52 protein-coding genes (2 of these 52 cut by a window edge) are annotated in these 57671 nt (G+C 43.6%); 35 read left to right on the forward strand and 17 right to left on the reverse strand.

Going from position 1 to position 57671, the window contains the following annotated elements:
* The 8 genes from BUQ87_RS10740 to BUQ87_RS10775 form a co-directional block, all read left to right on the forward strand.
* A protein-coding gene (locus BUQ87_RS10740) for a YfcC family protein (protein WP_052636086.1) crosses the window boundary here: on the forward strand, positions 1–453 show its final stretch. It extends 975 nt beyond the left edge of the window; the window shows 453 of its 1428 coding nt (coding positions 976–1428); its start codon lies beyond the left edge, outside the window; the stop codon is at positions 451–453.
* 104 nt (positions 454–557) lie between these two features.
* On the forward strand, positions 558–1685 hold the full coding sequence (locus BUQ87_RS10745) for an amidohydrolase family protein (protein WP_038264329.1): 1128 nt from the start codon (positions 558–560) through the stop codon (positions 1683–1685).
* Positions 1686–1720: 35 nt separating this feature from the next.
* Positions 1721–3124: a YfcC family protein gene (locus BUQ87_RS10750; protein ID WP_038264327.1), complete on the forward strand. Its 1404-nt coding sequence runs from the start codon at positions 1721–1723 to the stop codon at positions 3122–3124.
* A gap of 447 nt (positions 3125–3571) precedes the next feature.
* Entirely contained in the window at positions 3572–4762 is a 1191-nt protein-coding gene (locus BUQ87_RS10755) for a pyridoxal phosphate-dependent aminotransferase (protein WP_038264325.1), read from the forward strand.
* 28 nt (positions 4763–4790) lie between these two features.
* On the forward strand, positions 4791–6179 hold the full coding sequence (locus BUQ87_RS10760) for an oxaloacetate decarboxylase subunit alpha (protein ID WP_038264682.1): 1389 nt from the start codon (positions 4791–4793) through the stop codon (positions 6177–6179).
* A gap of 96 nt (positions 6180–6275) precedes the next feature.
* Entirely contained in the window at positions 6276–6608 is a 333-nt protein-coding gene (locus BUQ87_RS10765) for an OadG family protein (RefSeq protein ID WP_038264322.1), read from the forward strand.
* Between the two features lie 38 nt (positions 6609–6646).
* The gene (locus BUQ87_RS10770) at positions 6647–7006 is read left to right on the forward strand and encodes a biotin/lipoyl-containing protein (protein WP_038264320.1); all 360 of its coding nucleotides are present in this window, start codon (positions 6647–6649) and stop codon (positions 7004–7006) included.
* Between the two features lie 44 nt (positions 7007–7050).
* A complete protein-coding gene (locus tag BUQ87_RS10775; RefSeq protein ID WP_038264318.1) occupies positions 7051–8166 on the forward strand; it encodes a sodium ion-translocating decarboxylase subunit beta in 1116 nt (371 codons plus the stop codon).
* A 114-nt stretch (positions 8167–8280) separates the two neighbouring features.
* On the opposite strand, the gene BUQ87_RS10780 is transcribed toward BUQ87_RS10775, so the two are convergent.
* The 7 genes from BUQ87_RS10780 to BUQ87_RS10810 all read right to left on the reverse strand — a co-directional run bounded on the left by BUQ87_RS10780 (position 8281) and on the right by BUQ87_RS10810 (position 16029).
* Positions 8281–9702 carry a stalk domain-containing protein gene (locus BUQ87_RS10780; protein ID WP_038264316.1) on the reverse strand — a complete coding sequence of 474 codons (1422 nt, stop codon included), beginning with the start codon at positions 9700–9702 and terminating at the stop codon, positions 8281–8283.
* A gap of 193 nt (positions 9703–9895) precedes the next feature.
* Positions 9896–10576 (reverse strand): ABC transporter ATP-binding protein, encoded by a 681-nt coding sequence (locus tag BUQ87_RS10785; RefSeq protein WP_330391340.1) that lies wholly within the window; start codon positions 10574–10576, stop codon positions 9896–9898.
* 10 nt (positions 10577–10586) lie between these two features.
* Positions 10587–11744, reverse strand: coding sequence for an ABC transporter permease (locus BUQ87_RS10790; protein WP_038264311.1), 1158 nt, complete (start codon positions 11742–11744; stop codon positions 10587–10589).
* Positions 11745–11758: 14 nt separating this feature from the next.
* Positions 11759–13039 (reverse strand): efflux RND transporter periplasmic adaptor subunit, encoded by a 1281-nt coding sequence (locus tag BUQ87_RS10795; RefSeq protein ID WP_038264309.1) that lies wholly within the window; start codon positions 13037–13039, stop codon positions 11759–11761.
* A 74-nt stretch (positions 13040–13113) separates the two neighbouring features.
* Positions 13114–13599, reverse strand: a complete 486-nt coding sequence (locus tag BUQ87_RS10800) for a hypothetical protein (RefSeq protein ID WP_159434324.1) — start codon at positions 13597–13599, stop codon at positions 13114–13116.
* A 242-nt stretch (positions 13600–13841) separates the two neighbouring features.
* Positions 13842–15344, reverse strand: a complete 1503-nt coding sequence (locus tag BUQ87_RS10805) for a sensor histidine kinase (protein ID WP_038264304.1) — start codon at positions 15342–15344, stop codon at positions 13842–13844.
* Between the two features lies 1 nt (position 15345).
* On the reverse strand, positions 15346–16029 hold the full coding sequence (locus BUQ87_RS10810) for a response regulator transcription factor (protein ID WP_038264302.1): 684 nt from the start codon (positions 16027–16029) through the stop codon (positions 15346–15348).
* 305 nt (positions 16030–16334) lie between these two features.
* On the opposite strand from BUQ87_RS10810, the gene BUQ87_RS10815 reads away from it, so the two are divergent.
* The 7 genes from BUQ87_RS10815 to BUQ87_RS10840 all read left to right on the forward strand — a co-directional run bounded on the left by BUQ87_RS10815 (position 16335) and on the right by BUQ87_RS10840 (position 22565).
* Positions 16335–17426: a TolC family protein gene (locus tag BUQ87_RS10815; RefSeq protein ID WP_038264299.1), complete on the forward strand. Its 1092-nt coding sequence runs from the start codon at positions 16335–16337 to the stop codon at positions 17424–17426.
* Positions 17427–17548: 122 nt separating this feature from the next.
* Entirely contained in the window at positions 17549–18055 is a 507-nt protein-coding gene (locus BUQ87_RS10820; protein ID WP_038264296.1) for an HAD-IIIA family hydrolase, read from the forward strand.
* Positions 18056–18254: 199 nt separating this feature from the next.
* Entirely contained in the window at positions 18255–19325 is a 1071-nt protein-coding gene (locus BUQ87_RS10825; RefSeq protein WP_052636085.1) for a TlpA family protein disulfide reductase, read from the forward strand.
* A gap of 40 nt (positions 19326–19365) precedes the next feature.
* Positions 19366–19506, forward strand: a complete 141-nt coding sequence (locus BUQ87_RS15285) for a CD1871A family CXXC motif-containing protein (protein WP_159434325.1) — start codon at positions 19366–19368, stop codon at positions 19504–19506.
* 1 nt (position 19507) lies between these two features.
* The gene (locus BUQ87_RS10830) at positions 19508–20371 is read left to right on the forward strand and encodes a 4Fe-4S binding protein (RefSeq protein ID WP_038264294.1); all 864 of its coding nucleotides are present in this window, start codon (positions 19508–19510) and stop codon (positions 20369–20371) included.
* A 121-nt stretch (positions 20372–20492) separates the two neighbouring features.
* Complete coding sequence (locus BUQ87_RS10835) at positions 20493–21050, forward strand: TetR/AcrR family transcriptional regulator (RefSeq protein WP_038264291.1); 558 nt, start codon at positions 20493–20495, stop codon at positions 21048–21050.
* Between the two features lie 102 nt (positions 21051–21152).
* On the forward strand, positions 21153–22565 hold the full coding sequence (locus BUQ87_RS10840; RefSeq protein WP_074210103.1) for an MATE family efflux transporter: 1413 nt from the start codon (positions 21153–21155) through the stop codon (positions 22563–22565).
* A 59-nt stretch (positions 22566–22624) separates the two neighbouring features.
* Here the strand turns inward: BUQ87_RS10840 and BUQ87_RS10845 are convergent, their stop codons facing one another.
* Positions 22625–23377 carry a hypothetical protein gene (locus BUQ87_RS10845; protein WP_038264288.1) on the reverse strand — a complete coding sequence of 251 codons (753 nt, stop codon included), beginning with the start codon at positions 23375–23377 and terminating at the stop codon, positions 22625–22627.
* A 235-nt stretch (positions 23378–23612) separates the two neighbouring features.
* On the opposite strand from BUQ87_RS10845, the gene BUQ87_RS10850 reads away from it, so the two are divergent.
* The 5 genes from BUQ87_RS10850 to BUQ87_RS10870 all read left to right on the forward strand — a co-directional run bounded on the left by BUQ87_RS10850 (position 23613) and on the right by BUQ87_RS10870 (position 29282).
* Complete coding sequence (locus BUQ87_RS10850) at positions 23613–24449, forward strand: carbon-nitrogen hydrolase family protein (RefSeq protein ID WP_038264285.1); 837 nt, start codon at positions 23613–23615, stop codon at positions 24447–24449.
* 209 nt (positions 24450–24658) lie between these two features.
* On the forward strand, positions 24659–25222 hold the full coding sequence (locus BUQ87_RS10855) for a nitroreductase family protein (protein WP_038264282.1): 564 nt from the start codon (positions 24659–24661) through the stop codon (positions 25220–25222).
* A gap of 152 nt (positions 25223–25374) precedes the next feature.
* Positions 25375–25938, forward strand: coding sequence for a hypothetical protein (locus BUQ87_RS10860; RefSeq protein WP_038264279.1), 564 nt, complete (start codon positions 25375–25377; stop codon positions 25936–25938).
* A 271-nt stretch (positions 25939–26209) separates the two neighbouring features.
* Positions 26210–27655, forward strand: coding sequence for a rhodanese-like domain-containing protein (locus BUQ87_RS10865; RefSeq protein ID WP_038264276.1), 1446 nt, complete (start codon positions 26210–26212; stop codon positions 27653–27655).
* A 268-nt stretch (positions 27656–27923) separates the two neighbouring features.
* The gene (locus BUQ87_RS10870) at positions 27924–29282 is read left to right on the forward strand and encodes an MATE family efflux transporter (RefSeq protein ID WP_038264273.1); all 1359 of its coding nucleotides are present in this window, start codon (positions 27924–27926) and stop codon (positions 29280–29282) included.
* A gap of 177 nt (positions 29283–29459) precedes the next feature.
* Here the strand turns inward: BUQ87_RS10870 and BUQ87_RS10875 are convergent, their stop codons facing one another.
* Entirely contained in the window at positions 29460–29717 is a 258-nt protein-coding gene (locus tag BUQ87_RS10875; protein ID WP_038264270.1) for a hypothetical protein, read from the reverse strand.
* A 129-nt stretch (positions 29718–29846) separates the two neighbouring features.
* Here BUQ87_RS10875 and BUQ87_RS10880 point away from each other — a divergent pair, with 129 nt between their 5' ends.
* From BUQ87_RS10880 to BUQ87_RS10890, 3 genes are all read left to right on the forward strand, one after another.
* Complete coding sequence (locus BUQ87_RS10880; RefSeq protein WP_052636084.1) at positions 29847–30449, forward strand: hypothetical protein; 603 nt, start codon at positions 29847–29849, stop codon at positions 30447–30449.
* Between the two features lie 235 nt (positions 30450–30684).
* Positions 30685–31590, forward strand: a complete 906-nt coding sequence (locus tag BUQ87_RS10885; protein ID WP_052636083.1) for a CPBP family intramembrane glutamic endopeptidase — start codon at positions 30685–30687, stop codon at positions 31588–31590.
* A gap of 116 nt (positions 31591–31706) precedes the next feature.
* Positions 31707–32612 carry a helix-hairpin-helix domain-containing protein gene (locus BUQ87_RS10890; protein ID WP_038264267.1) on the forward strand — a complete coding sequence of 302 codons (906 nt, stop codon included), beginning with the start codon at positions 31707–31709 and terminating at the stop codon, positions 32610–32612.
* 131 nt (positions 32613–32743) lie between these two features.
* On the opposite strand, the gene BUQ87_RS10895 is transcribed toward BUQ87_RS10890, so the two are convergent.
* From BUQ87_RS10895 to BUQ87_RS10905, 3 genes are all read right to left on the reverse strand, one after another.
* Positions 32744–33538, reverse strand: a complete 795-nt coding sequence (locus BUQ87_RS10895) for a hypothetical protein (protein WP_038264265.1) — start codon at positions 33536–33538, stop codon at positions 32744–32746.
* A 234-nt stretch (positions 33539–33772) separates the two neighbouring features.
* Positions 33773–35143 (reverse strand): alanine/glycine:cation symporter family protein, encoded by a 1371-nt coding sequence (locus BUQ87_RS10900; protein ID WP_038264262.1) that lies wholly within the window; start codon positions 35141–35143, stop codon positions 33773–33775.
* A 111-nt stretch (positions 35144–35254) separates the two neighbouring features.
* Entirely contained in the window at positions 35255–35647 is a 393-nt protein-coding gene (locus BUQ87_RS10905) for a stalk domain-containing protein (RefSeq protein WP_052636082.1), read from the reverse strand.
* A gap of 270 nt (positions 35648–35917) precedes the next feature.
* Between BUQ87_RS10905 and BUQ87_RS10910 the strand changes: the two genes are divergently transcribed.
* Together BUQ87_RS10910 and BUQ87_RS10915 are read left to right on the forward strand one after the other, a co-directional pair.
* Entirely contained in the window at positions 35918–40114 is a 4197-nt protein-coding gene (locus BUQ87_RS10910; protein WP_074210104.1) for a DUF445 family protein, read from the forward strand.
* Positions 40115–40153: 39 nt separating this feature from the next.
* On the forward strand, positions 40154–42064 hold the full coding sequence (locus tag BUQ87_RS10915) for a sensor domain-containing diguanylate cyclase (RefSeq protein WP_038264256.1): 1911 nt from the start codon (positions 40154–40156) through the stop codon (positions 42062–42064).
* 71 nt (positions 42065–42135) lie between these two features.
* Here the strand turns inward: BUQ87_RS10915 and BUQ87_RS10920 are convergent, their stop codons facing one another.
* Positions 42136–43815 carry a methyl-accepting chemotaxis protein gene (locus BUQ87_RS10920; protein WP_038264252.1) on the reverse strand — a complete coding sequence of 560 codons (1680 nt, stop codon included), beginning with the start codon at positions 43813–43815 and terminating at the stop codon, positions 42136–42138.
* A 457-nt stretch (positions 43816–44272) separates the two neighbouring features.
* On the opposite strand from BUQ87_RS10920, the gene BUQ87_RS10925 reads away from it, so the two are divergent.
* From BUQ87_RS10925 to yqeB, 9 genes are all read left to right on the forward strand, one after another.
* The gene (locus tag BUQ87_RS10925; protein ID WP_038264249.1) at positions 44273–45070 is read left to right on the forward strand and encodes an FAD binding domain-containing protein; all 798 of its coding nucleotides are present in this window, start codon (positions 44273–44275) and stop codon (positions 45068–45070) included.
* The gene (locus BUQ87_RS10930) at positions 45063–45524 is read left to right on the forward strand and encodes a (2Fe-2S)-binding protein (protein ID WP_038264246.1); all 462 of its coding nucleotides are present in this window, start codon (positions 45063–45065) and stop codon (positions 45522–45524) included. The genes BUQ87_RS10925 and BUQ87_RS10930 overlap by 8 nt, the downstream gene beginning before the upstream one ends.
* A 1-nt stretch (position 45525) precedes the next feature.
* The gene (locus BUQ87_RS10935) at positions 45526–47811 is read left to right on the forward strand and encodes a xanthine dehydrogenase family protein molybdopterin-binding subunit (protein WP_038264241.1); all 2286 of its coding nucleotides are present in this window, start codon (positions 45526–45528) and stop codon (positions 47809–47811) included.
* A 453-nt stretch (positions 47812–48264) separates the two neighbouring features.
* Entirely contained in the window at positions 48265–48921 is a 657-nt protein-coding gene (locus tag BUQ87_RS10940) for a cobalamin B12-binding domain-containing protein (RefSeq protein WP_038264239.1), read from the forward strand.
* Positions 48921–49892 carry a uroporphyrinogen decarboxylase family protein gene (locus tag BUQ87_RS10945; protein ID WP_038264237.1) on the forward strand — a complete coding sequence of 324 codons (972 nt, stop codon included), beginning with the start codon at positions 48921–48923 and terminating at the stop codon, positions 49890–49892. Before BUQ87_RS10940 ends, BUQ87_RS10945 begins: the two co-directional genes overlap by 1 nt.
* A 260-nt stretch (positions 49893–50152) precedes the next feature.
* Positions 50153–51175: a molybdopterin-binding protein gene (locus BUQ87_RS10950; RefSeq protein ID WP_038264234.1), complete on the forward strand. Its 1023-nt coding sequence runs from the start codon at positions 50153–50155 to the stop codon at positions 51173–51175.
* Positions 51176–51188: 13 nt separating this feature from the next.
* Positions 51189–51983 carry a selenium cofactor biosynthesis protein YqeC gene (gene yqeC / locus BUQ87_RS10955; protein ID WP_038264232.1) on the forward strand — a complete coding sequence of 265 codons (795 nt, stop codon included), beginning with the start codon at positions 51189–51191 and terminating at the stop codon, positions 51981–51983.
* The gene (locus tag BUQ87_RS10960; RefSeq protein WP_052636081.1) at positions 51953–52564 is read left to right on the forward strand and encodes a nucleotidyltransferase family protein; all 612 of its coding nucleotides are present in this window, start codon (positions 51953–51955) and stop codon (positions 52562–52564) included. Before yqeC ends, BUQ87_RS10960 begins: the two co-directional genes overlap by 31 nt.
* Positions 52557–53360, forward strand: coding sequence for a selenium-dependent molybdenum cofactor biosynthesis protein YqeB (yqeB, locus tag BUQ87_RS10965; protein ID WP_038264230.1), 804 nt, complete (start codon positions 52557–52559; stop codon positions 53358–53360). Before BUQ87_RS10960 ends, yqeB begins: the two co-directional genes overlap by 8 nt.
* Before the next feature lie 71 nt (positions 53361–53431).
* Here the strand turns inward: yqeB and BUQ87_RS15430 are convergent, their stop codons facing one another.
* From BUQ87_RS15430 to BUQ87_RS10985, 4 genes are read right to left on the reverse strand one after another with little or no spacing between them, the layout of a single operon-like run.
* Complete coding sequence (locus tag BUQ87_RS15430; protein WP_038264228.1) at positions 53432–54289, reverse strand: PhnE/PtxC family ABC transporter permease; 858 nt, start codon at positions 54287–54289, stop codon at positions 53432–53434.
* Entirely contained in the window at positions 54286–55047 is a 762-nt protein-coding gene (locus BUQ87_RS15435; protein WP_242943836.1) for a PhnE/PtxC family ABC transporter permease, read from the reverse strand. The genes BUQ87_RS15430 and BUQ87_RS15435 overlap by 4 nt, the downstream gene beginning before the upstream one ends.
* A 19-nt stretch (positions 55048–55066) precedes the next feature.
* Positions 55067–55849, reverse strand: coding sequence for a phosphonate ABC transporter ATP-binding protein (locus BUQ87_RS10980; protein WP_038264224.1), 783 nt, complete (start codon positions 55847–55849; stop codon positions 55067–55069).
* A 13-nt stretch (positions 55850–55862) separates the two neighbouring features.
* Positions 55863–56759, reverse strand: coding sequence for a putative selenate ABC transporter substrate-binding protein (locus BUQ87_RS10985; protein ID WP_038264222.1), 897 nt, complete (start codon positions 56757–56759; stop codon positions 55863–55865).
* A gap of 341 nt (positions 56760–57100) precedes the next feature.
* Between BUQ87_RS10985 and BUQ87_RS10990 the strand changes: the two genes are divergently transcribed.
* Positions 57101–57671: the 5' portion of an XdhC family protein gene (locus BUQ87_RS10990; RefSeq protein ID WP_038264220.1), read on the forward strand. Its footprint extends 248 nt past the window's final position; only the first 571 of its 819 coding nucleotides appear in the window; the start codon lies at positions 57101–57103; its stop codon lies off the right edge, out of view.

Raw genomic sequence — 57671 nt, forward strand, 5'->3', positions numbered from 1 at the left:
TCTACAAGAAGCATGGTTTCGTCTATGCTGGTGGTAGGATTCACAAGAGGAATACTTTTGATAATGCAAGATGCGATGATATCGGACACGATTGTGTACTATCTTGTATCATTCCTTGAAGGACAAAGCAAGTATGTATGTGCATTTGGAATGCTAGCGCTTCAGAATATAATACACTTCTTTATAACAGGTTCCTCAAGCCAGGCTACAATAACAATGCCTATAATGGCTCCTGCGGCAGAACTTATAGGATTGAGCAAGCAAACGGCAGTTCTGGCATATCAATTTGGCAACGGATATTCGAATATGTTCTGGCCGACCGCATGTGCGCTTGAATGCGGACTTATGGGTGTTCCGCTCAACAAATGGTACAAGTTCATAGCCCCGCTGTTTGGAATATATGTAATACTGCAGATTGTATTTATGGCAGTGGCAGTGGCGATTGGTTTCTAAAAAACAATATGTTGAGAATATAGGTTAAGGTTGAACTTTAGCCTATATTCTTGCGTGTGGGCAAAAGCCCGGGAAATACAAAAAATTGAGCAGAGGTGATTTGCATGGTTATAAAAAATGGATTTGTTTTGATTTTTGAGGAAGGTGGATTTGTAAAAAAGGACATAAAGATTGAAGGAAAGAAGATTTTAGAAGTATCTGAAAATATTGAGGCTGAAACATATTACGACGCAAGTGGAATGTATATAACACCCGGATTGATAGATGCACATTCGCACATAGGCGTGAGCGAAGAGGGGGCTGGATCTATAGGGGATGATTGTAACGACTATTCGGATGCGCTTATGCCATATCTTGAAGCGATAGATGCATTTAATCCATACGATATTGCAATCACATCGGCTGTAAAAGCAGGTATAACAACAGCATGCACAGGACCGGGAAGCGACAGCGTTGTAGGCGGCGTCTTTTCGACAATGAAGCTTTGGGGGAATGTCGCAGATGAAATGGTGATAACGCGAAAGGCTTCTGTGAAGTGTAGTTTTGGAGAAAATCCTAAAACTGCTGGACTTGGTCACAAATCCAGAATGGGTACGGCCTATATTCTGAGAAAATGTCTTGAGGATGCAATTGATTACAGGCATAATAAGCACGAAGCGATGAAGGCAAATGAGTATTTTAAAACCGACATTGGCATGGAAAACATGCTGCTGGTTTTGGATAAAAAGGTACCTTTCCAGGTTCATGCCCACCGTGCTGATGATATATGCACGGCAATAAGGATTGCCAGGGAATATGATGTAAGGCTTGTGCTCGTGCACTGCACAGATGGACATTTGATTGTAGATTACATATCAAAATTTGACTATCCTGTAATTTTGGGGCCGTCACTTTATCCGAGGTCCAAGAGTGAGTCTTTAAACAGGACGTTTAAAACAGCAGCAGTTCTTCACAAAGCAGGTGTTAAAATTTGCATCACGGCAGACCATGATGTCACGCCGATATACTTTTTGCCTGTATATGCTGCACAATCTGTAAAAGAGGGCTTGCCTGAAATAGAAGGGCTTAAGGCCATAACTAAAAATGCTGCGGAAGTGCTTGGGATACAGGATATAAAGGGAGAAATAAAGGCGGGATTTGATGCAGATATTGTAGTTTGGGACACGCATCCGTTTGATTACAAATCAAAGGCAGTGAAGGTATGGATCGAAGGACAGGATGTTTTGGCATAAAGCTATGCAAAAGCTTTTATGAGGAGGATATGCCTATGGAGAAAGCGACTGCTAGAAAGTGGTTTGAACTGAAAATGCCACACACATATGTGATAATATCGCTGATACTGATAGCTGTAGCGGCATTTTCTCATGCTTTGCCATCTGGAGAGTATGAGAGAATCAAGGATGCTGCAAGTGGGAAAATGGTTGTAGTTCCGGGTACATTCTCTCCTGTACAAGGAAATCCTCCAGGTTTTTTTGATTTGTTTCTGGCGGTTCAGCGTGGATATGTTGATGCGTCTGACATAATATTTCTTATAATATTCGCATATGGATTTGTACACATGCTTATAAAAAATGGAACTATGGATGCGGCTTTGGGGCTGCTTATACGGAGCATGGGGGATAAAATCCAGTATCTTATACCGCTGTCAATGTTTGCATTTGGAATACTTGGATCTACAATGGGAATTTACGAGGAGGTGTACGGACTGGTTCCTGTATTTATTGGAATGTCTGTCGCTCTTGGATATGATGTTATAGTGGGTGGAGCGATAGTTTTTATAGGAGTTGCAACCGGGTTTGCAGCAGCAACTATAAATCCATTCTCCATAGGTATTGCGCAAAGCATTGCAGGTGTTGAATTGTTCTCAGGGCTAGGATTTAGGATAATAATTTTTGCGGTATTTCAGAGCATATCAATAGCTTATGTAATGAAATATGCGAAAAAAGTGAAAAACAGCCCAGAAAAATCAGTAATGTTTGGGGTGAAAGCTGAAGGTCCAGTGATAAAAGATGAAAATGAACTTTTACACCTTAATTTTACGCTCAGGCAAAAGCTTTGCGGTATTTTGTTTTTTATTACTATTGGTGTGTTGATTTATGGGACAACCCAGCTGGGATGGTATATAAATGAAATAGCCGCAATGTTTTTAATGATGATGATTTTTGCAGGATTTGCCGGAGGATATACTCCAACGGAAATATGCAAGACATTCATAGAATCAACTAAAAGCATGGTGAGCTCGGTGATAGTCATAGGGCTTACCAGAGGGATTTTGCTGACTATGCAGGATGCAATGATCTCAGATACTGTTGTTTATTATCTGTCTGTTTTTTTGAATGGGAAGAGCAAGTATATTTCAGCACTTGGCATGCTGGGGGCGCAAAATGTAATAAATTTTTTTATTACAGGTTCATCTAGCCAGGCTACTATTACAATGCCAATAATGGCTCCTGTTGCCGAAATAATAGGTCTTAGCAAGCAAACTGCCGTACTTGCCTACCATTTTGGGGATGGTTTTTCAAATATGTTCTGGCCTACGTCATGTGCAATAGTATGTGGGCTTATGGGTATACCGATAGGAAAATGGTACAAGTTTATAAGCCCATTGTTTGGAGTCATGTGTGTTTTGCAGGTTTTATTCATGCTGGTGGCTGTCCAGATAGGCTTTTAAAAAGAAAATATTGTTGAAAGACAGGTATGTATAGTTTAAGGGTATTTGAGATGACATAAAAACAACATAATGATATTGTAAGCTGAAATCCATATATACACATATCGTGAAAAGGTCCGAGGGGCCTTTTTTTATTTTATGGAAGATCAGATGTTTAGCCGGATCATCGTACGAGCTAGAAATGGAAGTTTGAAATGGTTATATTTTACATATGGGAATGAAAAAAAGCATTCAAAATCCGACAAAATCCTTCCTAATAAAACAAAAGGTTTTCGGTCGATAACCCATAATATAAAAAGAAAAAATTGATTTTTTGAAAACAATAAAAGGGAAAAAGAGATAAAAGCATTATTTTATCTATGTACTAAAAAGGAGCATATTGATAAAATAATGCCATAAAGAAAAAGCTTGCCGACTGACAAGCTATAAATTTGAAGGAGGGTTATTATGAAAAAGAATCTATCTACTAAAAATATGAGCATAGCTCCATCGGTAACACTTGCAATAACTGCGAAGGCAAAGAAGATGAAGGGCGACGGAGAAGACGTTATAAGCTTTGGAGCGGGAGAGCCAGACTTTAAAACCCCTGAAAACATAAGAAGGGCTGCGATAAAGGTAATTGAAGAAGGTAGCATTGGATACACGGCAGCATCAGGGCTTTTGGAGCTCAAGGAGTCTATATGTGAAAAGCTCAAAAAGGACAACGGCCTTTCATATGAGCCAGAAAGCATAGTTGTATCCTGCGGAGCAAAGCATTCGCTTTCAAATGCGCTTCAGGCGATATGCAATCCGGGAGATGAGGTCATAGTGCCGCTGCCATACTGGGTGAGCTACCCGGAGCTTGTGAAAATGGCGGATGCAAACCCTGTATTTGTAGAGGCCTGTGAAGAAAACGGATTCAAGTATTCGGTAGATGATCTGAAGGCTGCCATAAATGAGAACACAAAGGCCCTGATACTTAACAGCCCTAGCAATCCGACAGGTGCGGTCTATACAAATGACGAGCTTGAGGAGATAGCCAAAATAGCAGTGGAAAACAATATATATGTGATATCAGACGAAATATATGAAAAGCTCATATATGAAGGAAAACACATAAGCATTGCATCGCTTGGAGAAAGGATAAAGGAGCTTACAATAGTCGTAAATGGCGTTTCCAAATGCTATGCCATGACCGGATGGAGGATAGGTTATACGGCTGCAAACAGGGAGATAACAAGAGTGATGGAAAACATACAGAGCCATGCCACTTCAAATCCAAACACAATAGCCCAGTATGCGAGCATTGAGGCTCTAAATGGAGACCAGAGCATACTTAAAGATATGAAGAAGGCATTTGACGAGAGAAGGAATTTCATGGCGGACAGAATAAACAGCATAGATGGAGTTTCTTGCACAAAGCCTGCAGGAGCATTTTATGTGATGATGAACATAAAAGAAATACTAGGAAGGGAAATAGGCGGAGTCAAAATAGAAAATTCAATGGATTTTGCAAACTACCTTCTTGACAGCGCAAAGGTAGCCGTAGTGCCTGGAATAGGATTTGGAAGCGAAGGCTATGTAAGGCTTTCATACGCAACATCGCTTGACAACATAATGGAAGGGCTTGAAAGAATTGAAAAGGCAATGGATGCATAATTATGCTGAAACTGAAAGAGGTGATACTGTGAACAAGCTAAGTATAACTGAAACCGGGCTCAGGGACGGCCATCAGTCCCTAATGGCAACGAGGCTTAGGATAGATGAGATACTGCCGATTCTTGAAACAATGGACAAAGTAGGATACCACTCAATGGAGGTCTGGGGAGGAGCTACATTCGACTCGTGCCTTAGATTCTTGAACGAGGACCCCTGGGAAAGGCTGAGGGAGATAAGAAAGAGGGTCAAAAACACAAAGCTCCAGATGCTCCTTAGGGGTCAGAACCTTCTTGGATACAGGCATTATTCGGACGAGATAGTGGACCGGTTCATATCAAAGTCAATTGAAAACGGAATAGACATAATAAGGCTTTTCGACGCCTTGAACGACGTGAGGAATCTTCAAACTTCAATGAAGGTTATAAAAAGAGAGGGCGGGCACTGCCAGTGTGCGATATCATACACTACAAGCATAGTCCACACGCTTGATTACTATGTGGACAAGGTCAGGGAGATGGAGCATATGGGTGCCGACTCCATATGCATAAAGGACATGGCTGGAATACTAACTCCCAATAACGCATATGAGCTTGTAAAGAGGCTAAAGGAAAGCACGAGCCTTCCAATAGAGCTTCACAACCACTGCACAAGCGGCATAGCGTCTATGGCATACATGAGAGCGGTTGAGGCCGGTGTTGACATAATAGATACGGCGATATCGCCTCTTTCGGGAGGGACATCACAGCCTCCTACAGAGCCTCTCGCGATGGCGTTTTCAGAAACTCAGAGGAATCCGGAACTGGACATAGAAGCATTAAATGAGGTGGCGGCATATTTCAAGCCCATAAGGGACAAATACGTTGAAAACGGAACGCTCAACATAAAGGTGCTCTATACAGAGCCAAAGACTCTCAGCTACCAGGTTCCAGGGGGAATGCTTTCCAACCTTCTTTCACAGCTTCAGATGCAAAATGCACAGGACAAGTATGAAGACGTGCTTGCAGAGGTTCCAAGGGTGAGGGCAGACCTTGGCTTCCCGCCGCTTGTGACTCCGCTGAGCCAGATGGTGGGAACTCAGGCTGTGTTCAATGTGCTAACAGGCGAGAGATACAAGCTTGTGCCAAAGGAGATAAAGGCGTACGTGAAGGGGCTTTACGGAAAGGCTCCTGTTGAAATAGAAGAAAGCGTAAGAAAGAAGATAATAGGGGACGAAGAGGTTATAACTGTAAGACCGGCAGACCTTATAGACGAGAGCATGGATGACATCAAAAGAGAGATTGAAGGGCTGTATGAGAGCGAAGAGGACGTACTTTCATATGCGCTTTTCCCACAGGTGGCGAAAAAGTTTTTCGAGGACAGGAAAAACGAAGGAACAGCTGAAGATGGAATAATAGACATAAATGTGACAATAGGGTAAAAATAGACTTTCAATTTGAACAAAATCAGAGCTGCTTGACATGCAGACATATAAATTATTATGACAATATAATTGTCTCGATAGAGAGGTGAAAGAATGCTTGGCGAATCTGTAACTCTAACCCAGGCTTTGAAGGTGACAGGACTCAGTATGACAGTGGTGTTTGTGGCGCTGTTCGTAATATGTCAAATATTGGAGCTTTTCGGTGTTATATTTTATAAGAGAGGGCTCAACAAGAAAAGTGAGAAGATATCCGAACAGCCAGCTGCACAGTCAAAATGCGAAGAATCGGGCAAAGCTGGATACGTGGATATTTTAAATCCTCAAAGCGATGAGGATTTGGCCGCAGTAGCTGTTGCATCGATACTTTTCAGCGACAACTCAGGCAAAAGGAATGTAAGGATAAAGAGCATAAGAAGACTAGGCTAAGCAACCATAAAAATTTTAATGACTGGGAGGAATTAAAAATGAAAAAATATAGAATAAATATCAATGGAATGGCATATGAGGTTGAAGTGGAGGAAATGGGAGAAGTTCAGGCGTCATCTTCAAATGTACAGACAAACACAGCGAACTCATCACCTGCACCAAAGCCTTCTGCGACAAGTGGCTCAGCAGAGGCAATAAGCGCACCTATGCCTGGAACAATAGTTGATATAAAAGTTAGAGAAGGGGATGCGGTTAAGTCGGGACAGGTAATAATGGTTCTTGAGGCAATGAAGATGGAAAATGAGATAGTGGCTCCAAAGGATGGAAAGATAGTGGCCATAAAGGCTGCAAAGGGGGCCTCTGTTTCTTCAGGAGAGGCGCTGCTTGACATAGCTTAATTTAAAAGACATTGATAAATGAAAGAATATGAAAGGAGCCTGAAATGGGACAGATGCTTACACAGTTTTGGAACGCAACGGGATTTGTGTCCATGACATATAAAGAACTTATTATGATAGCACTAGCATGTGTATTTTTATACCTTGCAGTTAAGAAGGGGTATGAGCCATATCTTTTAATTCCAATATCATTTGGAATGCTTCTTGTAAACCTTCCAAACACAGGAATTATGGGGGATGATGGGCTGCTACACTACCTGTACATGGGAACAAAGCTTGGGATATATCCACCACTAATATTCCTGTGCGTGGGAGCCAGCACTGACTTTGGACCCCTTATAGCAAACCCCAAGAGCATACTTCTTGGGGCAGCTGCCCAGTTTGGTATATTCTTCGCATTCGTCGGAGCAATACTGCTTAAGTTCACAGGGCCACAGTCGGCATCTATAGGGATAATAGGAGGAGCGGATGGGCCTACGGCGATATATCTTACAAGCCAGCTTGCAAAAGACCTTCTAGGACCGATAGCACTTGCTGCATATTCATACATGGCGCTTGTGCCTATAATACAGCCTCCTATAATGAAATTTTTGACTACAGAAGAGGAAAGAAGCGTTAAGATGGAGCAGCTAAGGCCTGTATCAAAGACTGAAAAGGTAGTATTTCCAATAGTTGTTGCCATATTTACAATACTTCTGCTTCCGTCTTCGGCACCTCTTGTAGGGATGCTGATGTTTGGGAATCTCATAAAGGAGTCAGAAATGGTTCCAAAGCTTGTTGAAACCGCACAAGGGCCAATGATGTATATAATAACTATAATACTTGGGCTTACAGTAGGGGCCAAGGCCAATGCAGACACTTTTCTTACAGTGCAAACGCTTGGGATAATAGCACTTGGACTTGCCGCGTTTTCAGTGGGAACGGCTTCGGGAGTCCTGTTTGGAAAGGTTATGTACAGGATGACAGGCGGAAAGATAAACCCGCTTATAGGAGCAGCTGGTGTTTCAGCGGTACCTATGGCTGCAAGGGTTGTGCAAAAGGAAGGCTCAAAGGCCAACCCTTCAAACTTTCTTCTCATGCACGCGATGGGGCCTAATGTGGCAGGTGTTATAGGATCTGCCGTTGCAGCAGGGGTGCTTTTGAACCTTTTTAAAATGTAAAACCATATAGCAACTCAGCGAGCATATGCTCTATTTTCAATAGGAAGTATGATTGCAAATAAAAAAACTCATCCATGACGGACGAGTTTTTTTATTTGATTTATAAAAGCTATTTTATTGGTTGGCAGATTCAGTTTCAACTACGGCATCAGCATCAGCCGCTTCTTCATACTCATACTCATACTCATCTTCATAAGCAGGGAATTCAAAAGGAGTAACTTCAGGTATTTCTATAGTTACATCCTTGGCTTCAACGTCTGCAGTAACTTTTAGATCAACGTCAACAGCGCCTTGCTCTTCTGGCATGTCCATTTTTAGCTTTACAGCCATGTCGTAGCTGTCAAGCTTGTCATTGCTGTAAACGTAGTTGAAAGAGATATTGAACTCGGATGTTTTCATGAATTCTTCGAATTCAGCCATAGACTTGTCAGTCTCGTCTTCAGGAGCAAATTCAGCAACTAGAGTGCTTATGAAATCAGATACATCTTCTTTGTCTATTGAGAAAGATGCTGTAGTCTTGCTTCCCTTTTTAGATATTTTTACTCTTTCATTTTTGAAGAATTCCTTGAATATTTCATATCCTTTTTCAACATTTTCATAAGTGTTCACGTCAAGGTCATAGCTTGATGCAAATATCATCTTAAGCAGCTGAGAAGGCTTTTTCACAGCGCTGTTTTGCATAAGCATTCCCATGTCCATAGTTCCTGCAGAGTCAAGCGGCTGCTGCATCCACTGGTCTCCAAGCATAGACATCTTAACGTACATGTTTTCTTCGTCCATGACCATTGAATACTTCATTCCGTTTATCATGGCAAGAGCCATTGCGGACTCATCAGTCGCAGGGGAGAAAGCTATGTCCTCGAAAGACATGTCTGCAGCCATGCGAGGAAGGTTCACAAGTATGTCAGCCTTCAATTTTCCTGCAAAATCATATTTCTTGGCTTCAGCGTCCGTGTAAGATCCCTTCACATCGTATACTACGTCCATGCTTCCCTTTTCGAAAGAGTTGGACATCTCAAGAAGTTTTCTGTAGTTAGAAAGAGATGAGTCGTTTTCAAACTTCTTGTCTATTTCAGAAAAGTCTAAAACAACAATTGTGTCAACATCTGAACTAAATGAATATCCGCAAGTTATGTCGAATGTAGAAAGAATGTCGCATACAGGCACGTACATTTCATTGTCTACTTTGACTATTGAGTCAACGTAAAGGTCTACATCTTCTTTTGCTCCGTCTTTTTCAACTGTCATAATGGTGTCATTTGATGAAAGCTCTATTTTCACTCCGTCTTTTTCACCAGTTATTTTCTTTGTAGAGTAAGAATAGCTTCCATCTATTCCGAAAGTCTTGAACAGTTCCTTGTATGGAGCGTATACCTCTCCATCGATTGACAAAGGTTCCGAAGTGAATGATAGGTATTCCTTGTTAAATTTGATTTTAGCTGGAGACGTCTCCACATCTTCTTGACCAAAAGCAACTGTCGATAGAGAAAGTACCATGACAATTGCAAGAATCATGCTTGTAAGTTTTTTAAACACAGTATTACCTCCTGTTAATATAATATTATTACATGAGTAAATATTACTACAATATGAAGGAGTATTGTAGTAATATTTATAAATTTAAGGAAATATTAAGTTTAAATAGACGGGTGAAAATAAAAATGAGGCCCCTTGTAAATATGGAATTCCTCACTTTTATTTTCGCCTGCCATATGGATTTGTTTGAAGTCTATTTAGTGATTACAATTTCCCCATCCTTTATTGTAATAACCCGTGTGCAAATGCTTGCAACCTCTTGGGAGTGAGTTATGAGTATTATGGTTTTTCCCTCTTGGTTGAGCTTTTTAAAAAGCTCCATTATGTCGCTTTCAGATTTGGAGTCGAGGTTTCCGGTGGGCTCGTCTGCGAGCAGTATGCTTGGATTTGCGGCAAGGGCCCTTGCCACGGCAACCCTTTGCTGCTGGCCGCCTGAAAGCTCTACAGGCTTGTGGTGCATTCTGTCCAGAAGGTCCACTGATTCAAGGGCCTTTACCGCATGGGGCTTGGCGCTTTTTCGCGTGTATCCTCTTATCAAAAGGGGCATTTCGACGTTTTCAAGAGCGTTGAATTTAGAAAGCAGGTTGAACTTTTGGAATATGAAGCCTATCGTCTGGTTTCTAATTTTTGAAAGGCTAAAGTCGTTTTCAAATGATACCTCGGCGCCGTTGAATATATATTTGCCTGAAGTGGGACTGTCTATGAGGCCTATTATGTTCATGATCGTAGACTTTCCGCTTCCGGAAGGCCCTAGTATTGCCAAAAAGTCGCCTTCGTATATTTCAAGGTCTATCCCTTTTAGGACTTGAAGCTCCTGGCTCCCCATGGAGTATGACTTTTTTATGTTCTGAAGCGTTATTATAGGCTCTTTCACTTTATCACTCCTATTCATATCTTAATGCGTCTATTGTCTTGAGATTTGAAGCCTGAAGGGCGGGGTAGTATCCAAACAAAGTGCCTGCAATAAGCGAAAACCCAAGGGCTATTATGAAGGCGCCCGGAGTAAGCAGAAGCTTTATTTCAAACACTTTGAGTACGGGAATGAGAGTGACTGAAGACAATACTCCAAGTATGCCGCCTATAAAGCTTATTATCAGTGATTCAAAAAGGAAGCTAAGGAGGATGTCCCTTCTGGTTGCGCCGAGAGCCTTCAATATTCCGATTTCCCTGGTCCTCTCCTTCACAGATACGAAAAGCACGTTCATTATTCCTATTCCTCCGACTATTAGAACTATGACTCCTATTGAGGCAAGCAGCAGGGCTATTGTGCTGGCGGATTCTGTGGCGGCCTCAAGTACGCTGCCCACGTCCCTTATCCAGAAGGGGTTGGTTTCGTACTTAAGTGTCAAAAGTCCTTCGATTTCTGTCTGAAGCTCCATTACATCTTCTATCGAAGGGGCTAGTGCGGTTATCTGGGTTGACGAGTTTGGCCCTCCTACATAATACTTCATGACATCATAAGGTATATATGCACAAAGGTCGCTTGAGCTGTTTCCAGTTCTCTTTAGAACCCCGGATACCGTGTATTTTTGACCGTTTATGAGAATCTCACTGTCTGAAGGGCCTTCGACGGTGAAAAGTTCCGCGGCTACGTCGCTTCCTATGACAGCAGACTTTGACATTTTTTCTATGTCATCGCCTGACAAAAGGGAGCCCGACTCTATTTCGAGACTGTTTATGGCAAAATAGTTTTCATATACACCCTTCACTGATGCTTCTACAGAGTCGGTTTTGTATGACAGTGTTGCATTTGAAGAGTTGTTTATGGTTATGTCTTCGGCTAAAGACGAGTATTTGATTAAAAGCTCCAAGTCGTCTTCGGATGGTTTTTCATCCGAATTTCTCTGGGACATCACAGTTATGCTCTGTGCATTTAGCGAAGAAAACTTTTCGGCTACATCTATTTTAGACTGGTTCCCTATGCCTATTACCATTATTATGGTGGCACATCCGACTATTATGCCAAGTGTTGTGAGGAATACCCTCGCCTTGTTTTGCATTATGTTTATTATTACGCTTCTTAGTATTTCACAAAGCCTCATGGCAATCCTCCCTTCTAGTGTCCGCCATTTCCGCCGCCTGGGGCCGTTCTCATTGCGCTTTTTCCGCCTGAGCTGTCAAGATTTACTGAAACCTTGACATTTTCACCCTCTGAAAGTCCGCCGGTGATTTGAGCGTACATGCTAGTCATAAGTCCAACCTCTACGATTTTTTCATTTTCTTCGCCTTCGGCGCCTACTACAGTTACCGCGTACTGGTTGCCTGAACTCGTTCTTGAAAGAGCCTTGCGGGGCACCATGAGTACGTTGTCAAGCTGGCTCGTTATGAATTCCACAGTGCAGCTCATCCCGTCTTTAACCATTTCTTCGGTTTGTGATATGGATATGCTGACCTCGTATGTCACCGTGCCGTTGTTGCTGGCTGTGGCTATTTGGTCTATGAATTCAACCGTTCCGTCATAGGTTTTTCTGCCAAGGGAGTTGAAGCTTATCTGCACAGGCATACCCAGACTGACCTTTGATATGTCGATTTCAGAAACGTCGGTTTTTATTGAGAGGCTGTTGTCGCTTGTTATCCTTATGAATGTGTCGTCTTCAGTTATTCTCTCGCCTTCTTTTTTGCTTATGTCAACTATAGTCCCTGAGACAGGTGAATATATCATTGATTTTTGAAGGTCGTCCTGGGCGTTTTTCAGGTTTTCCTCGGCCTTTTCAATTGACAGGATATCAATCTGCTCGTCTACAGAGCTGTTTTTTTCGGCATTGTATTTGTCAAGGGCTATGTCGTACTGAAGCTGGCAAGATTCCAAAGCCTGTCTTTTTTGGTCTATCACAATGTCTGAATAGGCGTCTTCTATACTGCAGACCATGTCGTATTCAGACTGCGCGTTTTCAAGATTGTTTTTTGCGCTTAGAAGAGAGTTTTCGAGTGACTGGATATTTTGCTGCCTGCTTTGGCTGTTTTTTTGATAAGAGAGCTTTGCCTGGTCGAGAGAGTTATTTTGGGTTGCAACGGCGCTTTCGTAGTCTTCGCTGCTTAGAGATGCTATGAGAGTGCCTGAATCTATGAAATCCCCTTCGCTGACATTCACGGTGCTTATGATCCCGGCTCTATCGAATGATATGTCATATGTGGAAAGTTCTACATAGCCGTTTGAAGTGAATGAATCCTTTATGCTTCCAATTTCAGCGGCGAATGTTTTTGTAAATGTCTTCTGCGAGGCTTCCTCGGTGTCTGAACCAGGCCTAAATAAAATTATAACGGCAACTGCAAGCGCAGCAGCTGAAATCAAGAATATTTTTTTGGCGTATTTGTGAGAAATTATTTTTTTAAGCATATGTTCTCCTTTCTCGTCCTGGTGAATGGAAGGAGAATCCTTGAAATGGATTCCCCCTGCTGCATATTGATTTTTTAATTGCGATTCTTTTTGCGAGATTTCATATCTTCAAGCATTTGGTCTCTCTCCTCAGGCGTCAGTGTCCCATCTTCTACCTGCTTGTCGAGATCAGCCCTTATATCACCACGTTTTTGAGCCATGTCATCCCCTGAAACGGCTTCTTTGTTTTCTAGCTTTGAAGAGTCTGCGACTTTTTCTTCAGAAGCCCTGTTTGCACTGGCATTAGAATCAGGTGATTGGTTAGTGGTTGATTTGTTGTCTGTTTGAACAGAGCTTGACTTTTTAACAGGCGCTGCAGTTGCTGCTGGAGCCTTATCTGTATTGGTGCTTGAAACATTTGAATCAGATGATTCGGATGGTTCCTCGCTTGCCTGGGATTCTTCTTCAAGTGGATCTGGAGAGGTTTGTTCGACTGTTTGAACTGTGACATCGTCTTCGATTTTTTCCTCTTCCACTTTTGACTGCATACATCCTGCCGTCACAAGAGAAATTACTAGCATTGCCATCATTAATGATATTTTTTTCATTTTACTGCCTCCTTGGTATTTTATATGTTATCTACAATATAAACTCAAAATATGATGAAAATATGATGCATATGTGAAAAAAAGATGAAAAAGCGAGGCTGATTTCAAATCTGAAATCAGCCTCGCTGCAGATAATATGCATTTTAAATTTTTATAGCCGACTTGCATGCGGAGTGCGTTTTTCAAAACATCTACAACACAGCAGTACAGGATAGCTATTGGACGGATTTCGTATTGAAGTACACGGTGGTGCCCTCGCCTTCTTTACTGGATATCCCGCATTTGAAGCCATGCATGTCAAGTATGTCCTTTGCTATTGACATCCCGAGCCCTGTCCCCTTGGGGCCGGATTTTCGGGCCTTGTCAACCTTGTAAAAGCGCTCCCATATATGGGCAATGTCGGACTCGGATATTCCGCAGCCCTCGTCCTGCACGCTTATTCTTACTGAGCCGTCGCTATTTTTGGCGGCCCTGAGGTATATGCTTTTGCCGCTTGGAGTGTGGTTTATGCTGTTTACCGTGAAGTTCATAAGGCATCTTGTTATCTTCTCCCTGTCGGCCTCTATGAATACAGGATCGGCACATTCCTTTAGCAGGCTGATTCCGGCTGCTGACGCCGCATTTATGCTCCTGTCCATTATGTCCCTGAATATGTCGCATACATTTATTTTCTCCAGGCTCAGGCTGGAATTGTCAGACTGGATGTTTGAAAGGTATATCATGTCTGAAACCATTGAGTTGAGTCTTTCGGTCTCGTCGAGTATTACGCCTGCGTCGTATGAAATACTCTCCTTGTCGTCTATGTCTATGTCGCGTATCATTTCGGAGTATGTCTTTATAACGCTCAAAGGGGTCTTGAATTCGTGAGTCACATTTGCAATGAAGTCCCTTCGAAGGCCTTCTATCTTGGCGAGCTCTCTGGACATCCTGTTGATGCTCTTTGCAAGAAGCCCTATTTCGTCGTTGTTTTTAACGCTCACCTGCATTCCGTATCGGCCTTTGGATATGGAGTCGGAAACGGATTTTATAAGCAGCAGAGGTTTTGCGAAATATTTTGCCAGCATGAATGCAAAAAGCGAAGATACGGCTATTGATATCAGGGCTATCAGGGCAAACTGCTTTTTGAGTATGGCCGTGGTCTCGTTTATGATTTTGGCCAGTGAAAAAAATATTAGATATCCAACCGTTTTTCCATTTTTCTGTACAGGCACACCAACCACTATTGTATGGAACCTTTTTTCGCTTTCGGATGAAAGCTTCTGGCTGAACTTTTCTCCCCTGTTCAGGCTCGTGTTGATTTTGTGTATTTCGTCTATGCTTTCGACAGGTCTCTTCAGAAGAAGTGAAAGGCTCTTGTAGAGCACGGCTCTGTTGTGTAGGTCGACATAGTAGAATGTGTCGGTATTTACTATGCCATTTTTAATGTCGGGTGGAATGCCGGGAACGTTTCCTGCGGCAGACCTAATGCGGGCGGCATCGTCTACAGGACGGAGCATTGGCTTTACGGGAAGGGCTTTCATTTTAAGTGATTTCAAGCTTTCAAGGTCACTATCCTCGAGCATCTGGGCAATGGCTTCTCCCTTCTCATATAGCCTGTTTATCCTGTCCTGTAGATAAAATTTATCCAAAAGGGATATGTTGAACCACCATATTACTATGAGAATCAGCATTACCATTGCGGTTATGGAAAGCCAGAGCTTTGAAAGTATGTTTTTCAAACTATTCACCCGCCTTGAACTTGTAGCCTTTTCCCCATACGGTTTTTATAAAAGTCTTATTGTCGCCGAGTTTTTCACGGAGCTGCTTTATGTGCGTGTCAACCGTTCTAAGGTCCCCGAAGAAGTCGTAGCCCCAGACCTTGTTCAGAAGCTGCTCGCGTGAAAAGACCATGTCCCCGTGCTGGCATAAAAAAGCCAATAGGTCGTATTCCTTAGGAGTAAGTCTGAGCTCGACTCCGTCGAGGAGAACCTCGTTTGAATCTATGTCGATTTCAAGGCTGCCGATTTTCAGGCTGCTGCTTTTGGTGTCTCTTGAAGCGCTGGATCTCTTTAATACGGCCTTCATCCTGGCCATGAGCTCTTTTGGGCTGAAGGGCTTCACAACATAGTCGTCAACTCCCAGTTCAAAGCCAAAGAGCTTGTCGTACTCCTCGCCCCTTGCGGTCATCATTATAACGGGAACATTTGACGATTGCCTTATCCTTCTCATTACGGACCAGCCGTCTATTTTGGGAATCATTATGTCGAGCAGCACAAAGTCCACGTCTGCAGACTCGAATATTTCTATCGCCATTTCGCCGTCTTCGGCCTCAAGCGCTGAAAATCCTTCGCGCTCCACATATTTTTTGACGGCGGACCTTAAAAGGGCTTCGTCTTCAACTATCAAAACATTTATTTTATCCATGTAAAACAGGCTCCTTTCATCCATTCAAATATTAATCTACGCAATGGTATGTGAAAATTCTCGTGTGCAGGCAGCTCGCAAAGCACTATCGGATATATATTAACATACGCTTGCACAAGTACAAAATTAAGGGTCAAATGTCCTCTATTGAGAATATACCACAATAACATGCGGTGTTGAATAAAAGAGTGGCATAAATCATAAAACCATCACAAATCCAGTATAAAACCATTACAAAAGATATGTAGCATGTAGTAAGGAGACAACATGTCAATTGGTACAATAAAAACAAGGGAGTGATCGATTTGAAGAGGATTTTAAGCAGGGCGGCTGCGGTTTTGGGCGTGGCGGCTGTATTTGCGTGCTGTGGAATTACTTCGTTTGCACAGGAAGAAGCCGGCTACATAGAGAGCGTCGTGGAGCAGAGCATACAGCAAAACCCGGATGTGATACTTTCGGGGCTTGAACTGGAAAAGAGTGATGCAGAGATAGAAAAACTCAAAAGGGAGCTTGGGGATCTGAAGGACGAGTCGTCCTATTCCCAGTTTGAAGTTCAAACACTTGAAGCACAGATACACTATGGTGAGCTTTTGGCGGACATATCGCATAAAAATATGTTGGATGAAAAAACGATAGAGATAAAAAAGGCGTATTATGACTATTTGTACAGCACGGAAAAGGTCAAGCTAATGCAAAAATCGTTGGATACTGCAAAAGAGCTTCTGGAGCAGGCGATTGTGAAGCTGGATGCAGGCTATATATCCAAATTCGAATATGAACAGGTGGAAATGTCATTTAGGCAAAAGGAAATTGAACTTGAAAAGGCAGCCATAGATATGGAGAGTACGGGGTATGGGCTAAACATTCTCGTTGGAGAGGACTTTAAAGGCGAAGTGGAAATTTTGAATGGAGCCTTTGAGATTGAAGGGTTTGACTTGGAGAGCGTTTCAGTGGATGAAATCATTGAATATATTGGCAGCAGCGACTATTTTCTTTTAAGCCTTGAAAAGACTACGGAAATTTCAAGAATCGACTACCAGAAGTCGCTCTCATACTATACGGACATAAATCTTGATACAAAGATAAAAAAGGCGCAGTATGAAAAAAACGCGTTCAACCTTGAAAACGCCATGAAGACCCTTGAAAAGGAGCTTGCTGAGGAACTGGCAGTACTCAAGCTTTCGGCGAGAGAAATCGGTATGGAGGCAGAAGAGGTTGAGCATCAGCAGAAGAAGTACAGTGCAAAAGTAAAAGAATATGAATCTGGATACGCAACCATATTGGATGTGGAGAATGAATATATGGCGCTTGAATCCAAGCAGCTTGATTATTTCAGCAAGGTGTACAAATACAACATATCTCTTATGAACTTCAAAGAAAAATATAATATAGATTAGTACTATCGATATATTTGCTGTGGGCTTTGCAAAAGGCCCCCTATCTAGTGTATATTAAATAGTAACTGGCGCATGTCATATGTTGACAGATTTTTGAAGATGTTTATAGGGAGGCGGTAAATTTGAAAATTGCTTTTATGGACAGGGACGGCACTATAGTAAAGGGATACCCAGATGAAAAATGGAAGGATATAAAGGAGCCTGAAATAATAGACGGTGCGCTTGAGACCATGAGTAAAATACTCGAAAATGGATATGAGATAATAATAATAACAAACCAGTATATAATAGGGGAGCCTGAATACGGATACTCTCTTGAAGACTATAATGAATACACCAAAAAGCTCATGGATATGTTCAAGGAGAAGGGGATAGAGATAAGGGACATATACTACTGTCCTCACGGCAGGCATGAAAACTGCAACTGCATAAAGCCAAAGCCTGGAATGATTCAAAAGGCACTTGAGGATTATCCGGAAACAGAACTGGAAAAGTCATTTTTAATAGGAGATTCCAAGGGCGACATGGAGCTTGCAAGCCATTTTGGCCTTAAAAGCTTTGGAATAGGCGTTGATTTTGAAGGAGCGGTAAAGCTTTCGGGCATAAGGGACGTTGTGAAGCATATATAAATACACGTAACGTACGATTGTGGATTCATTCCAACAGGAGATCGCTTTTGCAAAATTTCATTTCACTTTGTTATGGATTTCAGATTGTTTAAGGCTGGGTTAAGGCCAACTGGTGTAAAGCTGTGATATAATTGGCTTGGGAATGGCGAAAATGTATTTAATTGCTACTTGAAAAGTATCTGCATATGGAGGAATGAATATGAATAGGATATACGCACTGCTGCTTGTGCTTGCCCTTGCAGTGTCTGCAACGGGATGCTCGAAAAAAGACGAAAAGGCTGCCGGTGAAACCAATATGGAAAGCAGCCAGGAAAATGCCGAGGACTTGATAAAAGTAGACGAGCTTGGAATACAGTTCGAGTTTCCTCAGTCATGGCAAAATAGCGAGAACTTAAACCCCATGCTTTTAGGGCCTGTCGACGAGCCGTCTGACCCGATATACGGGAGGATAACATACGATTTCATATCGAGCGAAAAGATGAAGGAAATAGAAGAAAAAGGCGACAGCTTTGAAACCCAGGAAGAGGCTGAAGGTTTTTGGAAGGATGTGTTTTCCACCCAGAAAAAGATTGCAGACATAGTAATACTTCACAAGGACAGAATTGACGGCATGGAGGATGTGGGCAAGTACACCCAGTTAAAAAACAATGAAATTATAGGTGAAAACAGCGGGCTGGTTTACTATTTTTCATACAATGAACCAGACACCAAAGGACTTTCAGAGGAGTCGAAAAGGCTTTACAGCAAGCTTTATGGAGACCGTAAAAAGGTCAAAGATAGCGTAGGGATATTCAAGCCGCATTCGCCGGAGGACAAGCTGGCTGAAGTGGGAAGCATTCCCGACTTTTCGGCGAAGGACACAAAAGGAAAAGACGTGGACGCATCCATATTCGAGGGCCACAAGCTTACAATGGTCAACATATGGGCGACGTATTGCTCCCCGTGCATAGAGGAGATGCCGGAGCTCCAGGGGCTTTACGAGGAGATGAAGGGCAGGGGTGTCAATGTAGTGGGGATAATAGGCGACACTCCTGATGCGGAGAATGAAGAGATGGCAATGAAGATAATAGACGTAAAGGGAGTGGAATTTACGAATATAATTCCAGACGGCAGGCTCAAAGACGGCCTCATATCTACAATTGTGGGATACCCGACGTCTGTGTTCATAGACAAAGATGGCAACATGGTAGGAAAGCCTGTCGTAGGGTCGAGAAGCAAGGAAGAATATGAGAGCATAATAGATGGTATTTTGAAGGAAATGCAGGAATAGAGAGAGTCTGTTCCGATGATTTTACGCGGAAGGAGATCCTATGAGGGGAGAATCTAAAGCCAGGATTGCAATTGTTGCTGTGGGGATTGGCATTATGTTTTTTGGAATATCAAGGGGAGAGGTTGGCACAGTCCTTAAAAAAGCTGTCAACATATGCCTTGAGTGCATAGGTATAGGATGATATGGTGAGAAGAATTGTACAGGCTCTTTTTACACTGGCTTCAAACGGATACATCAAGGGATTTTACGAAGGAAGGATATACAAGGGAGACATAAAAAAGGTCTGCGTTCCAGGGCTAAATTGCTATTCCTGCCCTGGCGCGTTCGGGTCTTGCCCGATAGGCTCGCTTCAGGCTGTAATAGGGAGCATGAAATACACATTTTCATTCTATGTGAGCGGATTTTTGATGCTAATGGGTATAGTGTTCGGAAGGTTCATATGCGGATGGCTCTGTCCGTTCGGCCTATTTCAGGACCTTTTAAACAAGATACCGTCCAAAAAGGTGACTGTAAAGGGACTTTGGAAGAATATGAAGTACCTGAAATACGCAGTGCTTGCTGTATTTGTAGTGCTGCTGCCCCTTGTAATGAGGGACGAGCTTGGAATAAGCGCCCCTTATTTTTGCAAGTACATATGCCCTGCGGGAACCCTCGAAGGCGGGCTGCCTCTCGTGCTTATGAACGAAAGCCTCAAAAGCACAATAGGCTGGCTGTCTGCGTGGAAGACAATGCTTTTGGTTGTCACGATAATTTCTTCGATAGTGGTATTCAGGCCGTTTTGCAGATTTGTATGCCCTCTTGGGGCGATATATTCGCTTTTCAACAAGGTGAGCCTTTACAGGCTTAATGTGGACGAGAAGGCCTGCACGAGTTGCGGAATATGCGAAAGCGCGTGCAAGATGGGCATAAAAGCCTATGTTGAGCCAAACAGCCCTGAGTGCATAAGGTGCGGGGACTGCATAAAGAGCTGTCCTCAGGGGGCAATATACAGGGAAGACGTTGTAACGATTAAGACGAGCCATGGAAAAGTGAATAAAGTGGAGTGATTGCGATTCGAAAAAACCGCCTGTAATGGCGGTTTTTGTTTGACAAAAAAATTTTTTTATATTATTATGAATCCATGTTCATTTAAAATGAACTGAGATTCATAAAGAAAGGATGAAAGTTTTGCCCAAGATAATAAAGGATATAGAGGAGAAGATACTCATTTCTGCGATGGAGGCATTCGGCGAATACGGATATGCGAAATCAGACATGAAAAAAATAGCCGCAGGGGCGGGGATAGCTGTTGGAACCCTGTACAATTATTTCCCGAATAAAAAGGAGCTTTTCAAGAAGGTCTTTTCAAAGAGCTGGGAGATGACATTTGAAAAACTGGATGAAATATGCCGTGGAAGCGGATCGAGCATTGAAAAAATAGAACGCTTCATAACTGCGGTATATGACGATGTGACGTCAAGAAAAGGTCTCGGAAAAGAGCTCATAAGGGCGGACGTGCTGCCAATGGATTTTAGAAAGGACATAAGGAGTGCGATTTTCAGCAGGCTGGACTCGCTTTTTGAAGGCTACCTTAAAGAGAGCGGAATCGACATTGAAACTTCCAAAAGGTGGAGGCTCAGCGATTCTCTCATATCGACTCTTATGTGCATGCACAGGGCTTATCCGGGAGAAAGGGACGACAACATAGAGTTTGTGTTTGAGATGGTAAAGAGATATCTTGGTTAGCAGCGCATGCTGCATGCTGGTTTGAGACTAGGCGCAATGCAGTTTTTATATTAGCAGGGCGCGGTTATATGCACGCGCAGGAGTGAAAGGTGGCAAGTAAAAATGAAAAACGAAAACATAATGGACACAGACAATATAGGGAAGGCTCTCTTGAAGCTCGCAATACCGGGGATAATAGGAATGCTTGTAAATGCGGTGTACAACGTAGTGGACACAATATTTGTGGGGATGCTCCAAAACACAAGCGCCATAGCCGCGGTATCGGTGGCGTTTCCTCTTTTCATGCTTATATCGTCCATAGGGCTTATGTACGGGGTGGGAGCGGCTTCGTACATATCGAGGCTTCTTGGACAGAAAAGCAGGGAGCAGGCGGACAAGGCGGCGTCTACGACGTTTTTCACCGCCATAGTGACTGGAATAGCATTCACCATAGCGGGATATTTTTCGATAGAGCAGCTTCTTAAGATATTCGGCGCTACGCCTACAATAATGCCGTACGCAAAGACGTATACGACCATAATAATGCTTGGCTCTGTATTTACAATAATGAACATGACTATGAACAACATGATAAGGGCTGAAGGCGGTGCGAAGTACAGCATGATAGCCCTAAGCAGCGGGGCTATTATAAACATTGTACTTGACCCTGTTATGATGTTCGGGCTCGACATGGGAATAAACGGAGCTGCCGTGGCGACTGTAATAAGCCAGGCGGTATCGACTCTTATACTGCTTAGATATTATTTCCAGGGAAATAGTGTTGTTAAGGTAGCTCTTAAAAACTTCAAGCCGTCAAGGCACATATACTCTCAGATAATGAAGATAGGGCTTTCAACTCTGGGAAGGCAGTCTCTTTCGAGCGTATCGCTGGGAATGCTTAACACTGCGGCTGCAGTGTACGGAGATGTGGCTGTTGCCGCAATGGGAATCACGCTTAGGGTTTTCAGCATGGCGCTGTTTACAATATTCGGCTACAATCAGGGGATGCAGCCCCTTATAGGATACAACTACGGGGCCAAAAGGTTTGACAGGCTCAAAAAGACACTGGGAATATCTATAAAGGCTATGACCATATACAGCATTGTGTGCACTATCGTATTCTGGGCGTTTGCAGAGCAGATAGTGGGAGTGTTCAGCCAGGACATTCAGGTCATAGACATAGGATCGAGGACTCTAAGGGCTATGTGCCTCATGACGCCTCTTTTGGGATTCCAGCAGGTATATGCGGTGCTCTTCCAGGCGCTAGGAAAGGGGAAAGAGGCCTTTGTGCTTTCTCTTTCGAGGCAGGGGCTCTTTTTCATGCCTGCGATAATAGTACTTCCGAAGCTGTTTGGGCTTGACGGGGTGATATTCACCCAGACAGTGGCTGACTTCATGACAAACATACTTACGGCGTTTTTCGCATATAGCATATCAAAGGAGCTTGGCAAAGAAGAGGAAAAATACACCACAAAAGTGGATGAAAAGCCCGTATGCTGCGCTGTAAATCAGAATACGGCAAAGGTGTTGGAATAGAATGTATGCTGCATGTGAAACAAAAATGGCCTTGGGATTATCCCAAGGCCATTTTGAGCCTATTTAGATAAATATTCTACAAGCTCGGATTCGAATACCTGGTTTTCGACTTTTATGTTGCTCATTAGTGAAAGAGGAAAATTGGGAGAGATGCATACCTCTGATTCCAACTCACCGTCGATTTCCGAGCGTATTACAAACCCTTCTATGCCGGCATAAGCCTTCTTTTCGACAACCTCTGTGGATATTGAATGGCCGTCGCTTGAATACGAGGATTTATTGCCAACCTTTATCTGTCCGCTGGAAAGCGCCATGTGGAAAGCCCCCCTGCCTAAAAAAGGAGAATATAGAGTGGACATTACATGCTTGCTCGCAGGGCTCATCATCATTTGGACCATCATTTTTGAAAAAGCGTCTTCGCTGCTGTCGGTAAGTGAAAAAGAAAATGAATTGTCGCCGCTTTCGCCGGCTGCTTCCACGGTGACAAGGTTGTCTGCTTCCGGGATTACATTGATAGTGAACCAGCCTTCTTCAACGCTGCCGTCTTCGTTTGTGACCTTGGTTTCATACTTGAAAAAGTCCCCGGGTTGAAGTTCAAATGGCTTCCAGTTTTCAAAGCTTGCTGATGATTTTGAAGTCGATTCTGAGCCGCTGGACTTTGAATCTGAAGTGGCCGGGGAGCTAGTTGAACTGGATGATTTCCCGTTGCTTTCGGCATCCTTGTTGTCAGAGCCGCATCCGGATATTGAAAGAAGCGCTATTAGAAGAATTGCGACAATTGAAGCCGCTCTTTTCAATGTCGTTTTAAACATAATTCACACCTGCCTTTCGAATTTTTTACCATTTTGATAATTATACCCATGAAAATATGATGATATAGCTGAATTTTAAAATTCGAAGGCATGAATAGTAAATTTTTCTTTGAAAAAAAAGCGGATGCAAATGCAGACATAATATTGTAAAATAAATCTTATGAACACTTGATTTTACAAAGAGTTATAAAGACTCTCTCTTATAAAAGCAGGATATTGAAAGGTGGAATAATAGTTGAAACAAGGCGTGATTAGGGTTGCTGGGATACAGTGCCATTCGCTTACAGACAGGGATTTGAATGCTTCACAGGCAAGAATGTATATATCAAACAATGCAAAAAATTCAGATCTCATAGTGTTTCCAGAGCTTTATTCAAGCGGATACATAATGGAGGAAGACTACCTTGCAAAGGCCGCAGAGCCTGTCCAGGGAGAATTCATACAGCAGATAAGGGAATGTGCAAAAGAAAATGACACAGCTGTCATAATGCCGTTTTTGGAATGGGACATGGGGCAGCTTTACAACAGCGTTGCAGTAATAGATTCGTCAGGGGATATAGTGGGAATAAAGAGAAAGAGCATAAACTGGAAGAGCGAACTGGGATTTATACAGGAAGCACCGGTTTTGGACAATTTTGAAGTCTATGAGGTGGGAGGATTTAAAATAGGGCTTCTGCTATGCTACGAGGCGTCATTCCCGGAACTTTCGAGGGCTTTGGCAAACAAGGGAGCGGACATTATAGTCGTCATGGCGTTTTGGGGTGAATGGGCGCTTACCCACTGGCAGACACAGCTCAGCGCAAGGGCGATAGACAACAACGTATATGTCGTGGGAGTCAACGGGCTGATGGACGATATAACATGCGGAAACTCCATGATAATATCTCCAAACGGAAATGTAATGGATGTCGCATTGAAGGTGGCGGGAACTGTAAATGCTACGCTTTGCAAAAAGGAGCTTGAAGCGGCAAGGAAAACAGTGCCCTATTATTCGGACTATATGGAGTATATATCGAAAATTCAGGGAAGGCTGCTTGGCTATGAGGGCGATGACATAGGCGAAATAGTCTGAAATTCGGAATGCTCATCAAAAGAGGAACTGTTGGCCCAGTATGCACATGATATTGCATATTTGCCTAATGTACACATGCGAATTAGGCCATAAAATGGCAGCGGTGAAGCGGTATCGATTGCAGGGGCTGCATCCGTTACATTTGCTTTATTTGGAAAACATAGTTGTGCATGATATAATGAATATATAAACAATTTGGAGGTGACAGCATGAACAGCGTAATAGAAACTATAAAAAACAGAAGGTCAATTAGAAAATACATGCCGGACCAGCTGAAGGAAGATGAGATAAACGCAATAATAGAGGCGGGCTTATACGCCCCAAGCGCCCATAACGATCAGCCGTGGCATTTTACAGTCATACAGGACAAGGAGCTTATGAGGCAGATAAGCATTGACTCCAAAGAGGCGGTCAAAAAGGTTTCTAAAAATGCAACCCTGCAGAAAATGGCTTCAAACGAGGAGCTTGACATATTTTACGGGGCACCTACCATAATAGTGGTGTCAGGCGAGGAAAAGGCCATGATGCCGACTATTGACTGCGCGGCAGCCACTCAAAATATGCTTTTAGCTGCAGAGTCGCTGGGCATAGGAAGCTGCTGGAACGGACTGGCTGCATTCCTGTTTCAGGGCGAAGGCGGCGATGAATATGCCAAGAAGCTAGGTCTGTCACAAGGGTATCAGCCTTATTACGCAGTGGCCCTTGGTTACAAGGTGTCGGATGTTAGAAGAGCCCTTCCGAGAAGAGAGGGTACAGTTAGTTATATAAGATAGGAACATAAACAAAATAGCATAGAACAAAGCCGCCCAGGGTAGAAAAGGGCGGTTTTATATTGCAGGATAGAGACTGGCGGTTGGGGGCAGATACGTCATGAATTCAAATTGAATTGAAAAATGTATAAATACTAAAGAGATGGAGACGGACCATGAAAAAAAAGAATTATTTTATAGGGGCGGTTTTTTTAATAGGGCTTTTGCTTAACATAGGGACTGAACTGGGAAAGATATACTGGGCTTTGCCGCAGATCATATCTTCCAACATAGTGGGCACGGTCATAATGGGAGCTGTGGGCGGCCCACTATGGGGAGGAATAGGGGCGTCAGCTTCAAACCAGATTCTGGCGAATACTGGAATGGGAAATCCAGAAATGAACATATTTTTTATTGTAAAAATGCTGGAGGGAATAGTTGTAGGGTTCTTGGGCAGAATCAGAAAATTTGATATGATAACTGCACTTTTATGTGCTGCTGTACTGGCCTTAATAGTGCCATTTGCAGGAAGTGTACTGGCGGCATATAAGTTCAGTAATGAGGAGGGAGAAGGTCTGGCCTATGTTGCAGGAGTGATTTCATCCGGAGGAGCTAAATATGTGGACATGCTAGGCGGAAGATTCATACAGCTGTTTTCAAATTATGGCTTTTCATGTATGGTTGCACTGCCGGTTGTGAAAATGATAAACAAGCTTTTAGAGGATAAGCAACCCTTATAACTACGAATAGTCACAATACATAAAAGCATAGCTACTGGAAAAATAAATATAAGAAAAAATTATAGAAAAATTATGGTGCATAGAAATGTCCTATAATATTGCGTTAAACTTGAATAGTCAGGCATATAAGAATATAATAGTTGGTATCCGTGGATTAAAATGTAAAATATGTTTGCACATGTGCGCCGTTACATATATTTGTATTGGAATAATAAGGGCATACGGAATTGACAGTTTATGAGGCATAAAAAGACGGAAAAGGGTGAAATACATGAAAAAGTTTGTTATGGCTATGATATTTGCAGCCATGGTATTTGCTATGGCTGCATGCAGCACTTCTGAAGAGGTAAAGGAAGAAAGCAGTGTAGTACTTGAAAAGACTATGGTGAGCGTTGAAGATGCAAAGAGCATGATTGAAGACGAGAAAAATCTCTTTGTCGACCTAAGGGCTGAAGCTGAGTATATAGGATGGCCTGTGGTAGCCCAAAGAGGCGGACACATAAAAGGTGCAATGGATTTTCCAAAGGACTGGTTCTCAATTCTTGGTGACGACAATGAGCTTAGAACTGAGCTTGAAAGAAGGAATATAACTTCTGACAAGAAGATAGTCCTTTATGACAGGGATTCAAATGTAAGCGACGACGTTGTATCAAGGCTCACAAGTCTTGGATATGAAAATGTATCCGTGCTTGAAGGCGGAGCAAATGAATGGGCTGAAGATGAAAACCTTCCCATGGACAGCATGGCAAACTACGAGCTGCTTGTATATCCTCAGTGGGTTCAAGATCTTGTGGACGGCAAAAATCCTGATACATACGACGGAAGACCTTATAAAGTGGTCGAGCTTAGCTTTGGAAAAGACGAAGCCAATTACGAAAAGGGACATATAAAGGGCGCAATCCATATAGATGACAGCCTTAACCACGTTCCTGGTTCAAGGGTTTTGGCTGACTATGAATTCATACCGCAGGAAGAAAAAGAGAAGTTCTGGAACAGGCCAAGCGACCAGAAGATAGAGGAAATTCTCCTGGGCATGGGAATAACAAAGGACACTCTTGTAGTGCTTTACGGACCTAACACCACTGCAGTTTCAAGATGTGCAGCCGTTATGATGTATGCAGGAGTTGAAGACGTAAGGATACTAAACGGTGGAATAGAAAGATGGAATATGGACAACATGACTCTTGAAGAAGGTACGGTGAAACCTGAGCCTGCATCCGATTTTGGAACTAAAGTTCCGGCAAGGCCAGACGTGCTTATAGATTTTGACCAAGAGATGAAAATAGTAAAAGACCCAAATAGTGTTGTGGCTTCGATAAGAAGCTGGCCTGAATACATTTGCGAAGTGAGCGGATATACATATATAGGAGAGGCTGGAGATATTGCAAATTCAAGATTTGGATATGCAGGATCAGACCCTTACCATATGGAAGACTACAGAAATGTGGACAACACAATGTTCAACTACCACATTATGGCAGACAGATGGATTGACTGGGGAATAGTGCCTGATAAGAAGATATCATTCCACTGCGGAACAGGCTGGAGAGCAAGTGAGACGTACATGTATGCAAAGGCAATGGGATGGGAAGGCATATGCGTATATGACGGCGGATGGTACGAGTGGCACCTCAAGAGCGATACTCCAAGAAAGGAAAAGGGAGTTCCGGAGGATGCGCCTGGCTTGCCTGCGGATTCGACTGGATACAAAGAGTAACACGGAATACAGAATAAAAGAACTTCCATATTAATAATTTAAAGCTGACCCTTCTGAATATAATGTCCAGAAGGGTCAGCTTGTTTTTACAAAATACCAAAAAGCTATTGAAATGAAAATGGACTTGTGCTAGAATTAGAAATCGAAAAGGTATAAATCATATAAAGCGAGCAGTGAAGGCAAATCACTTTAATCTTTCCTAGGTTGAAGTGATTTTTTTGTTTGGCTTTAAAAATTTTGGAATAAATTCAATAAAACGGAGGAAATTATGGAGAGGAAAAAATTCTACAAGAGGCTGCTTTTAATAGCGATCCCCATAATGATACAGTACTTCATAAGCATTTCTGTAAACCTTATGGACAGCTTCATGGTGGGAAAACTTGGAGAAAGTTCGGTCGCGGCGCTGGGAATAGCGAACCAGTACTTTTTCATATTCAACCTGATACTCCTGGGAGTCAATTCAGGATGCGGGGTTTTGATCTCCCAGTTTTGGGGAAGCAAGGATGTGCGAAACATCAAAAAAGTGCTTGGGATTGCGCTTGTGAGCGGAGTAGCGGCAAGCATACTGTTTGTGCTTGGGGGTATGCTGCTTACTGGAAACATAATAGAGATATTCACAATCGACCAGTCTGTAAAGGGAATAGGCGTATTATATCTTAGGACGGTCTGCCTGAGCTATGTATTCATGGCCGTCTCCATGGCATTTGGGTTTGCAAGCAGGGGAGTCGAAAAGACCGTACTTCCGATGGTATCGAGTGCCATTGCCCTTGTGTTCAACATAGTGTTCAACTATGCTTTCATATTCGGTAAATTCGGATTCCCCCAAATGGGAGTCGTAGGGGCCGCATATGCGACGCTCATTGCAAGGGCAGTTGAAATGACGGTGATAGTCTCGTCTATATACCTGAAAGACCACATAATAAAATCAAGCATTAAAGAGATGACGGGATTCGACCTCGAATTCCTGAAAAGGGCTCTTAAGACGGCAGTTCCGGTAATAGTGAATGATTTGTGCTGGGGAATAGGAATGACAATGTACTCTGTGGTATACGGAAGGCTTGGAACCGAATCCATAGCGGCAGTTCAAATATGCATGTCGGTACAGAACGTGTTCATGACTGTGCTGTTTGCAGTTGCAAACGCATCCAGCGTAATGGTCGGAAAAGAAGTCGGAAGAGGGGAATATGAAAGGGCGAAATACTACGCCTCAAACTTCGTGAAAATGTCTATTGCAATGTCGCTTGTCATGGGGGCAATGCTGTATGCAAGCACGCCCACGATACTTTCAATATACAATGTTTCAAGCAAAGTGATGCACATGACGAGATACATGATGTATGTGAGTGCATTTGCAATGCCGCTTAAATTCATAAATACGCTTTTGATAGTCGGGATAATGAGAGGCGGCGGAGATGCCAAGACGGCCCTTGCAATAGAACTTGTGACAATGTGGCTTATAGGTGTTCCGATATGCTTTATAACTGCATTTGTACTCCACATGAATGCGGAGCACGTATACGCGCTTGTGCTTGCAGAAGAACTTGTCAGGGTTTTCGTATGCATGAAAAGGTACAACTCCGGAAACTGGATAAACAATGTGACTAGTGAAATGAAAAGGGCGGCGTAAGGCGAAAACAATGTGACGGGTGAAATTTAGAATTGCCAAGTTATATATAACAAGCCTCTTGATAAGAGTGGATATTGTTTTGAAGCTATGGAATCAATTGAAAAGCCAACATATATGAGAATATATTTCTTCATATGTGTTGGCTTTTTAGCGTCTTAAATGCTGCTGCACTGAATATTAGTCCATGAATATCCCTATGAATATGTTAAGTAGTATAAGCCCTGCGAAAAGCGATGCAAGCCCCATGAGTATAGTCTGAATTGGAGTATGAAGTATGAAATAGGCGTATGCGCATATCGTTGTAATGACTATGGCCGCCCCCGACTGGAACTTCCACGAGCTGAAGAAAGAGGGCTTTTCAGGGGGCTTTCTTGCAAATAGAGGGTCAACATTATTGCCGTTTTTACCACTGTTTTTTTTGTCTTTTGAGTTCATTTTTTCACCATCCGTAAATTTTTAGTATATATACAATTGTACATTTAAATCATGAAAAGGACAACAGCATAGCGGACTCATGTGTGATACAATAAACAAAGCACATAAAATAGAAAGGGGGATATAATTTTGAAAAAGAGTAAAATTTTAGTTGTTGCTATTATAATACTGGCCCTGGCTGCGGCTACAGGATGCGGCAAAGAAGGCGGCGTAAAAGGCAAAACTGAAGTTTTAATAAAGCCTTCCACTCTTTTTGAAGGAGACCTCAAGGCCCTTGAGCCTCACCTTGAAATTAGCGGGGGCTGCGTGGAGGTTGAGTACAGCGGAGACAAAAAGAGCATGAAATGCAGCTATGAAATATGGAAGGAAGGAAAGCTCGAGGAGTCGGGAGGTGGAACTTGGATTCCTGTTGAAAAGGGCTTCAAGGCAAATGTGAGCACATCCCTTCAGGGAATGTATCTCGACAACATGGAGACCTCGCCTTACATGATAAGGACTATAGCCGTTGGCGATGACTCGGGATATTCAAGTTCCAAGGGATACATAGAGAGGTTCGACAGCTCGTACGCCTGGGGGGACGTGAAGCTGAACGAGGATTTAGAGGGCCCTGATGATAGGGAATATGCAGTATGGGGGCTTACAGCCGGAGACGAGATGAGAACAGGAGGCATAGAGGAATCTGTCAAGGGATCTTCGTGGGGATACATGCTTAAAATTTCATTTGAAGACTAAAAATAGATAGGCAATCGGAGCTGTTGATAAAGCGCTCCGGCTGTCTATTTTTAGTTTGAGCCAAAAACCATATAGGCATTACTGCAATAATGGGTATATAGTTTCTATATTTCATATGAGTTTTGTACCACTCGACTACAATTAAAGAGTGAATTCAATATTTAAAAGTCAATGCTCAACTGTGGCGGATGCACAAGCATTTGACTACTAATAATGACAGTGGGGAGGGCTGGATATGATTGATTCAAAAAAGGTATCCATTTTCATGGCGATTACGTTTTTGATTGACTGGGGAATGGCCTTGCTATTTTACACGGGTGGATGGGACCTGGCAGGAGTTGGTGGAATCGCATTCGGGGTGGGATACATGCTTGTCCCGGGCACTGTGGCTATATTTGTTCGAAAATTCATTTACAAGGAAAAAATAAAAGAAGCTTTTGGAATTTCATTTAGAATAAACAGATGGTTTTTCATAGGGTGGATCGCTCCGGCTGCATTTGCGTTTTTGACACTGGGGATTTCAATATTGATTCCTGGCGTGGAGTACTCTCCAAATATGGAAGGGATGTTTGAACGGTTCAAAGACGTGCTTACGCCTGAGCAGACAATGCAGATGAAGGAGCAGATTGATCTAATGCCTGTACACCCCATATGGATGGCGCTAGTTCAGGGGCTGCTGGCTGGCGTTACAATAAATGCTGTTGCGGCGTTTGGGGAAGAACTTGGCTGGAGGGGATTTTTGCTGGAGGAATTCAAGAGCATGGGCTTTTGGAAGGCCTCGCTGGCAATAGGGTTCATATGGGGGGTCTGGCATGCGCCTTTGATACTGCAGGGCCATAACTACCCCCAGCATCCAAAAGTGGGCGTAATTATGATGATAGCATTTTGCATGCTTTTCACCCCGCTACTCAATTATATAAGGATTAAATCAAAATCAGTCATTGCGGTTTCGATAGCCCATGGAACACTTAATGGCGTATATGGGATATCGATAATGCTCATTATAGGAGGCAATGATCTACTGGTAGGCATTACAGGAATTGCAGGGTTTGCTGCTTTGGCAGCGATAAACACAATTCTGCTAATATATGACAGGTACCTGGAAAAGGAGCCCGTGATGTCTAATTGGCCCAAGCCGTAGTGCATTCATTTGATTTTAATGGCCGTTTGCGGGTGCACAAAACCAGAAACAGTGCGCAATATAAATGGCAAAAGGATTTAGCATCAATTGAGACTTCAATTTGCGAGGTGTGTGACATGGTAAACAATATTTATATAGCCAAAATTTTTAACGAGTATGCCGACCTTATCGAAATTGAAGGGGCGAACAGGTTTCACGTGAATGCCTACAGGAATGCGGCCTACAACATTTTGAACCTTCCCAAGAGCGTTGAAGACATGATCAGGGAGGGGAGGGATCTGACTGAGATTCCGGGAATAGGCAAGGAACTGGCTGAAAAGATATCTAAAATCGTAGAAACTGGAAGCTTTCCGAAGTTTGAAGAGCTTACGGGCAGAATGCCTCTAGAGCTTATTGAAATTACAAAGATAAGGGGGTTGGGCCCAATGAGAACGGCTTCCCTTTATAAGGAGCTGGGCATAAAAAGCATTAAAGAACTCGAAAAAGCGGCCGCGGAGGCGAGAATCAGAAGCCTCAGGGGATTTGACTCCAAACTGGGGCAGGCCATAATTGAAGGGATAAAGCAAAGGGAAGTAGCAAAGAAGAGGTTCAAGCTTTCGCTAGCGCAGAGCATTGCACAGCCGCTTGTGGAATATCTGAAGGCGTGTGAAGGGGTAAAGGAAGAGGAGATAGCGGGAAGCTACAGGAGGGGCAGGGAGACTGTAGGGGATTTGGACATAAGGGCTGTGCCCCAAGTGAGCTATGGAGCTGCGCTTTGCTATTTTACAGGCTCGAAGGAGCACAATGTGGCTTTGAGGCAGCTGGCACTTGAAAAAGGGTATGAGTATCTGGCTGTTTCCGATCACTCTAAACGATTGACTGTGGCCAGGGGGCTCAATATTGAAAGGCTTGCCCGCCAGATTGGAGAGATTGACATTCTAAATGAGAAGCTGGATGGCATTGTGCTGCTAAAAAGCATAGAGGTGGACATCAATACTCGCTCATCCCACAGGGAGAATGGTAAACATGAGGGAGCCCTATGATGTGGATATGGAGCGCATAATTAAAGGGGCCAAAGATGCGGGATGCTAGATTTTAAACATATTATAAAAAAAGAGAAACCATTTTATTTAGAGTTTTTAAAGCGGTTTCTTATTTTGTAGTCTGTTATTACTTATTTGACCGCCTTTTTCTTATAGGCTTCTGTAGTTGATTGCAACCACTTTTTAAATTCTGTAGAGGTTGTTTGCTCTTTTTTGTATAACTGGGACTCGATATCTTTTATTTTAAGCATTAGCATATCGAATGAGCCTTCAACTATGCATTCGTTTATGCATGCGCCTAACGGTTTTTTTATATCTCCATCGAGATAGCCATGGCCTTTTTCTATGAAAAAATTTTCGATATCTTTTTTAATATCATGGAAAAACTCATCTGTGTAGCCGTTTGGAATAAAGTCCATTGGAGAATCCCATACTATCCAGCAATGGGCATATGCTTTACCTTCTTGAATTCTAACTACTCCAGAAGTGCTATCTTCTTCGGGAAAAGTGTAGACTTCTACCGGCGGTCCTGCGCCCTCAAAGGCCGCTTGCATAGCTTTATAGACTTTTGTTTCGCCGATGTCACTCCAGTAGACTTTAGCCTCAAACCACAGTCCGTGTTTGAAGTCTATGTCAAACGATAGTTCGCTGTCCCACCTTTTAGCAGATAGCTCGAAAAAGTCTTCTCCTTTTGAGGCTACTGTATAGTCGTTATCTTTTACGACATCCAATATGTAGTCCATAGCCTCGTTTAGAGGTTTGCCTGGCTTAAAGTGCTTCGAGTTTTCCGGCAGATCGTCATACCTGACGCCGTACATATCGTCCAGAAGTTCAATATCCCCATCTTCGAGAACAAGTTTCCAGCCATGCTCCCCCTTTTCAAGCTTGATTATTGCTTTCAAAAGTTTAGATTCATTCTTTCCCATTAATAATTCCCTCCTGAAGTTATGAATTGATATTAAATGCAAGCTCTATCGAGAGTTCGTGCTTAAACTGATATATGTGACTTTATCATATCATAGACTATAACTGTTGCTGAACCTTTTCGCACAATCGCCTTTAGCGTATATGTATTATTCGTCTTAAAAACAGCCAAAAGAATACCCTCTCCAGGAAATAAGCACTGCAGAGGGTATTCTTTTTATTATACGAGGGGTAATTTAATTATCAGCCTTTGTAGCGAAAAATTCTTTGGTGAGCTTTATTACAACTCCGCTGAGTCCAAGAAGACCTATAAGGTTAGGAATTGCCATGAGGCCGTTTAGGGTGTCTGCAACTATCCATATGATTTCAAGGCCTCCTATGGCTCCAACCACTATGAAAAGTATCCATGCGACTCTGTAAAATGTTATTATATTTGTACCAAATGCAAACTCAGCACACCGTTCTCCGTAGAAAGCCCAGCCTAGTATTGTGGAGAATGCAAACAGGAGTATTCCTACAGAAACTATATATCCCCCTATTACAGGGATTCCCATGTCGAATGCCTTGGAGGTCAATGCGGCACCAGTATACATCTTGTTTGTTATAGGGTCTATTAGCTTCCATGCGCCCGAGTTTATAACCGCAAAGGCGGTCAAAGAACAGATTACTATAGTGTCTGCGAACACTTCGAAAATTCCCCAAAGCGCCTGGCGAACGGGGTGGTCAGTAGTTGCTGTGGCATGTGCTATAGGAGCAGATCCTAGTCCTGCCTCGTTTGAGAATATACCCCTGGCAACCCCGAACCTCATGGCAGTGGCGATTGTCGAACCTGCAAATCCACCAAATGCCGCAGTGCCCGTGAAGGCGTTGCTGAAAATAAGGGATATGGTATCGGGGAAATCGGATATGTTTATGAATATCACGACAAGTGCACCTATTATATAAAAAGTCGCCATGATTGGAACGAGCTTTTCAGTAACGAGAGCTATTCTCTTTATGCCGCCAAGTATGACTGCACCTGCGGTGATGGCCAGAATTATTCCGGTTATGAGCTTGTTTGCTCCAAATGTCGTTTCAAGAGCGGCTGCGACTGAGTTCGCCTGGACCATGTTTCCTATTCCGAAGGCTGCCAGTGCTCCAAGCAGAGAAAATACAACTGCAAGCCATTTAAAGCCCAGACCCTTTTCGATGTAGTACATAGGCCCGCCCAGATACCTGTCGTCGGGAGTCTTTTCCCTGTACATTATGCTCAGAACTATCTCTCCGAATTTCGTGGTCATTCCAAACAGAGCTGAAACCCACATCCAAAATATAGCGCCCGGTCCGCCAAGCGCTATAGCAGTCGCAACCCCTGCGATATTTCCAGTACCGACTGTCGATGCGAGCGCCGTTGTGAGCGCCTGGAAAGGAGTTATCTCACCCTCGCCCGCCTGCTCTTTTTTAAATATTTTAAAAAGAGTATTTTTAAGTATATATCCGAATTTGAATATGGAGAGGAATCTAGTCCTTATGCTCAGATATATGCCTGTGCCAAGAAGAAGTACCAGCATTGGAGGTCCCCAGACTATCCGGTTTATAACGTCGTTTATTTCAAGCAGCATGTTCATAAATTTCCCCCTTCAATATATATTTGCATTTTGCATTAGATAAAGCCCCCGCTCGTAAAGCGGGGGCTTTTGGATTAACCATACATTCCAGGTATAGGCACTTGCCCCTGCTTATGCCTTTAGTTTTTTAATGGCCCTTTTGACTATTACAATATATGTTATTAATCCTCCGACGATCACTCCGAGCATGGTCTGAATGAAGTCTGACATGTCGCTGAATAAGTTGTCAATTGAAACAGGGCTGTTTTTTACTGTGACAGTGCTTGTCTGCTCGTCCCACTCGACCTGCTTGCCAAGAGCCTCGGACAATTCCTTGACGGGCGCATACGTAGTTCCCTGGTATGTTATTATGTCGGATTCGAGCTTATTGCCGTTCACTTCGACATTTGCCGCATTAAATGCCACGTATATGCTCTGCCAGCTTATCTGGGCGAATGAAAAAGAAGCGCCTATTATCACAGCTGATAGAAATCCCATTACAAAGCCTTTAAAAGTTTTTTTCATGTGACCACCTCCAAAAGAGACATATTTGCAAAATCATAAATGAGCGCAGTGCTGTTAAATGGATTTGTTAAAGGAGATTATACCCAGAATTTAAAATAATATGCTTATTCAAACTTTTAAAAACTCACATAAATAGCATATTATTTCATATGGCACTATGTGGTAAAATAAAAGGTATGGGATTTTGATAGGGCAGGAGTTCATGGATTTAAAAAGAAAAGCCGCAACATGGCTGCAGCCCGCACAATTTATGAAACCGGGGAGATAAAAATGAATCAAGGAGATATAACAGCTGCACATTACATACTGCAGGCTCTTTCGGGAGCGTTTACGGGATACATCACAAACACATACGCCATAAACATGTTGTTTAGGGAATACACGCCACTTAAGATAGGCGGGGTAATAAAAAAGACAAGGGCCGAGTTCATAGAAAACGTGAGCAGTCTTGTGGAAAGGGACATAATAAATCACAATACACTCATAAAGGAGATTGAAAAAGAGGAGTTCAAAAGAAACATAGACTCCTTTTCAGCTGTTTTCCTCAAGGAGTCCATATATGAAAAGTGTCCAAATGGCAACATTGAAAAAATCCCAGGGTACGAGCAGACCCAAAATGGAGGGCTTGAATTTATAAATGCCATTTCAAAGGAGCATTTGGAGCCCATGTTAAGGGGAGTTCTTTCTATTGTAGACGCCGACTCAATAGCAGGTGAAAAACAGCTGAAAATGTTTTTTGCAGGGATTATGGAAAACCTTCTGGAAATACTCTCGAAGGACGGCGTATTTGAAGAAGAGTTTTCAAAGGCATATGGGAATATATCGAGTCTTTCCCCTAAGGAGATAGCAGGGGGGCGGATAAAGGAAATAATAAGCGGCGGGGCAGACAAGCTCATATACAAGCTGCCGGATTTGCTTGAAAAGAAATACAGGGCTGAGCTTAAAAAGAGCGCATACGATATGATGGACTCTGCCGGGATAGACGAAATTATAAGGAATATCCAGGGAAGGGTATACGAAAAGAGGATAATTGACATAATAGGGGGAGACGGCGAAGACCTACTGTTTGAAGAACTTGTCGAAAAGATAAGGGATTTTATAAATTCAAGCCAGGGCAGAAATATCGCCGAAGAATTCTCGTCAAAACTCATTGAAGGCGCTAAGGGAGTAGACAAGTCGGTATTGGATATAATGACTAAAGACTTCAAGGCAGGAATTGAAGGCTATCTCAGAAAAAACCTTCCACATGCCGTATCTGCGATAATAAGGTGGATAGAGGAAAACGAGGGCGAAATAGAAGACGTGATACAAGAGGCGGTAGACGATGCTGTTGACTCTGCAGAGGGCATGAAGGGCATGATACTGGGGATTGTAAAGGATTCTCTTTTAAATGACATAGCAAAGAAATATGATATAGTCGCCAAAATAGTGTCGTATCTTGAAGAAAAGGCCGACATGGACACCATAAGCAGGGAGATATCCGAAGAGATAATAGGGTTCATAAAAAAAAGGTCAATAAGGGACATAATCACACTGCTTGAGGAAAAGGGCCTTCTCACAAGCGGCCTTATGGCCTCGTTCATGGTCAAAAATGCAGACAGATATATAGGAATGCTGCCAAGGAGGCATTTTGAAAGGATATTAAAGACTAGAATAGGAAGCATTGTCAGCGTAGACTTTGTAAGGCTGTTCGAAGGAAGCATAAAAGAGCCGCTTGCAGACAGGCTCCTTGAAAAATTCGTATTTTCAAAAGGCCTTGGGGACATGATTTCACAAAATGTACGGGGATTCATAGAAGTGACATGGACAGACAAGCTTTCAGACAGAATAAAAGACGAAGATATCCCCAAAATAGCAACTTCAATAAACGATGGGATATGCAGCTATATTTCAAGCTGCAAAGAGGAGATTGCCAATAAGGCGGCAAATGCGGCGCTGGAATGGGCACGGGGAAAGACTCTGGCCGACATTGCAGGAGAGCGTGAAATAAGGATTCTGTCTCAAAAGGCGGATGCCACAATACAAAGAGCGTATTTAGGTGCTATGAATTGGCTTGGTAAAAAGAGCATGCGCGACATGGCTGACAGGCTGAACTCTGTCTCAAACATTGAAGAATCAGTGTCGGGATTTGTACAGGGGATTGTGAAGGGAAACCTTGAAAATTTTGTGCAGGGAAACATAAAATCACTTGTGGCGAAAAACATAGGCAGACTTGACGACGATGAGCTTTGCGAAATGGTGCAGGAGTTCATGGGAAAGGAACTAAAGCCTATAACGGGCTTTGGCGCTGTGCTTGGATTTTTTGCAGGGATTGCGCTTGCATCGTTTGAAGGGACAAACATATATGTGAACATACCTGTGTACGCTCTTGTAGGGTGGATAACAAACGTAATAGCGATATGGATGATATTCAGGCCTTACAAAAAGATAGAGATACTTTCTAAAATACCATTGGCGAGAATGTTCTCTCAAGGATATATAGTCAAAAACAAGCCGAAGTTCGCCCAGAGCATGTCAAGGTTTGTTGAAGAGGAGCTCATGGACAGAAAGAGCATAGGCCAGTCATTCGAATCACAAAAGGACGTGATGGAAAGGGCGCTTGCGGGAAAGATCTCGAAAGACGATTATGAGGCCGTATCTGCCGCCATAGGGAGGTATCAAGACGAGATACAGACTATGCTGGGGGAACTCGTTCAAAACATATCCATAAAAAACAAGCAAGAGATATCGACCGCCCTGTCGGATGCAGTTTTTGAAATTAACATGAAAGCCAAGGAAATGGGAAAATTGGTCTCCAGGCTCAAGTCGGCTTCAAAGGACAGGCTGGACGATGTGCAGCCGCTTTTGTACGACGGACTTACAGGGCTTTCGAGGAGCAGCGCAAAGCTTGACGATGTGCTTTCAAATGGTGTTAAAAATGCGGCGGCAAGTACTATTGAATCTAAAATTGAAGGCCTTATGGAAAGGGCGTCAGTCTTTTTAAACGACGCAGAAAAGGTTAAATCGCAGATTGAGTCATATTCTGAAAAATACAGCAGAATAATAAAAAGGCCTGTAGCCGACATTACAGGGGAAAAAATGATTGAAGATGTCAAAGAAAGGCTAAGGAGTCTTATAGACGGCATTATCGCATCTAAAAAGACCAGGAGGAAAACCATACGCGCCATAGAGGGCATATTTGAAAGAGAGCTTTCGGCAAACAGGAGGCTTGACGAGATATTCTCAGGAGCTTTAAAGGGTTTTGTCAGCGACAATGCCGACGACGTGCTTGAAAAGCTCATAGCTTTTTTCAAGCACGGACTATCATCTTTCGGGGACACTATAAAGGAACAGGCTAAGGAGTCGGTAAAGGGCGAGCTTGGAATGGTGCAAAAGGGCATGTACATGATGTTTGGCGGGGACGACATAATAGATGGCATAGTCCACAGTATAATAGAAGAGAAGGTTCCAAAATTCCTGGATGCAAAGAAATATGAGCTCAGAATCCTAGCAAAGGACATAATAGAAAACAGGATCTATGCGGCAAGGCTTTCTGAGTTTAACGTGTCGCTAGACAAAATAGAAATAGCATCGGCTATGGATGATTTCATGTCCAGGCCTCAAAACACAGGCGCCATAAGCAAGGGTCTTTGTGATGCGGCAGGTTCAATATTGGACGTCATAGCAGAAGTGCCTCTCGAGTCATACCTGAAGATGATAGGGCTTTCAAGGATTGAGGACGCAATCTACAGGTTCAACGGCGACATAGAGTCGGTATCTGGAATTGCATCAGAGCTGGCGTACAAAAATGCAGGAGCCACGGCAAAATCTGCATCGGTGATAATAGGGGATGTGCTTCAAAATGAGATATGGAGCCAGAGAATAAGGGACATATTGGACTGTGACGAGCAGGAACTTAAAGGTGGAATATTTGAAGCGTCACAAAAGCTGTCGGACTTATCAGCAATAATTGATATGGCGAAAGAGCTTTCAGGCAGAATGATAGACGGTCTTTACCAAAACATATGCGATGAAGGGCTTGAAAGATATATAAGCAGGCAGGATCTTGCAGGTACAATAGAAGGTATTGTCCTTGGGACAGTGCTTGACGAGAGGTTTTCAGTATACATGGAACCGTTTTACAGGAACGTGGTGTCAAGGCTCAAGGGCGAAAAACTTTCATTTGCAGACATGGGGACAAAGGATTACTTAACAAGGCTTTTAACGTCATGCGTTATGGATGCGCTTGGAAAGACTCTTCCGGACATACTCAGGGACATAGACTTCAAGGGAATAACCAGGGACGAGATAAACAACATGGAGCCCCAGGAGATACACGCTCTTTTCAATTCATTTGCTGGAGACTATTTCACAAGACTAAGGCTCTACGGTCTTTTCGGAGGGATTTTTGGCACACATCCTGCCGTGACGGGAGCCGCCGCGGCGGCGTTTTTCGGCAAGAGGGCTGCAGACAAGAGCAAGGGGTAAGCTGCATACAGTTAAAAATTTATATGAGGAGAGCTGCGTATGGCCATTTTTTCAAAAACTGAAAAATTCAATAGTATTGTTCTTAGGGCAGTTCTCTTTGCTGTTACAGCGATCCTCATAATATTTTTTTATGATGGTTTTTACGTGCCTTTTGAAAGTGCAAAACTCTTGGATGCCAGTCTGGAACTTGGGGATTATGACATTTCAAAAAAGGTTGTAAAGCTTTCAGGAGACGCCTGTTATTTTGACGGTGAATTCCTAACCGGAGAGAACATTGAAAAGCATGCGAACTGGACCATGGCAAGCATCCCCTCGAACTATAAAGAGATGAATGGAGGAAACAGCTATGGATACGGGACTATCTACTTCAGAGTAAAGATTCCAAGCCGGCTCAAGGAAGAAAAACTGGCATTCAAGGCGGAATACCTGCCGACAGCGGCGAGAATATTCATAGACGGGGAGCTTGCTGCAAGCCAGGGGGTATTAGGCAGTGTTGAAAGTTCATCCAAGGGGATATACCTCCCTACAACATCATACTTCAGCCCAAAGGGCGAATATGTGGGAATAGCCATTCAGTTTTCGAATTTTGACGACATCAGTCCCAAAGTGAAGGGATTTTACCTGGGTACAGTTGAAAATATTTCGAAAATGTCTATGAAGCTCATGGCAAAGGATTTTTTCATGTTTGGCGGCTTTGTAATAATGTTTATAAAGTTTTTCATACTCTACATGAGAAGGACGAGTGATCGGGAGTACATTTATTTCAGCCTCCTCTGCCTTTCAATGGCAGTACGGGTAATGTTGGTGGGCGAAAGATTCATAGTCAGAATGCATCCGGAGATGCCTTGGAGTATTTTTGCGAAGGCCACGCTATTTACTGTCTACTTTGGGGCCCTGTTTTTCGTGGTGCTGCTGAATGAAACCTTCAATAACATATACTCCCCCAAAATACATAAGGCGTTTTTGAGGATTACAGCCGTATTCATTGCGATTACGCTGATTACGGACGAAAACATATATGGAAGGATTCTTCTCCCCTATGAAGGCGCCATGATTCTTGTAATGCTATACAGCTTCGTGGTGATTTTGAAGGCGGCCAAAGAAGGTGAAAGCAGTGCAAGGAGCATGCTTGCAGTAGTTCTTTTACTTGTGGCATGTGTGATAAACGATGTGCTCAACTCATTTTCGATAATAGACACTCTGTACAGTGTGTCTTTTGGAATATTCTTTTTGATTTTTGTACAGTCAAATATACTGTCGCAAAAATTTGTGAAGGCCCTGAGAAAATCGGAAGAACTCGTGCAGGACATGAAATTGCTGAATGAAAGCCTGGAAATTAAAATAGCAGAGAGGACTCGAGAGATAGATGTTAAAAACATGGAGCTTACGAGCATAAACAGCATGCTTGTCGAGGTGAATAAAACACTTGAGGAGATTTCCTGTTTGGACAGCCTTACGGGAATTCCAAACAGGAGGAGATTCGACGCTTACGTCTTGAAGGCCTTTGAAAAAAGCCGTGAAATGGCTGAGGCTATAAGCATATGCATATTCGACATAGACCATTTCAAACGGTACAACGACACTTACGGGCATGTGAAAGGCGACGAATGCCTCAAGGCCGTGGCAGAAAAAGTGAAGTCCATAGTCGAGCCTGTCGGCGGGTTTTTTGCAAGGTATGGAGGGGAAGAGTTTGTAATGGTGCTGGAGGGACATTCTAAGGAGTCTGCAAAAGATATGATAAGAGAAGTCATAAGTGGTGTGGAAGCTCTTAATATAATTCATGAGACTTCTGACGTTTCGGATTATGTCACAATAAGCGCAGGGATGAAGATGATTGTTCCTGATGAAAACACTTCGGTTGAAAAGATTGTGAAGGGTGCGGACAAGCTTCTCTATACGGTCAAAAACTGCGGAAGGAACGGGTTTTCATGTGATTTCGAAAAAGTATAACATTAAAACGAAAAGAACAGCCGAGAGCTGTTCTTTTCGTTTTGTGGCGCCTGATTTTAAATACAATCTCTTTAATATTTGAACTTGCCCACTATGTTTTTGAGGTTTTTTGCCATTGTACTGAGTTCCGCTGAAGAAGAGCTCACCTCCTCTATATGGGCCTGCTGTTCTTCGCCAAACGATGCGACTTCATGTGAAGCGGCTGCGGTCTGCTGGGATACTGCAGATATATTTTCTATAGAAGAAACTATTTCGTTCTTGTTCGATGCCATTTCAGTGATGTTTTCACTTATCTTCTCTATTTGGAATGTTATGCTTTTCACTGACTTTGTTATGTCGGAAAATGCGCCTTTAGTCTCTTCGACGGATGAATTCTGTTCTTTGGCCATTACTATCATTTCGTTTATAAAGTCTGATGCCTTGACAACCTCCACTTGCATGTGGCTGACTATATTGGCTATTTTTTTGGATGAGCTTTCAGACTCCTCGGCAAGCTTTCTGACCTCTTCGGCTACAACTGAGAAGCCTCTTCCGTGTTCTCCTGCCCTTGCGGCTTCTATGGCGGCGTTGAGAGCAAGAAGATTTGTCTGCTCTGAAATCGAATTTATAAAATCGACAAGAGAGTTTATCTCGTTTGATTTTTGGCTTAGCTGGTCCATTGCATTTTTTACATGGTTTACAGACTCGAGATTTCTATTGTTCCTGTCGCTGAGCTGGTTTACAATTTCGAGGCTTTTTGTGTTTATCTCCTGGGTGTTTTGAGAATCATTTTTCATATTTGCCGAAAGGCTTGTAATTTCGCCTATCTCCCTGTCAAGCTCGTAGGACATGTTTGCTATCGACTGTATGTCGTCAGCTTGGCTTGCAGTTCCAAGAGCTATTTCAGAAACGTTTGAAGACATGCTCTCGCTTGCGTACGCAGCCTGCTCTGTTATATGGGCAAGAGTGCTTGAAGCCATAAGGACGCTTTCTCCTGAATGGTCTATCTGAGAGACTATGTCCCGCACTGTGTCTACAAAGCGGTTGAAATACTCTGAAAGCAGCCCTATCTCGTCATTTGAGCCCACCTTTATTTTTTCGGTAAGGTCTCCGCTTCCTTCCGAAATGTCCCTGAGCTTTTCGGTTACAGTTTTTATGGGAGTTACAATGCTCTTGGAAGCTATTGCAAAGCTAAGAAAAAGGATTACGGCCCCAACTGCGAGTATTGCAAACTCAACCATTTTAAGGGTAGCCACCTTGCTGTCGTAATTTTTTTGGTACATTCCGACGATTTCGTTTATGCCGTTTTTTATGTCCATTGCACTTGAAGATACAAAAGCTGCATTTTGCTCTATGTCACTGCCATGGAGCATTGCCTCTATGCTGGCCGAATACTTGTCTATTGAAGGCTTCAATTCCGACAGTTTCTGGTGGATTTGATCGTCTGGCTTTTTGTTTATGCCAAAATCCCCGTTGCCCTCCATGAGCGCTTTATGTATCTGGTTGTATTTTTCAAGCTCTTCCTGGAGTGTTTTTTTTGCATTCTGAGCGCCCGAGTTATCTGAGTTTTCTATGGAATCCGCGTATTTTGAACTGTAGAGTCCGAGCAGCATTGTCCTCATTCTCTGGCTTCCGCTTATGTTGATTACAGTCCCGTCGTTGTTCATGCCTTCAAGTGTGCTAAAAAGCACTCCCATATTGGCAAGAAAAGGCACGAATGCCAGTATGAGGACGAGCAGTATTTTTTGTCTTACCGATTTGAAAGAAAACATATGTATATCCTCCTTGCGTAGTTGTATATGAGTATATATTTTAAAAGCATACTTATGAAATTAAGCAATTAAGCAATAAGTAGTGCAAATAATAGAGTGACTATAACTATACCTAAAAAGTATGGTTATATATTACGACATTTTTTGCGAAAAGAAAAGGGGAATTTCAAAAAGCATGTGAAAACTATACATGGAAATATTATGACAGCTTACAAAATGAACATACACACGAACTATAATTCGGATACATTTCGCGAAGCATGCGGAGTCACGTGGAGGAAAGATGGATTTTGTGGATAATGTTCGAATTTCGACAACTTTGGCGGCATTTCATGCTATAATATTTCTGGAATTGTATGCATATAGGCTATTATTTGTATATAATATTAATATGCGTGGTATAAAGAATTAATATATAATATATGGAATAAAAAAAGTTTTTATGGAGGGGATGCACTTGGTAAGCATAAAGGAATATGTATGTCCCAAAAGCATTGAAGAGGCTTATGAGCTTCTCATGGAGAGAAAAAACAGCGCCATCATAGGGGGATGTGCATTTTTGAGGATGGGCTCGAAGAGCATAGGCAAAGGCATAGACCTTTCGGGCCTGGGGCTTGACTACATAAATGAATTTGAGGACAGATTCGAAATAGGAGCCATGGCCACGCTAAGGCAGATAGAGACCAGCGAGGAGCTAAAGGGCAGCTTTGGGAGCTTCTTTGAGGACTCAGTGAAAAACATTGTCGGAGTGCAGCTTAGAAACATTGCGACGATAGGGGCCACGGTATTTTCAAGATACGGATTTTCAGACCCCATAACCGCGCTTTTGGCCCTTGACGCCCAGGTGGAGCTTCATAATGGCGGAGCTATGTCTCTTGAGGAGTTCATGGAAAACGGGCCGAGAAGAGACATACTCACAAAGATAATTGTGAATAAAAACTGTAGCGCGGCATCATTCAAGATGATAAGAAATTCAATGGCAGACTATGCGATAATAAACGCGGCTGTTTCAAAAGGCGAGTACGGCTACAGGATAGCTGTTGGAGCAAGGCCTTATGCGGCTTCCCTTGCAAAAGGAGCCATGGAAAAGCTAAACGGCGCAAACGACGCCTTGTCGGCCATAGACGATTCTGCCAAAACTGCAGCGCAGGAGCTGTCATTTTCAGGCAATATGAGGGCGTCACAGGAGTACAGGATGGCGGTATGTCCGGTGCTTGTAAAAAGAGCTTTGATGGAGGTCGTTGACAATGGATAACAAACTTAAGCTTAATATCAACATAAACGGCAATGACATTGCAGTTGAGGCGCATGCCGACGAGTTTTTGGCTGATATGCTCAGAAGATACGGATTTTTGAGCGTCAAAAAAGGATGCGACACAGGATCTTGCGGACTTTGCACAGTATGGGTGGACGAAAAGCCTGTGCTTTCATGCTCTTACCTTGCGGCAAGGGCAAATGGAAAGAGAATAACCACAATAGAGGGGCTTCAGGAAGAAGCGGCCGAGTTTGCAAGCTTTCTCACGGGAGAGGGAGCAGAGCAGTGCGGATTTTGCAGCCCAGGATTCATAATGACTGTGCTTGCGATGAAAAGGGAGCTGAAAAATCCTACGGAAGAGAGCATAAAACACTACCTTAACGGAAACCTGTGCAGATGCACGGGATATGTGGGCCAGCTTAGAGCCCTTAAAAAATACATGGGGGTGGATTAGTATGGGCTATGTAAACAAGGGAATTGCAAAAATAGACGGAATGGACATAGCGCTTGGAAAACCTGTATATACCGATGACATATGCACAGGCGCGCTTGTAGTTAAGATACTCAGAAGCCCTCACGCATACGCGAGGATAAAGGGAATAGACGTGGAAAAGGCTCAGGCGCTTCCGGGCGTTGAGTGCGTGCTCACACACGAGGACGTGCCAAAGAGCAAGTTCACCCTTGCCGGGCAGTCTTACCCGGAGCCCTCTCCATATGACAGGAGAATACTTGACGAATACGTAAGATACGTGGGGGATGAGGTTGCCATAGTGGCAGCTGTAGACGAGAGGACTGCCGAAAAGGCCCTGGGCCTTATAAAGGTTGACTACGAAGTGATCCAGCCTGTATTAGACTTTGAAACAGCACAGGAGAGCCCTTCGAAAGTACATGTTGACGATCCCCATGTGAGCTTTGACATAGGGCTTAGAAGCCACAAGAACCTGGCAGCCGCGGATTCAATGGGATATGGGGACGTGGAGGCGGAGCTTGAAAAGAGTGAAGTGGTCGTAGAGGGTACATATTACATGCAGGCGCAGGCCCATGCGATGATGGAGACGTACAGGACATGGACCCATTTTGACCATGCGGGAAGGCTGAACGTCGTGAGCTCGACTCAGATTCCGTTTCACGTCAGAAGGATTCTGGCGAGGGCCCTCGAGATACCTGCAAGCAAGATAAGGGTTGTAAAGCCCAGGATAGGAGGGGGCTTTGGCGGAAAGCAGACAGCATCGGTCGAAATATTCCCTGCCATAGTCACGCTCAAGACAGGAAAGCCGGCAAAGATAATATACTCAAGAAGAGAGTCATTCAGCTGCACAACCAGCAGGCACGCCATGAGAATAAATGTCAAGGTCGGAGCTGACAGGGACGGAATGATAAAGGCCATAGACATGGAGGCGCTTTCAGACACGGGCGCATACGGGGAGCACTGCTGGACCGTGTTTACGGTGGCGGGACACAAGAGTCTTCCTCTTTACAACAAGGCAAATGCCGTGAGATACCACGGCAAGGTTGTATACACCAACAAAATGCCAGCTGGGGCTCTAAGGGGATACGGCGTTACGCAGGGCATTTTCGCACTTGAGTCCGCAGTGAACGAGCTGGCCCAAAAGCTTGAAATGGACCCTTCTGTCATAAGGGAGAAGAACCTTATGAAGCAGGGTGAAAAGAGTGCCTTGCTCGAGGGCGGGGACGAGAAAAACCCTGCAACACTAATGAGCTCTTCTCTGGACAGGTGCATAGAAAAAGGCAAAAAGCTTATAGGCTGGAATGAAAAGTACCCGTGCATAAAGGTTCCAGAGGGCAAGATGAGAGGCGTTGGAATGGCTGTTACAATGCAGGGCTCTGGAATAGCGGGAATAGACACGGCTTCTGTAATGATAAAATTAAACAGCGAAGGCTTCTACACTCTCATGATAGGATCTACTGACATGGGAACAGGCTGTGACACCATACTTGCGCAGATGGCGGCCCAGATACTCGACACGGAAATGGAGAACATAACTGTACATTCGGCAGACACCGACGTATCTCCGTATGATACCGGATCATACGCATCGAGCACGACATATGTTACGGGAAATGCCACTATATTTGCAGCAAGGGATCTTAGAAACAAAATGATTGAAAAAGCTGCAGATATGTGGAATGTGAAGGCGGAAGACGTAGAGTTCGACGGAAAGGAAATAACATCCAAATGCGGAAAGAGCATGTCACTTTCAAAGTTTGCAAACACGCTTTCACTTGGAGAGGGCAACCTTCAGCTTGTCGGAAACGGAACCTTCGGAGGGGACACAAGCCCGCCGCCTTTCATAGCTGGATTCGCGGAGGTTGAAGTGGACATGGAAACCGGAAAGGTGGATCTTTTGGACTATGTTGCCGTTGTCGACTGCGGAACGGTAATAAATCCAAACCTCGCCAGGATACAGGTCGAGGGCGGAATAGTGCAGGGGATAGGAATAGCGCTTTACGAGGATGTTCAGTACTCGCAAGGCGGAAGGATGATAACAGATACATTTATGCAGTACAAGATACCTTGCAGAAAGGACATCCATTCGCTTAAGGTCGAATTCGAGCCAAGCTACGAGCCTACGGGACCTTTCGGGGCCAAGTCTGTCGGAGAGGTTGTAATAAACACTCCTGCTCCTGCAATAGCGGATGCAGTGTCAAATGCGGTAGGGAAGAGGTTCAGAAAGCTTCCTATAACGCCAGACAAGGTGCTTATGAAGATAATGGAGTAAGCATATTGCTTGAATTTTGCTAAGTTATCTTATACCTGTAAATTAAGTTTGATATGGGTTATCTTATATATGGAATATTAAGCACATCCAAACTTTATCGGGAGGATGTGTTTTGTTTTTTTATCTGACATGTTCATTTTGGGTATGGTCCACTTTTTAAAGACATAATGGATAGCGATATAGAATAAATTTATAAATACACATACAACCATTTAAAATATTAATAACCGTTGATTGTAATCGACTGGAGCATATATAATTATTGAAGCTGTTGACATATCAATGCATACAAAATGAGAAATCATTATTTGCGCCAGACAACAGCAGTAATATTAGCAAGAGCTGCAGGGACTTGGAAATAGGGCATTAAATCTAAACGCGGCAATACCGTGAGGCTATAATATATTGATTTACATAATACGATTATAATAAATACATATACGGGAGGATACAATGATCGAAAAAGAAGAAATACTAAGAAGGCTTGCAGAGTGCGTGGTTGAAATGGAGGAGGACGAGATAATAGAGGTGGCGAATGAAGCCATAGAAAGCGGAATAGACCCTCAGGAGGCCATAATGAACGGGCTTTCAAGGGGAATGGAAAAGGTAAGCGAACTCTTTGAAAGCGGGGAATACTTCGTGCCAGAGGTGATAGTCTGCGCGGACACGATGTACAGCGCGCTTGAAGTGCTAAGACCTCACCAGAAAAAAGCCGCAGACAACATGGGCAAGATCGTAATAGGAGTTGTGGAAGGTGACACTCACGACATAGGAAAGAACATAGTGGCAATAATGCTCGAAGCTGCGGGATTCGAAATGCACGACCTTGGAAGGAATGTTCCTGCAATGGACTTTGCGGATAAGGCACAAGAGATCGGCGCGGATATAGTGTGCCTTTCATCACTTATGACGACAACAATGCACGGAATGAAGGATGTCATTGAAGAGCTTGGCAAAAGGGGGCTTGAAAAGAAACCTTTTGTCATGATAGGGGGGGCGCCCATTTCGGAGAGCTTTGCAAATGAAATAGGCGCGCACGGGTATTCTGCGAACGCGCCGGAGGCGGTAAATCTTGCGAAGAGATTCATGGAAAGAAGAGCCGGGGCATAATGAGGCTAATAGAGTATATACACAGCGAAAACCGCGGATACATGCTGCCTTTCATGGGAACAAACGGTCTTTTCATCACGGGGGACACTTACGAAGAGGTGTGCAGGTCGCCCCAAAAGCAGATGGATCTGGCAAAGGTCATGGACGAGGGCTTCGGGTCTGACTTCATATACGCCCTTGACTACGGAGGGATATTCTGCAAAAGCCTCGGCATGAAAATGCTGACTCCGGACTTTGACTTTCCAAGTGTTCTGGAGCACATGAGCGATGACGAGATAAAAGGGATACAGATGATCCATCCTGAAAAAGACGACAACATGAAAGCCCACCTTCAGAGCATAAGAGATATTTCAGGCAGCTTTGAAAAGCCATTTTTCCTGTCCATACCGGGGCCGTTCACGACAGCTGTAAACATGGTTGGGGCCACAGACATGTCCAGAAAGATAATAAAGGACGGTGCATTTGTGGAACACATTCTGGAATACACTACTGAAATGGTGAGAAGTTATGCGGTGGCCGCGCAAAATGCCGGCACAAGATTCATATCAATAGCCGAGCCGTCATCCGTAATACTTTCGCCAAAGAGGTTTGAAAAATATGTGGTGCCAGCCGTATATTCGATATACGAGGCCCTGCACTGCTGGAAAGGGCTTCACATATGCGGGGACACGACCAACCTCATAGGAAACATGATAGAAATGGGGCCAGAGTGCATAAGCTTCGACCAGATTATGGACCTTCAAAAGATTGCCAAGGCGGTGCCAAGTGATATTGTGATAGCCGGCAACATAGACCCCATAGAAGTGCTTGGAAAGATGAGCCCTGAAAAGGTCGAAAAGAATGTCGCAGAGATTGTGGAATCGATGAAGGGGCACGACAATTTCCTTGTGGCTTTTGGCTGCACCTGCCTTAACAGTACCCCTGCTGAAAACCTGAAAGCCGCAATAGCGGCTGCAAGGCGCACATATTAACGCAAGCTGATCTGGAAAATATGAAATATGAGCTGAAATCTTGGGAATAAGCTTGATAAGAGCGTATTAATACAGCCGGCATGAACTTCAAAAATGGAATGGCATTAAAAGTTGATATCGTATGCATATGGATATGCTATAATGGAATAGTATTCAATATTAAGAATGTTTTGGTGATCTGAAGCATTCTTTTTTGTTTTCAGCATGACGTTTCAATTATTTTGAGCTATTTTGAATGAGCTGGAGGTTATCGATAGAGTATGTTTAAGACAGTTAAAGTGGAGGATGCGATAGGAATGGCCATAGCGCACGATCTCACAAAGATTGTGCCGGGAGAGTTCAAGGGAGCCGCGTTCAAAAAGGGCCATGTCATAGAGCCGGGAGACGTTCAAAAGCTCAAGGACATGGGGAAATACCACATATACGTCCTGGAAATGGGGGAGGGGATTCTCCACGAGAACGAAGCCGCAAAGAGGATAGCAAGCTGTGCGGTGGGAAAAGGGCTTGTATGCAGCGAGCCTTCCGAAGGAAAGATAACAGTAAAGTCAAATGTGGATGGTATACTAAGGATAGATGTCGAGGAGCTGTATGAGGTGAATGCCATAGAAGACGTAATGTTTTCAACAATCCACAAAAACAGCGTAATGGAAAAGGGCTCGCTTGCAGCAGGAACCCGGGTGATTCCGCTTGTAATAGACGAGTATAAGATAAAGCAGATAGAGGATATATGCGCCAATAAAGGCCCCATAATATATGTAGATGAATTTCTGCCTAAAAAGGGCGGGATTGTAGTCACGGGAAGCGAGGTCTTCGAGGGCCGGATAAACGACAAATTCGGACCGGTAATGGAAAAAAAGCTTGAAGAGCTTAAAATAGAGAATCTGGGAATAAAGTACTCGAGAGACGATGCTAAAATGACTGCCGCTAAGATAGAAGAGCTCATAGAAGATGGAGCTGACATTGTAATATGCGCGGGCGGAATGTCTGTAGACCCGGACGACATGACTCCGGCGGCAATAAGGAATGTGAGCGACGTGGTTGTAACATACGGGGCGCCTGTGCTGCCGGGAGCGATGTTCATGCTGGCATACAAGGGCGAAACAGCTATAATGGGTGTTCCGGCCTGTGCGATGTACCATAGGGCCACGGCTTTGGAGCTTGTTCTGCCTAGGGTGCTTGCCGGGGAGCGCATCAGCAAGATGGACATTGTGAAAATGGCAGATGGAGGGCTGTGCCTCGGATGCGACGAGTGCACATATCCTGTATGCCCTTTTGGAAAGTAGCGGCAGGTACAATATGAATATTTCAAGACTGCTCGAAATGGATACGGGACAGCTTATAAGCATAGTCGGAGGCGGAGGCAAGACCAGCCTTATGAAAAAGCTGTCTCTTGAATTTTGCAAATGCGGCAAAAATGTACTTGTCACAACCACAACCGCCATATACGTTCCAAATGGGGAATGGGTGCACAGGGTGGTTGTGACCAGGGAAGGCGAGAACGAATTGTTCAGTGAAACCGGCGGGATAACGGCGCTTGGAAGCTATATAGATGAAAACAAAAAGCTAAGGGGCGTGCCTGCACAGACTATTTGCAGCATAAAGGGAAAAGGTATATTTGACTTGATAATAGTCGAATCGGACGGCTCGAGGGGAAGGCCTGTAAAGGCGCCTGCAGCGCATGAGCCGGTAATTGCACCATGCAGCGACATTGTTGTCGGAGTGATCGGGATGGACTGCATTGGCAAAGTCATAGACGAAAGTGTAGTACATAGAGTGGATGAATTCTGCCGCGTGGCGGGAAAAAAAGAAGGCGACATAATAGAATGCGGCGACATTGCAAGGCTTATAATGTCGCCTTTTGGCATTTTCAAAGGGGCCGAAGGGTCAAAAAGATATGTGCTGCTGAACAAGGTCGAATATGAATGGCAAGCGGACTGCGCCCGGAATATAATTGAAAGGGTCAAAAATATCCAGGTGGGAAAAGAGGCTGAAGGCCATATTGAAAATCATATTTCAGGAATATTGGCGGGGAGCCTTAAAAAAGGCAGGGTCGACACGATATGGAAAAAAGCATGGAAATTGCAGGAATAATAATGGCTTCGGGGTTTTCAAGCCGCATGGGGGAGGACAAGCTGCTTATGGAAATCGGCGGAGTGCCAATAGTGCAAAGGGTGATGTTTGCAGCACTGCAGTCTAAGCTTTCGAAGACCGTAATAGTGTGCAGAAGGCATGAAGTGTCAAAACTCGCAGAAAGCATTGGGATTGAAGCCGTGAGGAATGAAAGTGCTCACAAAGGCCAGAGCGAAAGCATAAGGGCGGGGATCAGAGCGCTTGAAGAGTACAAATTTGACGGACATATGTTCATACAGGCCGACATGCCCTTCTTAAAAAGTGGTATAATAGACATGTTGGTTCAAAAATCAATTGAAAATCCAACCTCCATAATAGTGCCCACTTACGGGGGCAGGAGAAAAAGTCCTGTTGTATTTCCAAAGGACCTGAAAGAAGAGCTTTTGAATCTCCAGGGGGACAGTGGAGGAAGGGTTGTAATAAAAAGGCACAGTGAAAGGGTAGTTTTGCTGGAAGTCGGCTGTAGCCTTTGCGGGAGGGACGTTGACACTATGAACGATTATATTGAACTGCAGAGAATGGAGAATGATATAAATGTTTAAAAAGACTGTGGCGGTAAGGGGAGCAGGGGACATCGCGAGCGGGGTAATACACAGACTTCACAGATGTGGATTTCGGGTGATAGTATTTGAGATAGAAAAGCCGACCGTTGTAAGGCGAAGGGTTTCATTTGCACAGGCGGTGTTTGAAGGCGAAACGGAAATCGAAAGCGTAAGGGCAGTGCTTGCAAAGTCGAAAGAGGATGTGGAGAAGATTTGGGACATTGACGAGGTGGCCGTTGTTGTGGATGAGCACATGTCCATGCTAAATGAACTCAATGTGGACGTGCTCGTAGATGCCACGCTTGCAAAGCACAACATGGGAATTACAATAGGGATGGTTCCAATCACAATAGGCGTGGGGCCCGGATTCTTCGCAGGAGTGGACGTCGACGCAGTAGTGGAAACCTTGAGGGGGCACGAGCTGGGAAGAGTCATATACAAGGGAAGCGCGAGGAAAAACACGGGCATACCGTCTGATGTGTGCGGGTATACATATCAAAGGGTCCTCAGGGCTCCCTGCGGCGGAACAGTTGAAAACATACTGGAAATAGGCGATTTTGTCGAAGCGGGGGATGCGGTTTCAGTTATCGAGGGGGGCGAGATAAAGGCGCAGATAAGCGGAGTCATAAGGGGGCTAATAATGGATGGGACTGATGTAGAAAAAGGCCTCAAGATAGGAGATATAGACCCCAGGGGGATATACGACTACTGCTTCACAATATCTGAAAAGGCCAGGGCGATAGGCGGCGGAGTACTTGAAGCGATGCTGCATCTTATGTCGATGAACAAGCTGTAAAAAGAGGCCGAGCTATATGCAAAATACCCTGTGGAGTAGACTCTATGAGAGCCTGCCCTGCAGGGTGTTTTTTACTGCGCTATTTTTCGAAGACCCTCTGAAATTATGTCTGCGGCAAATACGAGAATCAGGTAGCATATAAGAAGAAGCGTCACGTCAGTATAATGGAACCAGCTCATGCTGAGCTTGAACTGCTGTCCGAGCCCTCCCGCCCCGACAAGCCCCACGACTATAGTGGTGCGGATTATGACTTCCCACCTATACAGCATGAAGGTTATGAACTTGGGAGTGACAGTGGGCAGTATGCCGTAAAACAGCATTTGCAGCGCATTTGCCCCGCTTGAGGAAAGGTTACTTATGGGCCTGTGGTCAATGTCCTCTATCACCTCGGCGCAGAGCTTCCCGAGTATTCCGAAATTGTGAAGCGCAAGAGCTATGGCGCCCGGAAGTATGCCAGGCTTGAACACAAAAATTATCATCATGGCCCATATGAGCTCAGGCACAGCCCTTGTAAGCACATAAATGTCTCTTGCAGTCCAAAATAAAATCCATCCAGATGCTTCTCTTTTAAGGGTAAGGGTTCCGTTTGCATGGTTTTTAGCGGCGAAAAGGACTGTCAAAAACATTCCAAGGCTTGCAAAGCCTGTCGCCATTATGCTCATTTGAAGCGTCTCGTAAGTAAGGCTCAGTGCGCTTTTCCAGCTTTCAGGATCTTTGAAGGCTGCACTTTCTTCGCCAATTCCAAAGAGGCCGTTCAAAAATTTTTTTGCATGGAATGAGTTCTTTTCAGAAAAGAGTTTTGAAAGGTCTGCACCGTCCACTTTGTATATGAAAAACCATGAAGTAAAAACTATAATGAAAAAGATCATAACCGACGTATTTACAAAGTCCGGCTTAAAGTGTTTTTTGACATTTTTTCTGTTTATCATACCGACAACCTCTCCCTGATTGCATTGCTCCAAAAATCTATCAGTGTAACAATTATTATCAAAAAGAACATGAAAGTCCACACTCTTTCAAATCTCAAATCCGCAAGGGCGAGCTGTATCTGGTAGCCAAGCCCTCCAAGGCCGACAAAACTCATTATTGTGGAAGATCTTACGGAGCATTCTAGCCTGTATATTGTATAGCTGAGCATGTCGGCCGCTGAAATGGGAAGATAGCCGTACATAAGAAGCTGAATGTTCGAAGCTCCGCTTGATTTGAGTGCGTATATGGGCTCTTTGGGGACATCGTTTAGAATATCAGCGAATATCCTCCCCAATGTGCCTCCATACGGTATTGCAAGGGCGAATATGGCGGCGTATGGAGAAAGACCTATGGCGGCTACAAACAGCCACGCCCAAACAAGTTCGTGCACAGCCCTCATGAATCCGAGAAGCCCTCTGAAAAAGCTCATGGATAAAATCTTTGCAAGAGAGCTGTCCTTGGATGCGAGGACGCCGGAAGCCAGAATGCCTGTGAAAAAAGCTATTGCAATGGCTATGCTCATTCCTGCAAAGGCGTATGAAATTGTTATCCAAGAGGAAAAAAGCGCCAGGCTCATTGTTTCAAACGACATGTCAGGCCTGAAAAGAGAGCTCAGCACGTCAAGAATTATGTCTTTTCCGCCTGAGTGTAAGAGCTCACTGCTCCATCTTACGGAAAAAAGGCTCCAGATGAAAAGTATTATAAAAAAAAGCGTCAAAAAATGCTTTTTATGCATATCAACTGATTTTCGTGTCAGATTCATGCAGTTTCGAATCCCCCTTCAGCGTATAAAGGTCGGCGAGGTCTTTTTCGGTTACATATTCAGCAGGCTTGTCAAAAAACAGCTTTCCGCTGCGCATCCCTATTATCCTGTCGAAGTAAAGCTTTGCATATTCCACCGAGTGGAGCGTTGTCACAAGAGTCTGCCCGTCTTCCTTTACGAGTATTGAAAGTATTGACAGTATGTCCTGGGCCCTGGCGGGGTCAAGAGAAGAAACCGGCTCGTCTGCAAGTATTATATCAGGCTTTTGAACCAGAAGGCGCGCAAGGGCGACCCTTTGCTGCTCGCCGCCTGAAAGCCTTGAGGTCCTGTCGTATATCTTGTCTATAAGACCCGTTCTGCTGAGCGCGTTTTCCGCACTTTTTTTGTCCTGGGGCAGTATAAGGGAAATGAGAGACTTTAAAGTGCCCCAGTGCGAAAAGTTGCCTACAAGCACATTGTGAATCACGGGAAGCTGCGGTATCAGATCGAACTGCTGCCTTATTACACCGACTTTTCTTGCAAATTCTCTGTTGTTTTTGTATGAAGCGATTGAAACACCGTCTACAAGTACGCTCCCGGAGTCAGGCTTTACTATGCTTGAAAGAATGTTTAAAAGTGTGGTTTTGCCCGCTCCGCTCGGACCTATCAGCGCGATGAGTTCGCCTTTTTTAACATTAAGAGAAATGGAAGACAGGGCTTCCATTTCTCCAAAAGTTTTTGATATGTTGTCCAGTTCAATAATGTTTTTAACTGACATATTAAAACACCTTCTATTTTATTATTCCTATTTCTTTGGCAACCTTTTCTATGGCGTCATAGTTGTCATTGCTTGCCTCTATGAATTTGTCAGTCTTTAGAAGCTTCAGTATATAGTTGTCAGGCTGCTCGTCTCCTATTGAAAGAAGGGCCTGCTTTATCTTTTCGTTTGTTCCCTCTCCAAATGCGTCATCAAGGTTGTTTACAGACCAGTTGTAGTCGTAAAAATCAGGAGTAGTGTAGAATGCCTCGACCTTGTCAAGATCAACCTTGTTTTCCTCGACTGCGCCTTCCCATACAGCTTCGTTAAGGGCTCCGGCGTTGAATGCGCCAGACTCTACAAGCGTGTAAGTCTTGTCGTGAGAACCTGAGTAGTTAGGCTTTCCGTCGAAGTCAGAGTCAGCGTCTATTCCAGATTCCATAAGGAAATAACGCGGCATAAGGTGTCCAGAAGTGGAACTTTCGCTTCCAAAAGTGAAGCTTTTTCCCTTAAGGTCTTCAAGCGACTTTATCCCAAGTCCTTTTTGAGCTATGAAAACGGAGTGGAACTTTTCGTCTCTGGGTCCTTGAGCTATCGCCTGAGCATCAGGAACCATGTTTCTCGCCTGAACGCCGGTTAGGCCTCCAAACCATGCAAGATGAATGTCTCCTCTTTCAAATCCGGTAACGACAGCGGAATAGTCAGCAACTGGGACATATTCAACTTCAAGTCCAGTCTTCTCGGATAGATATGTAGCAAGGTCGTTAAAGCCCTGTTCCATTTCAGAAACTTCCTGGTCTGGTATTCCCGCGATTTTCAAAACAGGAGCCTCGCCTGAAGAAGCGGTATCATTTGAATCGTCCTTGCCCGAGCATGCAGTCAGTGAAAACAGCATCGCAAGAGACATTAATAGAGCAATAATCTTTTTCATAAAAATCCTCCTACAAATATAAAATATTGATATGTTGAAAAAAGTTTTCAATTACCTTTTCTGATACCAAGTATAATTTAATAGAAATGCAAAGTAAAATAGAAAAAAATTATAGCTAAAATATTGTTATAAGAAAAATTAATACATATAGATAAGTGTGAATGTGAAATGTTGAAAAATAGAGAATTTATGCATATTTAAAATTTAAGCCGAAATTGCATGTGCTGAAATAAAATAATGGATTATGGCATCAAAATGTGTATTTCAGGTATAATATCATTATCCAATAAAATCCGGGAACACAGCATTGAAGGGCGAATAGCAGGTATAAGGAGGACAAAATGCTAGAAAGCGAAGTTTTAGACATAATATCATCAGAGATAAGAAACGGGAAAAAGGCGGCTATGGCAGTAATAACCCACGTTAGCGGGTCGTCTCCTAGAAAGGAAGGCTCCGTGATGGCCGTAATGGAAGGCGGAAAAACCGCGGGAACCGTAGGCGGAGGGGCGCTTGAGAACGAGGTCACCAGGAAGGCGCTGGAATGCATAAAAGCGGGCGAGAACGTCTCGCTCAGCCTTGAACTGAATGACGAAGGAGACCTTCACATGAAGTGCGGCGGAAGAGCCCAGGTTTTCATAAAGATTTTCATTCCAACAAAGAAGTTAATTATAGCCGGAGGGGGGCATGTCGGGCAGAAGGTGCATGAATTTGGAAAGGCTATGGGATTTCATACAGTTGTACTTGACGATAGGGAGGAATACTGCAGCCGCGAGCTTTTCCCAGGTGCAGACGAGCTGATACCGGGAGACATCTACGAGAACATGAAAGCGTACAATATAGGAGAGACCTGCCATATAGTGATAGTCACAAGGGGGCATTCATACGACGAGCAGGCACTTGAGGCCGGCATAG

The sequence above is a fragment of the Peptoclostridium litorale DSM 5388 genome, from assembly GCF_900141635.1.
In the GTDB taxonomy this organism is placed as follows: Bacteria; Bacillota; Clostridia; order Peptostreptococcales; family Peptostreptococcaceae; genus Peptoclostridium; species Peptoclostridium litorale.

Bases quoted from the DNA above. Each gene is read 5' to 3' on its own strand.
- BUQ87_RS10810 (WP_038264302.1), bottom strand. From the start codon at position 16,029: ATGGATAAAATAAATGTTTTGATAGTTGAAGACGAAGCCCTTTTAAGG.
- BUQ87_RS10950 (WP_038264234.1), top strand. From the start codon at position 50,153: ATGTTTAAGACAGTTAAAGTGGAGGATGCGATAGGAATGGCCATAGCG.
- yqeB (WP_038264230.1), top strand. From the start codon at position 52,557: ATGTTTAAAAAGACTGTGGCGGTAAGGGGAGCAGGGGACATCGCGAGC.
- BUQ87_RS15430 (WP_038264228.1), bottom strand. From the start codon at position 54,289: ATGATAAACAGAAAAAATGTCAAAAAACACTTTAAGCCGGACTTTGTA.
- BUQ87_RS10750 (WP_038264327.1), top strand. From the start codon at position 1,721: ATGGAGAAAGCGACTGCTAGAAAGTGGTTTGAACTGAAAATGCCACAC.
- BUQ87_RS10905 (WP_052636082.1), bottom strand. From the start codon at position 35,647: ATGAAAAAAACTTTTAAAGGCTTTGTAATGGGATTTCTATCAGCTGTG.
- BUQ87_RS10930 (WP_038264246.1), top strand. From the start codon at position 45,063: ATGGATAACAAACTTAAGCTTAATATCAACATAAACGGCAATGACATT.
- BUQ87_RS10830 (WP_038264294.1), top strand. From the start codon at position 19,508: ATGGTGAGAAGAATTGTACAGGCTCTTTTTACACTGGCTTCAAACGGA.
- BUQ87_RS10985 (WP_038264222.1), bottom strand. From the start codon at position 56,759: ATGAAAAAGATTATTGCTCTATTAATGTCTCTTGCGATGCTGTTTTCA.
- BUQ87_RS10875 (WP_038264270.1), bottom strand. From the start codon at position 29,717: ATGAACTCAAAAGACAAAAAAAACAGTGGTAAAAACGGCAATAATGTT.
- BUQ87_RS10890 (WP_038264267.1), top strand. From the start codon at position 31,707: ATGGTAAACAATATTTATATAGCCAAAATTTTTAACGAGTATGCCGAC.
- BUQ87_RS10960 (WP_052636081.1), top strand. From the start codon at position 51,953: ATGGAAAAAAGCATGGAAATTGCAGGAATAATAATGGCTTCGGGGTTT.
- BUQ87_RS10825 (WP_052636085.1), top strand. From the start codon at position 18,255: ATGAATAGGATATACGCACTGCTGCTTGTGCTTGCCCTTGCAGTGTCT.
- BUQ87_RS10795 (WP_038264309.1), bottom strand. From the start codon at position 13,039: ATGCTTAAAAAAATAATTTCTCACAAATACGCCAAAAAAATATTCTTG.
- BUQ87_RS10920 (WP_038264252.1), bottom strand. From the start codon at position 43,815: ATGTTTTCTTTCAAATCGGTAAGACAAAAAATACTGCTCGTCCTCATA.
- BUQ87_RS10775 (WP_038264318.1), top strand. From the start codon at position 7,051: ATGGGACAGATGCTTACACAGTTTTGGAACGCAACGGGATTTGTGTCC.
- BUQ87_RS10870 (WP_038264273.1), top strand. From the start codon at position 27,924: ATGGAGAGGAAAAAATTCTACAAGAGGCTGCTTTTAATAGCGATCCCC.
- BUQ87_RS10945 (WP_038264237.1), top strand. From the start codon at position 48,921: ATGAGGCTAATAGAGTATATACACAGCGAAAACCGCGGATACATGCTG.
- BUQ87_RS10980 (WP_038264224.1), bottom strand. From the start codon at position 55,849: ATGTCAGTTAAAAACATTATTGAACTGGACAACATATCAAAAACTTTT.
- BUQ87_RS10915 (WP_038264256.1), top strand. From the start codon at position 40,154: ATGGCCATTTTTTCAAAAACTGAAAAATTCAATAGTATTGTTCTTAGG.
- BUQ87_RS10865 (WP_038264276.1), top strand. From the start codon at position 26,210: ATGAAAAAGTTTGTTATGGCTATGATATTTGCAGCCATGGTATTTGCT.
- BUQ87_RS10745 (WP_038264329.1), top strand. From the start codon at position 558: ATGGTTATAAAAAATGGATTTGTTTTGATTTTTGAGGAAGGTGGATTT.
- BUQ87_RS10840 (WP_074210103.1), top strand. From the start codon at position 21,153: ATGAAAAACGAAAACATAATGGACACAGACAATATAGGGAAGGCTCTC.
- BUQ87_RS10800 (WP_159434324.1), bottom strand. From the start codon at position 13,599: ATGCTAGTAATTTCTCTTGTGACGGCAGGATGTATGCAGTCAAAAGTG.
- BUQ87_RS10885 (WP_052636083.1), top strand. From the start codon at position 30,685: ATGATTGATTCAAAAAAGGTATCCATTTTCATGGCGATTACGTTTTTG.
- BUQ87_RS10860 (WP_038264279.1), top strand. From the start codon at position 25,375: ATGAAAAAAAAGAATTATTTTATAGGGGCGGTTTTTTTAATAGGGCTT.
- BUQ87_RS10855 (WP_038264282.1), top strand. From the start codon at position 24,659: ATGAACAGCGTAATAGAAACTATAAAAAACAGAAGGTCAATTAGAAAA.
- BUQ87_RS10895 (WP_038264265.1), bottom strand. From the start codon at position 33,538: ATGGGAAAGAATGAATCTAAACTTTTGAAAGCAATAATCAAGCTTGAA.
- BUQ87_RS10755 (WP_038264325.1), top strand. From the start codon at position 3,572: ATGAAAAAGAATCTATCTACTAAAAATATGAGCATAGCTCCATCGGTA.
- BUQ87_RS10790 (WP_038264311.1), bottom strand. From the start codon at position 11,744: ATGAGGCTTTGTGAAATACTAAGAAGCGTAATAATAAACATAATGCAA.
- BUQ87_RS10845 (WP_038264288.1), bottom strand. From the start codon at position 23,377: ATGTTTAAAACGACATTGAAAAGAGCGGCTTCAATTGTCGCAATTCTT.
- BUQ87_RS15285 (WP_159434325.1), top strand. From the start codon at position 19,366: ATGAGGGGAGAATCTAAAGCCAGGATTGCAATTGTTGCTGTGGGGATT.
- yqeC (WP_038264232.1), top strand. From the start codon at position 51,189: ATGAATATTTCAAGACTGCTCGAAATGGATACGGGACAGCTTATAAGC.
- BUQ87_RS10770 (WP_038264320.1), top strand. From the start codon at position 6,647: ATGAAAAAATATAGAATAAATATCAATGGAATGGCATATGAGGTTGAA.
- BUQ87_RS10940 (WP_038264239.1), top strand. From the start codon at position 48,265: ATGATCGAAAAAGAAGAAATACTAAGAAGGCTTGCAGAGTGCGTGGTT.
- BUQ87_RS10900 (WP_038264262.1), bottom strand. From the start codon at position 35,143: ATGAACATGCTGCTTGAAATAAACGACGTTATAAACCGGATAGTCTGG.
- BUQ87_RS10910 (WP_074210104.1), top strand. From the start codon at position 35,918: ATGAATCAAGGAGATATAACAGCTGCACATTACATACTGCAGGCTCTT.
- BUQ87_RS10935 (WP_038264241.1), top strand. From the start codon at position 45,526: ATGGGCTATGTAAACAAGGGAATTGCAAAAATAGACGGAATGGACATA.
- BUQ87_RS10765 (WP_038264322.1), top strand. From the start codon at position 6,276: ATGCTTGGCGAATCTGTAACTCTAACCCAGGCTTTGAAGGTGACAGGA.